51 protein-coding genes, 1 tRNA gene and 1 pseudogene are annotated in these 57,016 nt (G+C 61.9%); 34 read left to right on the top strand and 19 right to left on the bottom strand.

The window, feature by feature from the left end; genetic code table 11:
- The first annotated feature begins 123 nt into the window (after positions 1-123).
- Positions 124-2,226 carry a S9 family peptidase gene (locus CHEJ32_RS0107555; RefSeq protein ID WP_028033319.1) on the top strand — a complete coding sequence of 701 codons (2,103 nt, stop codon included), beginning with the start codon at positions 124-126 and terminating at the stop codon, positions 2,224-2,226.
- Between the two features lie 162 nt (positions 2,227-2,388).
- Here CHEJ32_RS0107555 and CHEJ32_RS0107550 read toward each other — a convergent pair whose 3' ends face one another.
- Positions 2,389-2,991 carry a superoxide dismutase gene (locus tag CHEJ32_RS0107550; RefSeq protein WP_028033318.1) on the bottom strand — a complete coding sequence of 201 codons (603 nt, stop codon included), beginning with the start codon at positions 2,989-2,991 and terminating at the stop codon, positions 2,389-2,391.
- Between the two features lie 301 nt (positions 2,992-3,292).
- On the opposite strand from CHEJ32_RS0107550, the gene CHEJ32_RS0107545 reads away from it, so the two are divergent.
- Both CHEJ32_RS0107545 and CHEJ32_RS0107540 read left to right on the top strand, forming a co-directional pair.
- The gene (locus CHEJ32_RS0107545; protein ID WP_028033317.1) at positions 3,293-3,955 is read left to right on the top strand and encodes a haloacid dehalogenase type II; all 663 of its coding nucleotides are present in this window, start codon (positions 3,293-3,295) and stop codon (positions 3,953-3,955) included.
- Positions 3,956-4,149: 194 nt separating this feature from the next.
- Positions 4,150-4,902, top strand: coding sequence for a L,D-transpeptidase (locus CHEJ32_RS0107540; protein ID WP_028033316.1), 753 nt, complete (start codon positions 4,150-4,152; stop codon positions 4,900-4,902).
- A 126-nt stretch (positions 4,903-5,028) separates the two neighbouring features.
- Here the strand turns inward: CHEJ32_RS0107540 and CHEJ32_RS0107535 are convergent, their stop codons facing one another.
- On the bottom strand, positions 5,029-6,564 hold the full coding sequence (locus CHEJ32_RS0107535; protein ID WP_028033315.1) for a helicase HerA-like C-terminal domain-containing protein: 1,536 nt from the start codon (positions 6,562-6,564) through the stop codon (positions 5,029-5,031).
- A gap of 178 nt (positions 6,565-6,742) precedes the next feature.
- Here CHEJ32_RS0107535 and CHEJ32_RS0107530 point away from each other — a divergent pair, with 178 nt between their 5' ends.
- Genes CHEJ32_RS0107530 through CHEJ32_RS0107515 form a run of 4 tightly spaced genes read left to right on the top strand, consistent with a single transcriptional unit; the run spans position 6,743 to position 11,810 of the window.
- Positions 6,743-8,182 carry a methylmalonyl-CoA mutase family protein gene (locus CHEJ32_RS0107530; protein ID WP_028033314.1) on the top strand — a complete coding sequence of 480 codons (1,440 nt, stop codon included), beginning with the start codon at positions 6,743-6,745 and terminating at the stop codon, positions 8,180-8,182.
- Entirely contained in the window at positions 8,179-10,323 is a 2,145-nt protein-coding gene (gene scpA, locus CHEJ32_RS0107525; protein WP_028033313.1) for a methylmalonyl-CoA mutase, read from the top strand. Before CHEJ32_RS0107530 ends, scpA begins: the two co-directional genes overlap by 4 nt.
- Before the next feature lie 31 nt (positions 10,324-10,354).
- Complete coding sequence (locus CHEJ32_RS0107520; protein ID WP_028033312.1) at positions 10,355-11,347, top strand: magnesium transporter CorA family protein; 993 nt, start codon at positions 10,355-10,357, stop codon at positions 11,345-11,347.
- Positions 11,348-11,402: 55 nt separating this feature from the next.
- Complete coding sequence (locus CHEJ32_RS0107515; protein WP_028033311.1) at positions 11,403-11,810, top strand: GFA family protein; 408 nt, start codon at positions 11,403-11,405, stop codon at positions 11,808-11,810.
- 225 nt (positions 11,811-12,035) lie between these two features.
- On the opposite strand, the gene CHEJ32_RS0107510 is transcribed toward CHEJ32_RS0107515, so the two are convergent.
- Positions 12,036-13,043: an asparaginase gene (locus CHEJ32_RS0107510; protein WP_028033310.1), complete on the bottom strand. Its 1,008-nt coding sequence runs from the start codon at positions 13,041-13,043 to the stop codon at positions 12,036-12,038.
- A gap of 87 nt (positions 13,044-13,130) precedes the next feature.
- Entirely contained in the window at positions 13,131-13,871 is a 741-nt protein-coding gene (locus tag CHEJ32_RS0107505) for an SDR family NAD(P)-dependent oxidoreductase (protein ID WP_028033309.1), read from the bottom strand.
- Between the two features lie 165 nt (positions 13,872-14,036).
- Here CHEJ32_RS0107505 and betI point away from each other — a divergent pair, with 165 nt between their 5' ends.
- The 4 genes from betI (at position 14,037) to CHEJ32_RS0107485 (ending at position 17,907) form a co-directional block, all read left to right on the top strand.
- Complete coding sequence (gene betI, locus CHEJ32_RS0107500) at positions 14,037-14,624, top strand: transcriptional regulator BetI (protein ID WP_028033308.1); 588 nt, start codon at positions 14,037-14,039, stop codon at positions 14,622-14,624.
- Positions 14,617-16,269 carry a choline dehydrogenase gene (betA, locus tag CHEJ32_RS0107495; RefSeq protein WP_028033307.1) on the top strand — a complete coding sequence of 551 codons (1,653 nt, stop codon included), beginning with the start codon at positions 14,617-14,619 and terminating at the stop codon, positions 16,267-16,269. Before betI ends, betA begins: the two co-directional genes overlap by 8 nt.
- Before the next feature lie 14 nt (positions 16,270-16,283).
- A complete protein-coding gene (gene betB / locus CHEJ32_RS0107490; protein WP_028033306.1) occupies positions 16,284-17,747 on the top strand; it encodes a betaine-aldehyde dehydrogenase in 1,464 nt (487 codons plus the stop codon).
- Positions 17,748-17,830: 83 nt separating this feature from the next.
- Positions 17,831-17,907 (top strand) — tRNA-Pro (locus tag CHEJ32_RS0107485).
- A gap of 205 nt (positions 17,908-18,112) precedes the next feature.
- On the opposite strand, the gene CHEJ32_RS0107480 is transcribed toward CHEJ32_RS0107485, so the two are convergent.
- Together CHEJ32_RS0107480 and CHEJ32_RS26165 are read right to left on the bottom strand one after the other, a co-directional pair.
- Positions 18,113-18,958 carry an aldo/keto reductase gene (locus CHEJ32_RS0107480; protein ID WP_028033305.1) on the bottom strand — a complete coding sequence of 282 codons (846 nt, stop codon included), beginning with the start codon at positions 18,956-18,958 and terminating at the stop codon, positions 18,113-18,115.
- Between the two features lie 910 nt (positions 18,959-19,868).
- On the bottom strand, positions 19,869-20,150 hold the full coding sequence (locus CHEJ32_RS26165) for a hypothetical protein (RefSeq protein ID WP_028033303.1): 282 nt from the start codon (positions 20,148-20,150) through the stop codon (positions 19,869-19,871).
- Here CHEJ32_RS26165 and CHEJ32_RS26160 point away from each other — a divergent pair.
- Complete coding sequence (locus CHEJ32_RS26160; protein ID WP_028033302.1) at positions 20,127-20,381, top strand: hypothetical protein; 255 nt, start codon at positions 20,127-20,129, stop codon at positions 20,379-20,381. The two genes, CHEJ32_RS26165 and CHEJ32_RS26160, sit on opposite strands and share 24 nt — an antisense overlap.
- Positions 20,382-20,763: 382 nt before the next feature.
- On the top strand, positions 20,764-21,564 hold the full coding sequence (hutC, locus tag CHEJ32_RS0107455; RefSeq protein ID WP_051469538.1) for a histidine utilization repressor: 801 nt from the start codon (positions 20,764-20,766) through the stop codon (positions 21,562-21,564).
- Between the two features lie 94 nt (positions 21,565-21,658).
- On the opposite strand, the gene CHEJ32_RS0107450 is transcribed toward hutC (CHEJ32_RS0107455), so the two are convergent.
- The 7 genes from CHEJ32_RS0107450 to CHEJ32_RS0107420 all read right to left on the bottom strand — a co-directional run bounded on the left by CHEJ32_RS0107450 (position 21,659) and on the right by CHEJ32_RS0107420 (position 29,309).
- Positions 21,659-22,039 carry a RidA family protein gene (locus CHEJ32_RS0107450; protein ID WP_028033300.1) on the bottom strand — a complete coding sequence of 127 codons (381 nt, stop codon included), beginning with the start codon at positions 22,037-22,039 and terminating at the stop codon, positions 21,659-21,661.
- 92 nt (positions 22,040-22,131) lie between these two features.
- A complete protein-coding gene (locus tag CHEJ32_RS0107445; RefSeq protein ID WP_028033299.1) occupies positions 22,132-22,926 on the bottom strand; it encodes an ABC transporter permease in 795 nt (264 codons plus the stop codon).
- Positions 22,923-23,783, bottom strand: a complete 861-nt coding sequence (locus CHEJ32_RS0107440; RefSeq protein WP_028033298.1) for an ABC transporter permease — start codon at positions 23,781-23,783, stop codon at positions 22,923-22,925. Before CHEJ32_RS0107440 ends, CHEJ32_RS0107445 begins: the two co-directional genes overlap by 4 nt.
- Complete coding sequence (locus CHEJ32_RS0107435) at positions 23,780-24,871, bottom strand: ABC transporter ATP-binding protein (RefSeq protein ID WP_028033297.1); 1,092 nt, start codon at positions 24,869-24,871, stop codon at positions 23,780-23,782. The genes CHEJ32_RS0107440 and CHEJ32_RS0107435 overlap by 4 nt, the downstream gene beginning before the upstream one ends.
- A 102-nt stretch (positions 24,872-24,973) precedes the next feature.
- A complete protein-coding gene (locus tag CHEJ32_RS0107430; protein WP_028033296.1) occupies positions 24,974-25,996 on the bottom strand; it encodes an ABC transporter substrate-binding protein in 1,023 nt (340 codons plus the stop codon).
- Between the two features lie 103 nt (positions 25,997-26,099).
- Complete coding sequence (locus tag CHEJ32_RS0107425) at positions 26,100-27,803, bottom strand: thiamine pyrophosphate-binding protein (RefSeq protein WP_028033295.1); 1,704 nt, start codon at positions 27,801-27,803, stop codon at positions 26,100-26,102.
- Between the two features lie 15 nt (positions 27,804-27,818).
- On the bottom strand, positions 27,819-29,309 hold the full coding sequence (locus CHEJ32_RS0107420; RefSeq protein ID WP_028033294.1) for an aldehyde dehydrogenase: 1,491 nt from the start codon (positions 29,307-29,309) through the stop codon (positions 27,819-27,821).
- Positions 29,310-29,658: 349 nt separating this feature from the next.
- Here CHEJ32_RS0107420 and hutC (CHEJ32_RS0107415) point away from each other — a divergent pair, with 349 nt between their 5' ends.
- From hutC (CHEJ32_RS0107415) to CHEJ32_RS0107385, 7 genes are read left to right on the top strand one after another with little or no spacing between them, the layout of a single operon-like run.
- Positions 29,659-30,429 carry a histidine utilization repressor gene (gene hutC / locus CHEJ32_RS0107415; RefSeq protein WP_028033293.1) on the top strand — a complete coding sequence of 257 codons (771 nt, stop codon included), beginning with the start codon at positions 29,659-29,661 and terminating at the stop codon, positions 30,427-30,429.
- Positions 30,426-31,751, top strand: coding sequence for a UbiD family decarboxylase (locus tag CHEJ32_RS0107410; protein ID WP_028033292.1), 1,326 nt, complete (start codon positions 30,426-30,428; stop codon positions 31,749-31,751). Before hutC (CHEJ32_RS0107415) ends, CHEJ32_RS0107410 begins: the two co-directional genes overlap by 4 nt.
- A gap of 1 nt (position 31,752) precedes the next feature.
- Complete coding sequence (locus CHEJ32_RS0107405) at positions 31,753-32,346, top strand: UbiX family flavin prenyltransferase (protein ID WP_028033291.1); 594 nt, start codon at positions 31,753-31,755, stop codon at positions 32,344-32,346.
- Positions 32,343-33,074 carry an aspartate/glutamate racemase family protein gene (locus tag CHEJ32_RS0107400; RefSeq protein ID WP_028033290.1) on the top strand — a complete coding sequence of 244 codons (732 nt, stop codon included), beginning with the start codon at positions 32,343-32,345 and terminating at the stop codon, positions 33,072-33,074. Before CHEJ32_RS0107405 ends, CHEJ32_RS0107400 begins: the two co-directional genes overlap by 4 nt.
- Positions 33,061-34,176 carry an FAD-binding oxidoreductase gene (locus tag CHEJ32_RS0107395; RefSeq protein ID WP_028033289.1) on the top strand — a complete coding sequence of 372 codons (1,116 nt, stop codon included), beginning with the start codon at positions 33,061-33,063 and terminating at the stop codon, positions 34,174-34,176. Before CHEJ32_RS0107400 ends, CHEJ32_RS0107395 begins: the two co-directional genes overlap by 14 nt.
- Positions 34,157-34,477, top strand: coding sequence for a (2Fe-2S)-binding protein (locus CHEJ32_RS0107390; RefSeq protein ID WP_028033288.1), 321 nt, complete (start codon positions 34,157-34,159; stop codon positions 34,475-34,477). Before CHEJ32_RS0107395 ends, CHEJ32_RS0107390 begins: the two co-directional genes overlap by 20 nt.
- Positions 34,474-35,850: an NAD(P)/FAD-dependent oxidoreductase gene (locus tag CHEJ32_RS0107385; RefSeq protein ID WP_028033287.1), complete on the top strand. Its 1,377-nt coding sequence runs from the start codon at positions 34,474-34,476 to the stop codon at positions 35,848-35,850. The genes CHEJ32_RS0107390 and CHEJ32_RS0107385 overlap by 4 nt, the downstream gene beginning before the upstream one ends.
- A 52-nt stretch (positions 35,851-35,902) precedes the next feature.
- On the opposite strand, the gene CHEJ32_RS24170 is transcribed toward CHEJ32_RS0107385, so the two are convergent.
- From CHEJ32_RS24170 to hutI, 5 genes are read right to left on the bottom strand one after another with little or no spacing between them, the layout of a single operon-like run.
- Entirely contained in the window at positions 35,903-36,466 is a 564-nt protein-coding gene (locus tag CHEJ32_RS24170; protein WP_051469537.1) for a HutD family protein, read from the bottom strand.
- An 8-nt stretch (positions 36,467-36,474) separates the two neighbouring features.
- Positions 36,475-38,148 (bottom strand): urocanate hydratase, encoded by a 1,674-nt coding sequence (gene hutU / locus CHEJ32_RS0107375; RefSeq protein WP_028033286.1) that lies wholly within the window; start codon positions 38,146-38,148, stop codon positions 36,475-36,477.
- Positions 38,149-38,157: 9 nt separating this feature from the next.
- Positions 38,158-38,961: an N-formylglutamate deformylase gene (gene hutG, locus CHEJ32_RS0107370; RefSeq protein ID WP_028033285.1), complete on the bottom strand. Its 804-nt coding sequence runs from the start codon at positions 38,959-38,961 to the stop codon at positions 38,158-38,160.
- The gene (hutH, locus tag CHEJ32_RS0107365; RefSeq protein ID WP_028033284.1) at positions 38,962-40,497 is read right to left on the bottom strand and encodes a histidine ammonia-lyase; all 1,536 of its coding nucleotides are present in this window, start codon (positions 40,495-40,497) and stop codon (positions 38,962-38,964) included. It abuts the gene before it with no gap.
- A gap of 18 nt (positions 40,498-40,515) precedes the next feature.
- Positions 40,516-41,742 carry an imidazolonepropionase gene (gene hutI, locus CHEJ32_RS0107360; protein WP_028033283.1) on the bottom strand — a complete coding sequence of 409 codons (1,227 nt, stop codon included), beginning with the start codon at positions 41,740-41,742 and terminating at the stop codon, positions 40,516-40,518.
- Between the two features lie 114 nt (positions 41,743-41,856).
- Between hutI and CHEJ32_RS0107355 the strand changes: the two genes are divergently transcribed.
- Together CHEJ32_RS0107355 and hutC (CHEJ32_RS0107350) are read left to right on the top strand one after the other, a co-directional pair.
- Positions 41,857-43,200, top strand: coding sequence for a formimidoylglutamate deiminase (locus tag CHEJ32_RS0107355; RefSeq protein ID WP_028033282.1), 1,344 nt, complete (start codon positions 41,857-41,859; stop codon positions 43,198-43,200).
- Positions 43,201-43,276: 76 nt separating this feature from the next.
- Positions 43,277-44,002, top strand: a complete 726-nt coding sequence (gene hutC / locus CHEJ32_RS0107350; RefSeq protein ID WP_028033281.1) for a histidine utilization repressor — start codon at positions 43,277-43,279, stop codon at positions 44,000-44,002.
- A 24-nt stretch (positions 44,003-44,026) separates the two neighbouring features.
- Here hutC (CHEJ32_RS0107350) and CHEJ32_RS24165 read toward each other — a convergent pair whose 3' ends face one another.
- On the bottom strand, positions 44,027-44,893 hold the full coding sequence (locus tag CHEJ32_RS24165) for a helix-turn-helix domain-containing protein (RefSeq protein WP_051469536.1): 867 nt from the start codon (positions 44,891-44,893) through the stop codon (positions 44,027-44,029).
- Positions 44,894-45,064: 171 nt separating this feature from the next.
- Here CHEJ32_RS24165 and CHEJ32_RS0107340 point away from each other — a divergent pair, with 171 nt between their 5' ends.
- From CHEJ32_RS0107340 to CHEJ32_RS0107285, 12 genes and pseudogenes are all read left to right on the top strand, one after another.
- The gene (locus CHEJ32_RS0107340; RefSeq protein ID WP_028033280.1) at positions 45,065-46,111 is read left to right on the top strand and encodes a TRAP transporter substrate-binding protein; all 1,047 of its coding nucleotides are present in this window, start codon (positions 45,065-45,067) and stop codon (positions 46,109-46,111) included.
- The gene (locus tag CHEJ32_RS24160) at positions 46,108-46,662 is read left to right on the top strand and encodes a TRAP transporter small permease (RefSeq protein ID WP_034658078.1); all 555 of its coding nucleotides are present in this window, start codon (positions 46,108-46,110) and stop codon (positions 46,660-46,662) included. Before CHEJ32_RS0107340 ends, CHEJ32_RS24160 begins: the two co-directional genes overlap by 4 nt.
- Before the next feature lie 4 nt (positions 46,663-46,666).
- Positions 46,667-47,986 (top strand): TRAP transporter large permease, encoded by a 1,320-nt coding sequence (locus tag CHEJ32_RS0107330; RefSeq protein ID WP_028033279.1) that lies wholly within the window; start codon positions 46,667-46,669, stop codon positions 47,984-47,986.
- A 21-nt stretch (positions 47,987-48,007) separates the two neighbouring features.
- A complete protein-coding gene (locus CHEJ32_RS0107325) occupies positions 48,008-49,735 on the top strand; it encodes a thiamine pyrophosphate-requiring protein (protein ID WP_028033278.1) in 1,728 nt (575 codons plus the stop codon).
- 14 nt (positions 49,736-49,749) lie between these two features.
- Positions 49,750-50,283 (top strand): 2,4'-dihydroxyacetophenone dioxygenase family protein, encoded by a 534-nt coding sequence (locus CHEJ32_RS0107320; RefSeq protein WP_028033277.1) that lies wholly within the window; start codon positions 49,750-49,752, stop codon positions 50,281-50,283.
- Between the two features lie 281 nt (positions 50,284-50,564).
- Positions 50,565-51,728 (top strand): annotated as a pseudogene (locus CHEJ32_RS0107315) (amino acid ABC transporter substrate-binding protein); the annotation flags it as partial.
- 20 nt (positions 51,729-51,748) lie between these two features.
- Positions 51,749-52,618: a branched-chain amino acid ABC transporter permease gene (locus tag CHEJ32_RS0107310; RefSeq protein ID WP_028033275.1), complete on the top strand. Its 870-nt coding sequence runs from the start codon at positions 51,749-51,751 to the stop codon at positions 52,616-52,618.
- Positions 52,618-53,571, top strand: a complete 954-nt coding sequence (locus CHEJ32_RS0107305) for a branched-chain amino acid ABC transporter permease (protein WP_028033274.1) — start codon at positions 52,618-52,620, stop codon at positions 53,569-53,571. The genes CHEJ32_RS0107310 and CHEJ32_RS0107305 overlap by 1 nt, the downstream gene beginning before the upstream one ends.
- Positions 53,568-54,299, top strand: a complete 732-nt coding sequence (locus CHEJ32_RS0107300) for an ABC transporter ATP-binding protein (protein ID WP_028033273.1) — start codon at positions 53,568-53,570, stop codon at positions 54,297-54,299. Before CHEJ32_RS0107305 ends, CHEJ32_RS0107300 begins: the two co-directional genes overlap by 4 nt.
- Positions 54,292-55,011, top strand: coding sequence for an ABC transporter ATP-binding protein (locus tag CHEJ32_RS0107295; protein WP_028033272.1), 720 nt, complete (start codon positions 54,292-54,294; stop codon positions 55,009-55,011). The genes CHEJ32_RS0107300 and CHEJ32_RS0107295 overlap by 8 nt, the downstream gene beginning before the upstream one ends.
- 14 nt (positions 55,012-55,025) lie before the next feature.
- On the top strand, positions 55,026-56,477 hold the full coding sequence (locus tag CHEJ32_RS0107290) for an aldehyde dehydrogenase (protein WP_028033271.1): 1,452 nt from the start codon (positions 55,026-55,028) through the stop codon (positions 56,475-56,477).
- A 15-nt stretch (positions 56,478-56,492) separates the two neighbouring features.
- Positions 56,493-57,016: SDR family NAD(P)-dependent oxidoreductase (locus tag CHEJ32_RS0107285; protein ID WP_028033270.1), on the top strand; the 524-nt coding region annotated here is incomplete at its 3' end.

The following is a 57,016-nucleotide window of genomic DNA, read 5'->3' as shown; positions in this document are numbered from 1 at the left end:
AGCGGGCAGTACCGCTGGCCGGGTTTAACACTCAATCTCGTAAAACATAGTTTCTCGGGGTTGACCCCCGAGCCAAATTTCGTTTCGCCGCTAATTAATCTATGACTTTCAGGAGTTCTTGCCATGGCTTCCCATAGCTCTTTCCCGTCCTTCGAAGCGCCGCGCGCCGAGAAGCGGCCCGCCTCCGACACACGGCATGGATACACCCGGACCGACGAATATGGCTGGCTTAGGGCAGAGAACTGGCAGGAAGTGCTGAGAGATTCCTCATCGCTTGCGTCGGATATCCGCGCGCATCTGGAAGCCGAGAACGCTTACCAGGAAGGGATGATGGCGGACACCAAGGAGCTGCAGCAGCTTCTCTTCGCGGAGATGAAGGGCCGCATCAAGGAAGACGAGAGTTCCGTGCCGATGAAGGATGGTCCTTTTGCCTACGGAACTGCTTACAGGCAAGGCGGCGAGCATCCACGTTTCTTCCGCACCGAGCGCGAAGGAGGGTCCGAGGAGGTACTCCTGGACGGCGACGCGGAGGCTGAAGGCACGGCATATTTCCACATCGGCGGCGTGGGCCACTCCCCTGACCATCGCTATCTCCTTTGGAGCATCGACGACAAAGGCTCGGAGTATTTCACGTTGCGCCTGCGCGACCTCGAGACCAAAACCGATCTGGAGGATCATGTCGAGGGCACGAATGGCTCCGGAACGTTCACGGCCGACTCCAGCGGCTTCTATTACGCCCGCCTGGACGACAATCACCGGCCTTCGAAGATTTTCTATCACGCAATCGGCCAGGATTCCGGGGAAGATCGGCTTGTCTATGAGGAAACGGATCCCGGCTTCTTCATGCATGTCTTCGGCAGCCGGCTGGACGACTGGATCTTCATCTCGATCCACGACCACGAAACGAGCGAATATCGCATCCTGCCCGCCAACGATCCCGATGCAGAGCCTCGCCTCATTGCGCCGCGCGAGCCCGGCATCCGCTACGATTTCGAACCCGCGGGCGAGGAGTTCTTCATCCTTACCAACCGGGACGGGGCGAAGGATTTCAAGATCATGACCGCCCCGGCGGCCGATCCTTCTCCGGCCAATTGGCGCGAAGTCGTTCCCCACGAGCCCGGCCGGCTCATCATGTCCTTCATTGCTTTCAAGGATTTCCTCGTCAGGCTCGAACGCAAGGACGGCCTGCCCCGGATCGTCGTACGCGAGCGCAAATCCGGAGAAGAACATGTGATCGCATTCGAGGAGGAGGCCTACTCCCTGGGCCTCTACGGCTCGTATGAATACGACACGGATGTCTTCCGCTTCTCCTATTCCTCGATGACCACGCCGGCGCAGGAATTCGATTACGACATGCGCACCCGCGAGCGCGACCTCCTCAAGACCCAGGAAGTGCCTTCCGGCCACAATCCGGAAGACTACGTTACGCGCAGGCTCATGGCGACCGCGCCGGATGGCGAGCAGGTGCCTATTTCCCTCGTCCACCGCCGCGGTCTCCCACTCGACGGCTCGGCTCCCTGCTTTCTCAACGGCTACGGCGCCTACGGCATCACCATCAGCGCCTCGTTCCGTACAAATTGCCTGTCATTGGTTGATCGCGGCTTCGTATATGCCATCGCCCATATCCGTGGCGGAAAGGACAAGGGCTTCGCCTGGTACGAAGATGGCAAGCGCGAGAAGAAAACCAACACTTTCACCGATTTCATCGCCTGCGCCCGCCATCTCGTTTCGCTCGGCTACACGAGCCACGATCGACTGGTTGCCGAAGGCGGCTCGGCGGGTGGCATGCTGATCGGGGCCGTCGCCAACCTGGCGCCACAGGATTTTCGTGCGCTTGTTGCGGCCGTGCCCTTCGTCGATGTGCTCAACACCATGCTTGACGATACGCTTCCCCTGACACCGCCAGAATGGCCGGAATGGGGAAACCCGATAACCAGCAAGCAGGACTACGAGACGATCGCCGCCTACTCGCCCTACGACAATGTGCGTCCTCAGCCATATCCGGCCATTCTTGCCCTCGCAGGCCTGACGGACCCGCGCGTGACATACTGGGAGCCCGCGAAATGGGTCGCACGGCTGCGTGATTACAATACGAGCGAGAATCCCGTTCTGCTGCGGGTGAATATGGAAGCCGGCCATGCCGGCGCTTCAGGACGCTTTTCCCAACTGGAAGAAACGGCGCTGAGCTACGCCTTCATGCTGAAGGCGGTCGGTTTCACCGAGTAGCCGGTTGAAAAGCGCCGCGGCTTTGAAACATTCAGGCGTCAATGCCCCGGTCAACCGAGGCTCCATGCCCTGCCCGCGACGAACAGAACGCTGGCATATTTTACCCCACCAAAAAGAAAAACCCGGCGCGAGGCCGGGTCTTTCCGTGATTGTATTGGGCCCTCAGCCGCGCGCCTTCTCGTAGAGTTCCAGGACGTAGTCCCAGTTCACGAGATTGTCCACGAAGGCTTCCAGATACTTCTGCCGGCCATTGCGATAATCGATGTAATAGGAGTGCTCCCAAACATCGACGCCCAGGATCGGGGTGCCGCCATGCACGAGCGGATTTTCCCCGTTCGGCGTCTTCATGATCTGGAGCTTGCCGTCCTTGAAGGCAACCCAGGCCCAGCCCGAGCCGAACTGCGTCATGCCGGCCTGCACGAAATCGGCGCGGAATTTGTCATAACCGCCGAGATCGCTGTCGACGGCGCTCTGCAAGGCGCCCGGAAGGCTCTTGCCGCCGCCGTCCTTCTTCATCCATTTCCAGAAATGAACGTGATTGAAGTGCTGGCCGGCATTGTTGAAGAGGGGCTGATTCTTGCCATAGGACTGCTTGACGATCTCCTCCAACGAGAGATTGTCGAGTCCCGCTTCAGCGGCCAGCTTATTGCCGGTATCCACATAAGCTTTGTGATGCTTATCGTGATGGAACTCCAGGGTTTCCCTCGACATATAAGGCTGCAGAGCCTCATAGTCGTACGGCAGGTCCGGCAGTTCAAAGGCCATGTTCGTCTCCCTCAGAAAGTGGTTGAAATCCACGAACCGCAGATGGGGTGGGCAGCCCGTTTTGGCAACCGTTCCCTGATGATCTCTTAACAGGTGATCGGATTCGCGTCGAACGAACTTAACCCTCCATTTAGACAATCATCACCCTCTTGGCCACTCATCCCTGCTTGCCGCTTGACGAGGTTCACAAGCGGACCAAATTCATATGTGGAACGTCCGGGAAACGGCCTTCAGGCTTTTGAAAGCATTTCTCGGAATTCTTGCATGGCCGGCGCAGCAAGAGTGCCGATGCGGGATACCAATGCGATTTTCAGCCTTTGTCTTTGATGCTTACGGCACACTTTTCGACGTGCATTCAGCCGTTCGCCGATATGCGGGAGAAATCGGTCCGGAAGGGCAGATCCTTTCGGACGTCTGGCGCGCCAAGCAGCTCGAATATTCCTGGGTCGGCACGCTCATGGGCGACTATGCCGACTTCTGGGCGATGACGGAGCGCGCGCTCGATTTCGCCTTCCGAAAGGTTCCCTCGGTAGATCCCGCTCTGAAATCCAAGCTCCTCGAAGCCTATTGGCACCTCGACTGCTATCCCGAGGTACCGCTTGTGCTGTCCGCGTTGAAAGCGTCAGGCGCACGGCTCTGCGTCCTTTCCAATGGGTCACCTGCCATGCTCGAGTCGGCGCTGCGCTCCTCCGCGCTCGGCACGGTCGTGGACGACGTCTTTTCCGCCGATATGGTCCGCAAGTTCAAGACGCATCCGAGCGTCTACGAGCTGGTCACCACGGCGCTCCGCGTCTATCCCGACGCCATCTCGTTCCAGTCGGCCAACCGCTGGGACGTGGCGGGCGCCACCCGCTTCGGGTTTCGCACCGTGTGGATCAACCGAAGCGATCAGCCGGATGAATATCGCGATCATCCGCCGCAATTCATCCTGCCCTCGCTTGAGGGCTTGCTTACGACGCGATGACCGAAACGTGAGCAAGAGTGCGTTGCAGAATTGCAATAGGCGGCGAACAATAACGTCATAATCGAGTTTCCAGCTTGCTTCCGAGACGACAAGGTTGGATTTGCACGCCCATGAATTCCCCGGTTATCCGAGTATTAGCCGACCGTTTGTGTCCTCCTGCATCGCTTGCGCGTTCCCTCCCGAGATCCTGAGCCATGTCCTCAATTGATGAATCTTCCCGCACATTTTCCCGCCGCAGCTTTCTGACGGCCACTTTGGTTGGCGCCGCATCCCTCTCGGGCTGCGTGAACGTGCCCTCTGCGCCTCCCGTCGTATCCTTCAGGCCCACTCCTCCTCCCCCGCCAGCTTTCGAGCCGCGCCCGACATCGGAGATGTATGGCGCGATGGCGGACAGCGGTTACCAGATCCCGGCCGTCCCGGTCTCGAAAATGGATCCCCGCTATCTCCGGCAGGAGGTTGCCGATCCCACGGGTGAGGCGCCGGGCAGCATCGTCATCGATACCTCTCAGCATTTTCTCTATCTGGTGCGGGGCGGCGGTCGTGCCCTGCGTTATGGCGTGGGACTAGGCCGTGAGGGCTTCGCCTGGGCTGGCCGTGCCCAGATCGAGCGCAAGGCCATGTGGCCGAAATGGCATCCACCGGCAGAGATGATCCAGCGCCAGCCGGAGCTGGAGAAATACAAGACCGAGTACGACAAGGCGACCGGCGAGTGGCGCGGCGGCATGGAGCCGGGCATCATGAACCCGCTCGGCGCACGCGCGCTCTATCTCTACCAGGATGGCAAGGATACGCTCTATCGCATCCATGGCTCGCCCGAATGGTGGTCGATCGGCAAGTCCGTCTCGTCCGGCTGCGTGCGCATGATCAATCAGGATGTGATCGATCTTTACGACCGTGTCCCCGACGGCACACCGGTTCTGGTGACGAACGGCCTCAGGACGGTCTGAACCGTTCCGACTGGCCTAGTCCCGCCGGTTTTGTAACCACACCGCTCCTGCACCATCACCTCTCCTCTTTGCGGGAGAGGTGATTACCGGCAGCCGCGCTGCCCAAATCGCTGCTTTCGCGGGATGTCACCGCTTTCTCGTCAAGCTCCCCAGAACCCCGCGGATGATCTCACGGCCAAGCGCGGTCCCCACCGAGCGCACAACGGATTTGATCGCCGCCTCAGTCACCGTCTGCCGGCGATAGGAGCTGCGTCCGGAGCTTTTCCGGCCGGTTGATGTCCGGCTCCCGCCAAAGTCGGGCAGCGTCCACCCGCCGCCCGATTGCGGCTCCTCTTCCTGCTGAGCCTCGGCCGCTTTGGCCTGCGCTCGTTTCTGCAGGATCTCGAAAGCGGATTCGCGGTCGACCGCCTTGTCATACTGGCCGGCAACCGGGCTTCCCTGAATGGCCGACTGACGCTCGGCATCAGTGATCGGTCCCATGCGCGAAGATGGCGGCCGGATCAGCGTCCGCTGCACGACCGAGGGGATGCCCTTCTGCTCCAGGGTGGAAACCAGGGCCTCTCCGACACCGAGCTGCGTGATCGTCTCGAAAGAATCGAATTCGGGATTGGGGCGGAAGGTATCGGCCGCCGTTTTCACCGCCTTCTGCTCGCGCGGCGTGTAGGCGCGAAGCGCGTGCTGGACACGGTTGCCGAGCTGGGCGAGCACGGTCTCGGGCACGTCGAGCGGATTTTGCGTGACGAAATAAACGCCGACGCCTTTCGAGCGGATGAGCCGGACCACCTGCTCCACCCGATCGACGAGCGCCTTCGGCGCCTCGTCGAAGAGAAGATGGGCCTCGTCAAAGAAGAAGACGAGCTTGGGCTTGTCCGGGTCGCCCACCTCCGGCAATTCCTCGAACAGCTCCGACAGAAGCCAAAGCAGGAAGGTGGAGTAGAGGCGCGGATTCATCATCAGCTTGTCGGCGGCAAGCACACTCACAATTCCCCGCCCGTCACGCGTGGTGCGCATCAGGTCGGCGATTTGAAGCGCCGGCTCGCCAAAGAAATGATCGCCTCCCTGCTGCTCCAAAATGAGCAGCGACCGTTGGATCGCGCCGACCGACTGCTTGTTGACATTCCCGTATCGCGCGGAGATTTCATCCGCCCGCTCGGCGATATTGGTGAGCAGCGCCTGAAGATCCTTCAGATCCAGCAGAAGAAGTCCTTCCTCGTCGGCGATGCGGAAAGCGATGTTGAGGACGCCCTCCTGCGCCTCCGTGAGGTTCATGAGCCGGGAGAGAAGCAAGGGGCCCATTTCGGAAATCGTGGCGCGGATCGGATGACCCTTTTCGCCGAAGATGTCCCAGAAGATCACGGGGCAGCCCTCGAAGGTATAGGGGTCGAGCTTCACCTCCTCGGCGCGCTTGAGAAGAAAATCCTTCTGCTCGCCGGGCATTGCGATGCCGGAGAGGTCGCCCTTCACGTCGGCACAGAAGACAGGCACGCCCGCATCGGAAAAGCCTTGGGCCAGGACCTGAAGCGTTACTGTTTTCCCGGTGCCCGTGGCTCCGGTGACGAGCCCGTGCCGATTGGCATATCCAAGGAGAAGCTGTTCCGGCCGCTGATAGCTGTCGTCCTTGTGCCGGCTCGCACCGATGAAAATGCTGTCCTGATCCGCCATCTCACTCCCTCGTATGCAGAGTCGGCATGCTCGTTCCCCGGTATAGCCAGCACGGTTTCATCCCACAACGCATTCTTGCTTGATGTCTCTCGGATTGGTTACCCGGCTCCCACGCAAAGGTGCATTGCAGCAGGCCGCGCATCATCCTAAACTCTCCTTTAGAATGCGAGGAGAAACGATGGATCGGTCGGTCCTTACAAATGCAGACTTTCCGTCTGTCGATCGCCGGCAGTGGCTCGAGCTTGTCGCCAAGTCGCTGGGTAAGGATACGGATTATTCTTCCCTGATCCGCCACACGGACGATCAGTTGCCCATCGAGCCGCTTTACGAGCGCGCCGCCGGCGGCTCCGCTCTGACGCGCGTTGATCCCGTCTCCACATGGAAGCTGATCCAGCGCTTGGACGATCCGGATCCCGCGCGTGCCAACGCCCAGGCCAGGGAGGATCTCGCACAAGGCGCTACCGGCCTTTCCATCATCTTCGCCGGCGCCCCGAATGCGTTCCGTTACGGCCTGCCCGCCACGCCGGAAGCGCTCGAAACCGCGCTCGACGGTCTGCCCCTGCAAGACGTTCACCTTAGAATCGACGTGCATCCCCAAAGCAGGGCTTCCGTCGACTGGCTCGTGGACGTTCTGAAGAAGAACAAGGCGGACGTCCAGCGGCTCAGCCTTTCCTTCGGCATCGATCCCGCATCGCTCTTTGCCGGAACGGGCTGGCTTCGTATGTCGATCGAGGCGCTCGAGGCGTCCATGCCGCAGTCGCTGGCGGGTTATTTCGCCCTTTCCTTGCCCGGTATCCTGCTCGAAGCCGATGGCCGCGTGTTCCATAATGCCGGCGCGACGGAGGCGCAGGAACTCGGCATCATGCTCGCTTCTGCCGTGTCCCACCTCAGGATGTTCGAGGAGGCGCGCCAGCCGCTGGTCTACGCCGTCCCGCATATCGGCTTTGCGGTGAGTGTCGATCAGGACCAGTTCCTGTCCACCGCAAAGATCAGGGCTTTGCGGAAACTTTGGACGAGGATGCTGGAAGCCTGTGCGATCGACCCGGCCCCGGTAACGATCCACGCCGAAACCTCCTACCGTATGATGACGGCGCGCGATCCCGAAACGAACATCCTGCGCACCACCATCGCCGCATTTGCCGCAGCCACGGGTGGCGCCGATTCCATCTCTGTCCTGCCCCATACCATCACCCATGGGTTGCCCGACGGGTTTGCACGCCGACTTGCCCGCAATGGGCAACTCATCCTTGCCGGTGAGAGCCGCCTTGATTTCGTGGCCGATCCGGCCGCCGGCTCGGGAGCCGTCGAATCGCTGACCGACGGCCTCTGTGAAAGGGCTTGGGAGGAGTTCCGCCAGATCGAGAGAGAAGGTGGCGTGCTCAGGAGCCTGGCGGCGGGGCACATCCAAAGGCGTGTAGCTGCGGCGCGGGCAAAGCGTCTTGCCGAGTTCCGCAAGGGCACCCGCAACATAGTCGGCACCACGCTATACAGGCTGGGGCAGGAACGCACCTTCACCACCCTGCCGGCTGAGCGTCAGCCGGTCCCGAACGATGGAGCCGTCGCCTGCGTTCCTCTCGCGGCATCTCGCATGGATGAGGGTCTCGGAGAGCCTGCATGATCCCCGATTTTTCCGCGATGGCCTGGTCGCCGCCGGCCAAGACGGATAGGGAACGACCACAGGATCGTTGGGCTACTCCCGAAGGCATTTCGATCCGCCGGGCTTATGGCGAAGCCGATATCAGGAACCTGCCTTATCTGGACGCCTATCCAGGCTTCGCTCCGTTCATCCGCGGGCCTTACCCCACGATGTATGTCCAACGGCCCTGGACCATCCGCCAATATGCCGGCTTCTCGACAGCTGAGGAGTCGAATGCATTCTACCGGCGCAATCTCCAGGCAGGTCAGAAAGGCCTTTCCATTGCCTTCGACCTTGCCACGCACCGCGGCTATGACAGCGATCACCCACGGGTCGCAGGGGATGTCGGCATGGCAGGGGTCGCAATCGATTCCATCCTGGACATGCGCCAGCTCTTCGACGGCATACCGCTCGATCAAATGACCGTCTCCATGACGATGAACGGCGCCGTACTGCCGATCATGGCGCTCTACATCGTGGCGGCGGAGGAACAGGGCGTCGCCCAGAAAGACCTCGCCGGAACCATCCAGAACGACATCCTCAAGGAGTTCATGGTCCGCAATACCTATATCTACCCGCCCAAGCCCTCGATGCGGATCATCTCCGACATCTTCGCCTACACGGCGCAGCACATGCCGAAGTTCAACTCGATCTCGATCTCCGGCTATCACATGCAGGAGGCGGGAGCGACGGCGGATCTGGAGCTCGCCTATACCATCGCCGACGGCATCGAATATGCGCGTTCGGGCATCGCTGCGGGCCTCGATATCGACCAATTTGCCCCCAGATTGTCGTTCTTCTGGGCCATCGGCATGAATTTCTTCATGGAAGTGGCGAAGATGCGGGCGGCTCGCCTCATCTGGGCTGCGCTTGTGAAGAAGAATTTTTCTCCAAAAGACCCGCGCTCATTGGCGCTCAGGACGCATTGCCAGACTTCCGGTTGGTCCTTGGCTGCACAGGATCCCTACAACAATATCGTGCGCACCATGGTCGAGGCGATGGCGGCCACCCAGGGCCATACGCAATCGCTGCATACCAATTCCTTCGACGAGGCGCTGGCCCTGCCGACGGACCACTCTGCCCGGATCGCGCGCAATACCCAGCTCGTGCTCCAGATCGAATCTGGTACCACCCGTACCATCGATCCCTGGGGCGGCTCCTTCTTCGTCGAACGCCTTACTCACGACCTTGCCGCCCGCGCCCTGTCGCATATCGAGGAGGTGGAGAGCTTGGGCGGTATGGCTGCGGCCATCGAGAAGGGCGTACCGAAACTGCGCGTGGAGGAGGCGGCGGCCCGCACGCAGGCGCGCATCGATTCCGGCGAGCAACCCGTGATTGGCGTCAACCAGTTCCGACCGGAGGAAGACATCCAGGTCGATGTGCTCAAGGTGGACAATGCCGAAGTGCGGGCACGCCAACTCTCGAAACTGCAGCAACTCAAGGGGACGCGTGACGTCGCAAAAGTCGAATCGGCGCTGGCCGACCTGACGAAGGCTGCCGAACAGGGCGGCAATCTGCTTGACTTTGCCATCCGCGCTGCGCGGGCGCAGGCCACTGTGGGCGAGATCTCCCTCGCCCTCGAGAAGGTGTTCGGCCGTCACGTGGCCGAGATACGCACAATCTCAGGCGTCTATCGAAAGGAGATAGGCGAAAACAATGCTGTGGCGCAGGCAGAGCACAAGGTTGCCGCCTTCCGCGAGAAGACTGGAGGGGCGCCACGCATCCTGATTGCGAAAATTGGTCAGGACGGCCATGACCGCGGGCAAAAGGTGATCGCAACGGCCTTCAGCGATCTTGGTTTTGACGTTACGGTCGGCGCAATGTTCCAAACGCCCGAGGAAGTGGCAAAGCTCGCCGCCGAGAAGGATGTTCACGTCGTCGGGGTCTCATCTCTCGCCGCTGGACATCTTACGCTTATTCCGGGACTCAAGCAGGCGCTGGAACGTCTTGGCCGGGACGACATTCTTATCGTGGCGGGCGGCGTTATCCCACCTGACGATTTCGACGCAGTGCGAAAGGCAGGCGCGTCCGAGATCTTCCCCCCGGGCACCGTGATCGCCGAAGCGGCCGTGCGGCTGGTCGACCGATTGCTTGAACCGATCAGCAACCTTTCCGCCGCATAACCTCCGGGGGAATACTCCACCGGGCAATACGATGATCCAGGTCTATACCCTCGACGGAGATCGCCTCGAAGGCGCCGAATTGAAGCCGGGCGATAAGCTACCTCCCAAGACATTGTGGATCGACCTGCTCAATCCCACCGCCGACGAGGACAAGGCTGTGGAGCAGTGGATCGGCGCCTCGATCCCGACCGACAGGGACATGGTGGAAATCGAGGAGTCGAGCCGTTTCTATATGGAAGAGGGCGTGCAATACTTCACGACGCCTGTGCTGCACGCGACCGACAGCGAGCATCGCACCATCGCCCCCGTCTCCTTCGTGCTCGCCAACAAGCGGCTGGTCACCGTCCGCTATAGCGAGCCGAAAGCTTTTGCGATCTTCGTGGCTCGTACGACGAAGCCCGGCAACGGCCTGCTCGATCACCAATGCACCGGGGCATCGGTTTTGCTGGGCCTGATCGACACGATCACCGACCGGCTAGCCGACATCCTGGAGGGAGCCACGGAAGAGATCGAACGCGCGTCCAACTCCATCCTTCACCGGCATGCCGGTGAGCGGCCAATGAGCACCCGGGAATTCCGCCGCACACTGACCCGTATCGGCGGGCTGGGCGCCTTCCTGTCGAAAGTCCGCGAAAGTCTTTCCGGAATCAGCCGCCTGCTTGCCTATTTGAGGACGACGCTGGAGAATGGACAACCGCGCAAGGAACTGCGCGGCCGCTTGGATTCGCTGGAGCGAGACGTCCGCTCGCTCGAAAACTATCTCGATTTCCTGTCGAACAAGATCACCTTCCTGCTCGATACGATCGTCGGTCTGATCTCGGTCGAGCAGAACGCGATCATCAAGATCTTCTCCATTGCGTCGGTAGGCCTGATGCCACCCACGCTGATCGCCTCCATCTATGGCATGAACTTCCATTTCATGCCGGAACTCGGCGCCCCCTGGGGCTATCCCCTTGCGCTCTGCGCCATGGTGCTATCGGCCATCCTGCCCCTCTATTTTTTCTGGAGAAAAGGCTGGTTCTAAGCCGCCGCCATAGGCTAACCTGCCGCTCGGTTTGGCAAATCCGGAAGATGGCATAATGAAGATCGATGGGCGCTGCCACTGCGGCTATGTAAGCTATGAGGCCGAAATCGATCCGGAGCGGGTCACGGTCTGTCATTGCACCGATTGCCAGAAGCTTTCAGGTTCCCCTTATCGCGTGACGGTGGTGACGTCGCCGGACAATATCAGGATGACAGGCAATCCGCCCAAAGTCTATCTGAAGACGGCGGAGAGCGGGCGCACGCGACGGCAGTATTTCTGCCCTGAATGCGGCTCCCCCGTTTTCGTCTGTGGCGAGGATCCGGAAAAAACACTTTGGGGCATCCGGTGGGGCAGCATCAACCAGCGCCGGGACATCCGGCCGAAGCGTCAGATGTGGTGCCGCTCTTCCATCCCGTGGGCGGTAGACGGTCTCAAGGATCTGCCTGCGTTCGAGACCGACTGACGCCCTCGCCCGGGGCCGCCCTCAAACGGCAGCTGAATGCCGCGCGAAAATCATTGATCAATACAAGGTGACACTCGCCGGCGAGATCGATGAAGAGCTGACTGCGGCATTCTTCCGCGACCTCGCGGTAAGGTTTCGAGAGCTGTGGCTGTAGCCACGGCCGAGCGCACTATGCCTGTCGTGGAGCCCAGAATGCGCTCTTAGAGCGGCCCTTTGTGCAGCCCGCTACCCGGCCAGAGCTTCCGTCGGTCTGAGGCCGCCAACCTCGATCCCTCGCCAGTTCTTCAGGACGGGGCGGGCCATCGCCGCGAGGCTGGAGCGCAGCCGGTCGCCTTCGGGTAGAAGCTTTGCGAGCGTTTCGGCGATCATCACTTCAGAGGCCCGCGTGGCACCATCGTCGCATTTGATCGCTATGCCGAAGCCCAGTTCGGGAATGGCGGCGCAGAACACGCCTTCGGCGCCGGTCTTGGTGAATATGCGCCCCCTGCCCGCTTCCATCATGTCCGTATCGGCCCTTCCGGTGCCCGCCACGTAAAAGGGCTCCGCCATGCATGCTGCGAAAATGCGCCTGGCCGCAGCCGCGCGCTCCCGCGACAACCCGTTCCCGGTTGCCATGCGCGCGAAACCCAGGGCGAGGTTCCTGAGCGGAACGGCATAGGTCGGGATCGAGCAGCCATCCGTGCCGCAGACGTCGATGTCGTGTGTCGCGCCGGTCACTGATTCGAGCGCCTCGCGCACCATCTCCTGCATTCGGTGCCCTTGGGCCACATAGCCATGATGGTCGATGCCTCGATGCACACACGTGCAGAGGAAGCCGGCATGCTTGCCCGAACAGTTGTTGTGGAGTTGCGTAGGTGAGCCTCCGGAGCGGGCGAGTTCGACGGTGGCGCGGTGCGCCGTTGGCCAGTGGGCCCCGCATTCATATGCACTCTCGTCGAGACCGGCCTTGGCTAACATCTGCCGCGCCAGTTCCGTATGGTCCGGTTCGCCCGAATGCGACGCACAGGCAAGGGCGATTTCGCGATCGCTAAACCCAAAAGCGTCCGCAGCACCGCTCTCCAGCAGCGGCAGCGCCTGAATGGCTTTCACGGCCGAACGCGGGAACGTAGCCCGCTCGATATTGCCGATCTCCATGACCGATTTGCCATCTGCATCGACCACAGCCACCGCGCCACGATGCCGGCTTTCCACCAAGCCGCCACGCAGCACCTCAACCAGCACCGGATTATCCATCGTTTCACCAGATCAGAACCGAGTGCCGCGCCTTAAGGCACTATGATCTTGAAGATCAAGCGCGTTTTTTAGATTTCTCGCCGTTGATCATTCATCGGGCAACAGACCGGCGGCGGAAAAGCCGCCATCGATCACCAGGGTATGGCCGGTGATGGAGGCCGACTCAGGCGAGAGAAGATAGGCAACCGCCGCCGTCACCTCCCGCACGCTGACCGGACGGCCGAGAGGCGTGCGATCCAGCCACGGGCGCTGACGCTCGGCATCATGGATGAAAGGGGACGAGGACTCCATCAAGCCGATCGCGACGCAATTCACCCGCACGCTCCGGCTGCCCAGCTCCAGAGCCATTGCTTCCGTCATCATCTTGAGGCCCGCCTGCGAGGCGCCCAACGCGGCAGCGCCGCTGCTGGCGCGCAAGCCGGTGACCGAGATGAGATTGACGATCGAAAGCCCGTCCTCCATTCGCTCCAACGCCGCCTCCGCGGCGACAAAGGGCCCGACCAGATTGATTTCGAGAACCTCGCGCAGAAGTTCTGCGCTCATCTCCTCGAATGGCGCCTCCCGCCTGGCACATGCGGCATTCACCAGGGCAGAAAGGGGACCGAAGGAATCCACCACCTGATCAAAAGCCTCAGCGATCTCGTCCTCGTCCGTCACATCCGCCGCGAGGAAGATAGCCTCTTCGCCCCGTAGGAGGTCTTCGGCTTCAGCAAGTGCGGACGGATCGGCGTCTATGACGGCCACCTTCCACCCGTCATCCAGCAGCCGCTCGGCAACCGCCAGTCCCGCGCCGGCAGCTCCGCCGGTGACCACGGCAACCGGCATCATTTCCTCACCCCAGCACCGAGACGTCTCTCTGCCGTCATCTTCCCCTCCTTGGCGATCGGGGAACGATAGCACGTCGGGAGCTTGTGGTCGCGGGGGTGCGCCCTCGTTCTGCGCCAGGATCGCACTGTTGTTGATTGATCAGTCAATTAAATTTAAACTTCCGCGATGCCCAGGATCGGAATGGAACCGCTCCGCCGCCGCGCGCTCATCGATGCGGCAATCGATGCTATCGGAGAGCGCGGGTCCCTTGACGTCACCATGGCGGAGATCGCCGGCAGGGCCGGCGTGTCTCCTGCCCTCGCGCATCACTATTTTGGCGCCAAGGAAGATCTGATCTTCGCTAGCATGCGCCATGTCCTCATGGAGCTTGGTCGCGACCTCCGTAATGCAATCTCCGGGCTCTCCGGTCACGAACGCGTGCGCGCCATCATCCAGGTGAACTTTTCCGCAAAGCAGTTCCGGCCGGAAGTGATCGCCGCATGGCTCACCTTCTATGTGGAGGCCCAGCGCGCGTCATCGCTGCGGCGGCTGCTGCGCGTCTATGCGCGCCGGCTCCATTCGAACCTCGTCTTCGCTCTTAGGCCCCTCATGCCGGCATCGGAAGCGGAACGCACGGCCGAAGGTATCGCCGCGCTGATCGACGGGCTCTATATCCGCCGCGCGCTCAAGGACGGCCCTCCCGATCCGCAATCCGCCATCGCCCTGGTGGAAGACTATCTCTTCCTGCAGCTGCGAAGCAGCGGCGATGCGTGAGGCTGACTATATAATTGTCGGTGCGGGATCCGCCGGTTGCGCCCTCGCCTATCGGCTTTCCGAGAGCGGAGAGCATTCGGTCATTGTGATCGAATATGGCGGCAGCGATTTCGGGCCGCTCATTCAGATGCCGGCCGCTCTCTCCTTCCCTATGAATATGCGCCGTTACGATTGGGGTTTTCGCACCGAGCCCGAGCCACATCTCGGCGGCCGAGTGCTCGCCACCCCGCGCGGCAAGGTGATCGGCGGATCGTCTTCCATCAACGGCATGGTCTATGTGCGCGGACACGCGCGCGATTTCGACCATTGGGCCGAGATCGGCGCCGAGGGCTGGTCCTTCGCCGACGTGCTGCCCTACTTCAAGCGCATGGAGAACGTGAAGGGCGGCGAGGACGGCTGGCGCGGTACCGACGGCCCGCTCCATGTACAGCGCGGCACGCGGCTCAACCCGCTCTACCGGACCTTTATCGAAGCGGGCCGCGAGGCGGGATTCGAGATAACCGGGGACTATAACGGCTCGAAGCAGGAGGGGTTCGGGCCGATGGAGCAGACCATTCATATGGGGCGCCGCTGGTCGGCGGCGAATGCTTATCTGAAGCCGGCGCTCAAGCGCAAAAACGTGAGTCTCGTCAGGGGCTTTGCGCGGCGCGTTCGCATCGAGAATCAACGGGCAGACGGTGTCGAGGTCGAAGCTCACAATTCGATTCAGGTCATTAAAGCGCGACGTGAAGTGATCATAAGCGCCTCCTCGATCAATTCGCCCAAGCTGCTCATGCTTTCAGGCATAGGGCCTGCAGAAGAGTTGCGCCGGTTCGGCATCGAGGTGGTGGCGGACAGGCCGGGCGTCGGGCAGAACCTGCAGGACCATTTGGAGCTTTACATCCAGCAGGCCTGTCGCAAGCCCATCACGCTCCATTCCAGCCTGAACCTTTTTTCAAAGGCACTGATCGGCATAGAATGGCTGCTCTTCAAATCGGGGCTCGGCTCCACGAACCATTTCGAGGCGGCAGCTTTCGTGCGATCCGGCGCGGGCGTGGATTATCCCGACATCCAGTACCACTTCCTCCCCGCGGCAATCCGTTATGACGGCAGGGCTGTCGCCAAGGTGCACGGTTTCCAGGCCCATGTGGGGCCGATGCGGTCGAAATCGCGCGGCGTTGTCAGGCTGGCCTCGCCCGACCCTAAGGAGCCGCCGAGGATCCGCTTCAACTACATGTCCCACGAGGAGGATTGGGCCGACTTCCGGCGCTGTATAAGGCTTACCCGAGAGATCTTTGCACAACCTGTCTTCGCTCCCTATTGCGATCACGAGATCTCGCCGGGAAACCATATCCAGTCGGACGAGGCACTTGACGATTTCGTTCGCGAGCATGTGGAAACCGCATATCACCCCTGCGGCACCTGCCGAATGGGCGCCCGCGACGACCCTATGAGCGTCGTCGACCCAAACTTGAACGTTATCGGCGTGGAGGGGCTGAGGGTCGCCGACTCGTCGATCTTCCCGCGGATCACCAACGGCAATCTCAACGCTCCCACCATTATGGTGGGCGAAAAGGCCGCCGATCATATTCTGGACAAACCGCTCCTGCCTCCCTCTAATCTGCAGCCATGGATCAATCCGCGGTGGCAGGATTCGGACCGGTAAGCTAGGAGGCAGGAATGCGCGCACAGCCAAAGGCCTCGCATTATATCAATGGCAGCTTCGTGGAGGACACGCAGGGCAGCCCGCTCGAAGTGCTTTATCCCGCAACCGCCGAAACCATCGCCCGGCTGCATCTGGCCACGCCCAACATCATAGAACTTGCCGTCGAATCGGCGCGCGAAGCGCAAGCCGCCTGGGCGCGCGTCAAACCGATGGAGCGCGGCCGCGTCCTGCGCAAGGCCGCCGAGATCCTGCGCGCCCGCAACGAGGAACTGGCGCGGCTCGAAACGCTGGACACCGGCAAGGCGCTGCGGGAAACACTGGTCGCCGACCCCGCCTCGGCGGCCGACGCGCTCGAATTCTTCGGCTGCGCCATAGCGGCCTACAATGGCGACCATATCGATCTTGGCGGCTCCTTCGGCTATACGAGGCGCGAGCCACTTGGCGTGTGTGTCGGCATCGGAGCCTGGAATTATCCGATCCAGATCGCGGCCTGGAAGGCCGCGCCGGCGCTTGCAGCCGGCAATGCCATGGTGTTCAAGCCCTCGGAAAACACACCGCTTTCGGCGCTATCACTGGCGGAAATCCTCACCGAGGCCGGACTGCCGGACGGGCTCTTCAACGTGATCCAGGGTGACGGCAAAACAGGTGCCGCGCTCGCGAGCCATCCCGGCATCGCAAAAATCTCGCTGACAGGCTCCGTCGCAACCGGCAGACAAGTGCTGGCACTCGCAGGCGCGAATATGAAGCATGCGACTATGGAACTGGGCGGCAAGTCGCCGCTCATCGTCTTCGACGACGCGGACGTGGAAAATGCCGTCGGCGGAGCAATGCTCGGCAATTTCTATTCAGCCGGCCAGATCTGCTCCAACGGCACGCGCGTATTCGTGCAGAAGGGCATCCAGGGTCAATTCCTCCGCCGGCTCACGGAGCGCACGCGCGCGATACGCTTGGGGGATCCGCTTGACCCGGATACGCGTCTTGGCCCACTCATCTCCGCCTCCCAACGCGAGCGCGTGATGTCCTATATCGAGATTGGGCGCGAAGAAGGTGCAAGGCTCCATTATGGAGGCACAGCCCCTCGCCTGCAGGGGTTCGAGAGCGGCTTTTTCGTTGAACCAACGATTTTCACCGAAGTCCACGACGGCATGCGAATCGCGCGCGAGGAGATCTTCGGGCCGGTCATGTGCGTATTCACATTCGAGACGGAAGACGAGGTGATCGCCCGCGCCAATGACACGGAATTCGGCCTCGCCGCCGGTGTCTTCACGCGCGACCTTTCGCGCGCACACCGCGTGGTCGCAGAATTGCAGGCGGGTACCTGCTGGATCAACAATTACAATCTGACGCCGATCGAGCTTCCTTTTGGAGGCATGAAGAATTCGGGAATCGGGAGGGAGAACGCCCTTGCGGCACTCGACCAATATTCACAGATCAAGTCGGTCTATGTGGAGACCGGCGACGTTGCGAGTCCCTATTGATCGCGATGCGATTTTAGTCGGTGTTTACATCGTTTCGGCTTGCGAAGCTTACATTCGACAGTTATAAGCCCGCCGTCTGGTTGCGGAGTGTAGCGCAGTCTGGTAGCGCACCTCGTTCGGGACGAGGGGGTCGCAGGTTCAAATCCTGCCACTCCGACCAGCCAAATCATGAACTTAACAGCGTTGGGTTCGCAGCCTCACTGAATCCCCCACAGACGGACTTCTTCGATTCTGCCATTCGGTTACGGGCTCTTCGATATGGCATGCGAGAAGCCCACCCGCGCAGGTTCGGAAGAAGTGATCTGAACCGGGATCGTCGGGATACTCCTTAGAAAGACCTCGCGCCGCCTCCTTATTCGTTCTGCCTAAAGCATTTCGAGCTGCACCTTACGCGTTGGCGCAGCAAAAGCGTGGTCCAGCGTTGCGATTTGCTCCGCTGAGAGCTTGAGGTCGACGGCCTTCCGGTTTTCGCGAAGGTGAACGGGGTTGCTCGATTTCGGAATCGCGATGATGCCCTCGCGGCTTAACACCCATGCGAGCGCCACGGCCGCCGGCGTGGTATCGCATTCCTTGGCAATGTTACCAAGCACCTTGTTCCCAAGCAGCCTTCCTTGCTCGATCGGTGAATATGCCATGAGGGGTATCTTTCGTTCCCGGCACCATGGCATCAGATCAAATTCGGGTCGGCGTCGCGTAAGGTTGTAGAGGATCTGGTTGGTGGCGACGTGGTGGCCACCCGGGGCAAGGACGAGTTCCTCCATGTCATCGGTATCGAAATTGCTGACGCCCCAATGCCTGATCTTTCCGGCCTGCCTGAGGTCTTCAAAGCCGGCGATGGTCTCTTCCAATGGGTAACCGCCGCGCCAATGAAGCAGGTAAAGATCGATCGTCTCGCATTTCAAGCGCTTGAGGCTGTTGTCACAGGCGCGGATGGTGCCCTGCCGAGACGCATTCGAGGGCAGCACCTTGCTCACAAGGAAAATCTTGTCGCGCCGTCCATTGATCGCGTCGCCAACGACTGCCTCCGCTCCGCCATCCGCATACATTTCGGCTGTGTCGATCAATGTCATTCCCAGATCGATGCCGAGCCTCAACGCGTCGGCCTCTTGGTCGCGCCGGCGTCTATCCTCACCCATGAACCAGGTCCCCTGCCCCAATACGGGAACCTGCTCGCCGGATGGCAAAGGTGTTGTAGGAATATCAGCTGCCATTCGATTTCCGATCGTATTGTTTTCGAGTCCTGTGCGGCGCCTCGTGCCTTAAGCGGATGACGGGTAGCCTTATGCAAGGCTTTATTTCAGAGGTCTGTTTGCACCGAACTGAAGCCTCCGCTACCGCATTGAGGTAGAGCAAAGCTGCAAACAGTTATCGTCCCAAACGCGACACCTATCGATATGTTTGCCGGGGGCGGTGCATGTTTGCGTTCCTGTTGAAGTTCCTCAAGACCTCGACTCCAAGCTGGCGCCTGCCGCCGAAGTTCCATTCGATGTCGCAGGTTCGTTCGCCAGCCCGTCATATGCTGGCCGATGCACGGGCTGTCAGGGCCGAGCTCGATGTTATCATCGCGAAAGGCCGGAGCTGCCGTGGGGCGGCCGAGGCGGTAAACCCCGCCCTTTCGAGCCGCTGGTAAATGTGGCGCGGCACGAGCGCCCGGACGATAGATGCCGCACTGCCCAGCCGCCATGTCAGGGGTGTGGAGGTCAGCCAGGCGTGCTCTGTGGCAGCTGGGATCGAGACCCGCCTAATGACTGGCTCCGTGCCCTTTGTCTTCAGTCTGCGGCCAGTTCAATCAATCGGCGATAGGCGGCTGCAAATCCCTTTAGCGAGATGTCCGTCTTGACCGGCTGGCCGGTATTGGCCGTCATGAGGATGCTGGCCGTTTCCGCACTTTCCGGAGTCGCGGCTATGAGCGCACGGGCGTCGGTTCCGAGGTCGCCATTGGGAAAGGCCTGATCGGGACTGCAGCGGCGGAATGCCGTTCCCTACGGGTGAGCGATATGAGCCGTGTGCGGCGCTTCGGCTCCGCATCCGCACCCCGGTTGCCGAGGAAAACCGCACCCGCACCATCCAACTGCCGGGATTGCCTGAGGCCATGAGTCAAATGGCATTGCCGATGGTCGCTCATGGGCTCCTGGGGGAGTTCTCTTTGTAGAAAGCCAGAAACGCTTCGCCTTCACGCGAGAAGATCAGGCCGCGCTCGCCATTATTGCCGCGCAGGCTGCAGGGGCGATCACGCTCGCCGAAAGCGAGGTTGGAGAGGGAGTCGCTGCCGCCCTCCCCTCCACGGAAGTTTCCCAACCGGCGGGGCGCCCGTTCCAGGTCATCCATCATCCCTATGATGACAGCATCTTCATCGAAAACGAGTATATCATCAAAGGGGTGGCGGGCCGCCTGCTCGTCCATCTCCTGCGCCGCTACCTGCGCGAAGGGCGGACGGAATTCACCAACAGGGAGATCCGCCTGACGAATAAGCTGCGCCTGCCCGATTACAAGGACAACCTCGAAACGCGACTTCTTCTCCTGCGGCGGCGGCTCGAAGAGAAGGCGGCCCCCATCCAGCTCATCCGCACGGGACGCGGTCGTATTCGTCTATGGATCTCCGAGTCTCCATCATTGAACGACGAACCCCGCTGAGGAACGATTGCACCAAGCCTTCGTCGCGGCGGAAGCGGGGATCGGCTGCGCTCAGCTCGCCTACAGGTCCGATGCCGGGCGGAGGCGGGTGTCACTCAGGCGCCGATGCCGTCGAGTATGGGATAGGCGACGGATATAAGATGCGCGTTCACTCGCTTCAGATCGTTAAAGTGGCCGCCCGCAGCCGTGCTCCTCAATACGCACGCTGGAACGGTTCGCTCCCCCCAGAGGATCGCCGGGCCGCGTTCCTCAATCGCCCCACAGACGAAGCCTCTTTTCTGCGACTAATGATATCACTATTAGTCTTAAGAAGTGTGTTATTGCGCTAGGGACTATGCAACAAGCTGGTCTAAATAAAGCTAGGGTGCCGGAAGTCCGGCCCATGGGTGTGAATCCCGAAGGAGAGAATGTGAGCCAATCCGGTCAGCCGCTCTATGAGCAGATCAAGATGGCGATTGAGAAGCGCATCCAACAGCAGGAATGGCCTGCCGACTTTCAGGTTCCGGGAGAGGAAATTTTGGCGGCCGAGTTCGGCGCTTCACGTCTAACGGTCCGCCGCGCGCTGCGCGAACTGCAGACCGAGGGAATGCTGGTCCGCATCCAAGGCCGCGGCACTTTTGTCATCGGACCGCGCATGCAATGCGCAATCTTCAACCTCCAGGACGTGTCCGAGGAAATCGAAGAAAGCGGCGGGGTTCACCTGAGCCGCGTCGTGTCGCTTGGCGCGCTCCCGTCGGACAGTCCCTTGGCCAATCTGCTGCCGGTCGGGCCAGGAGCGACGGTCTATCATTCACGCCTGCTTCACACCGAGGACGGTACCCCCATTCAGCTTGAAGACCGCTTCGTCAACGCAGCCATGGCACCAGACTACCTGAAGCAGGATTTCACGCGCATAACCCCGCATGCCTACCTGCTGGGCACAACCGAAGTCACCTTCATAGACAATACGATCCGCGCTATCCGGCCGGACGAGGAAGCATGCGCGCTCCTTCAGATCGATGCCAATCAACCCTGCCTTCTGGTCGACCGGCGCACGTGGTGCGGCGACGTTCCGGTCACGCGCAGCCGCTTTCTTTATCCAGGTGACCGTTATCGGCTGCGCAGCGCCCATGAGGCAACCGCAGCACCGGGCGCGCACAGAGCCGCACTTACACCGTCCGGGTCCTCGAGGAGAATTCGATAGAGACGGTCAGCTTGTGTAAACCGCCGGACGATCGTCTTCGAAAGGCGGCAGCCAGCCCCCAGCCCCCGGCTGCCGCGCTATAGGTTCAATCAAATTACGCAGCAATCGAGGCTGTAATCTCGATTTCCACCTTCGCGCCTGGAGCGGGGATTTGGCAAATCAACAGGGTGTTCGTCGGCCGAATATCGCGGAAGACCTCGCCCAGCACGGGCGTCACCTCGGCCGCAGTGGCCTGGTCGACAACATAGACCCTGCAGACGACCGCGTTCGAGAGGCTCGCTCCGGCCTGTCGCAAAGCCGCATCGATCGAGGCAAGGCAATTCCTCGCTTGCTGGCCCGCGTCCTCGGGGAAAGCTCCGGAAGCAGGATCGCGTCCGGTCGTGCCCGAAACATGGATGGTTGTGCCATCGATAACAGCCTTCGCATAACCTGCGGCCTCCTCGGAAGGAACGCCGGCGAATATACGGTTTTTCACGAATGTCTCCTTTGCTGCACCCATGGCGAGCGCCCGCGGCTACAAGGTCGGGGATAGTGCCGGACATTCTCTAGATGCCCGGCTATGGTCGCTTAGGATCGCACGACGCGACGCAATCCCGCCAATCGATCGATGATTACAATGGCTAGCGCCGATAGCAGGATCAGTGAGCTCGCCAGCGCCGCTGCGACGGCATCATATTGGAACTTGATATAAGAGAAGAGCTCAACCGGCAGCGGTGTCCAGCCCGGCGGGGCCAGGAATACCGAAATCGGGAAGTCATTCCAGGACAGGATGAAGCAAAGCGCGAAACTCGACACCAGTCCTGTGCGGATGACCGGCAGCGTCACCGAGAACAACGTCCGGATGCGCCCTGCCCCAACAATAGCGGCCGCCTCTTCATAGGACGGATCGAGATTATGCAAGCTCGCCGTCAGGATCCGCAGCGCATAGGGCATGATGTGAATGGTATGGCCCACCAGCAGCGGCACAAGGCCTGACCCATAGCCGATTCGCACGAAATAGATGTAGAGCGCAAGACTGAAAATCGTCGTCGGGATCAGCAATGGCGACATGAGGACGATGTTGATCGCCGCCTTGCCCGCGAAATTGTTGCGCACCAGCGCCATGGCGGCCGGCAGCGCAAGCGCATTGGCGAGGAAGGCTGCCGAGATCCCGAGCACGAGGCTTACCCCCATGCCGCGCAGGAAGGTTTGCGAACTCCAGGCCGCTTTGAACCAGTCGAGCGTGAAACCGTTCGGCGGCAGGATGAACTCACGTGGATTGACCGCCACGACCAGCGTCACCGCGATCGGGAAAACCAGAAAAGCCATCATGAGCAGCGTAATGAGCCGTAGCGCGGCTGTGCCAAGGTCCAGCCGGATCACCGCTTTGCCTCCAGTCGATTGAGTATCAGGCGCCCGAACAGCGCGGCCATCCCGGCAAGTATCAGCGCATTTACCGCCACCATGATTACCGACAACGCAGACGCGAAGGGCAAATCGTTGTTCAGCAACGCCTCTCGATAGACGATCAGCCCGATCATCTGCGTATTGCTGTCGCCGACCATCAGCGGCACCGCAAATGCCGAGAAATTCAGCGAGAAGACGATGACAAGCCCTGCATAAAGCCCGGGCATGGTCATCGGGAACACGATCTTCCAGAAGGCGGTCCAACGACTGGCACCAACATTGCGCGCCGCCTCGACGAGGAAGGGGCTGATCCGCTCGATCGAATCGAGGAGAGAAAGCACCACATATGGCGTGCCGATATAAACGAGCAGGATCACCACGCCCTTGATGTCCCACATATAGCGGACCGGGTCGTCATAGATCCTGAGTGCGATCATCAGCGAGTTTAGCAGCCCGCCTCCCCTGAAAATCACGATCCAGCCATAGACCAGTGTCACGAGGCCGATCAGGAGCGGTGCCATGATCAGCGCTATCAGGATGTTGCGCTGAAAGCCCGTGGTCTTTGCGATATAGAGCGCGACCGGATAGGCGCAGACCACCGAAATAACCGTGGTGACAATGGCAATTCGGATCGAGAACCACAGCGTATTGACGAGATACCAGGGGTCGCCAAGAAACCGGGTGTAGTTATCGAGCGTCAGCGCATCGACGACATAGGCTCCGCCGGCCAATTCGTTGAAACTGGTGCGCAGAACCCAAAGCATCGGGAAGGCGACGAAGATCAGCAGCGCGATCAAAGCCGGCGCCAGAGGGGGAAGAATGCGCCGGATCATGTCAGCGCTGCCGTTTCTTGGGGAATCACGCGCAAATGCTCCGGCAGGACGCAAATCCACACCCTGGCGCCATCCTCGATGAAGCCGTCGAAATTGTGGACCTCCGAGCGCAGAACCTCGCCGCTGTCGAGCTGCACCGAATAGCGGAGCACAGCCCCGAAATATTCGGAGAGGATGACGCGGCCAGTCAGCACGTTCTCGCCTTCGATAGACGCGGTCATAAGCGTCACCCGCTCCGGCCGGATCAGCGCGCGCACCTGGGTACCCGAGGTGACTGCCTCCTTTGCGATCGCGCGGAGAACCTGCCCCGAGGCCAGTTTCACGCCCACCGATTTTCCATCCATGCCGAGCGCCGTACCCTCGAGGAAATTCGTTACGCCGACGAAATCGGCGACGAAGCTCGTTGCGGGATTTTCATAGAGCTCGTACGGCGCGGCGACCTGTTCGACCTTTCCCCTGTTCATGATCACGACGCGGTTCGACAGCGACAGCGCTTCTTCTTGATCATGCGTCACGTACAGCGTGGTCATCTTCATCCGCGCCTGCAGCTCCTTGAGCTCACGCCGCATGGTAACGCGTAGTGCGCGATCGAGATTGGAGAGCGGCTCGTCCATCAGCAGGACCTGCGGCTCGAGCGCAAGCGCGCGCGCCAGAGCCACCCGCTGCTGCTGGCCGCCCGACAGCTGGCGGGGCAACCGGTCCTCATAGCCCGACAGGCCCGTCACGGAGAGAGATTCCGCGATCTTGTCGCGAATGAAGGCGCGGCTCTTCTTCCGCAGCTTCAGACCGAATCCCACATTCTCGGCCACTGTCATATGCGGCCAGAGCGCATAATTCTGGAAGACGAAGCCCAGGTCGCGCTTGTTGGGCGGCAGGTGAGTGACATCGCGATCATGGACGCGGAGTACCCCGCCAGAAGGCTCGATGAATCCCGCGATCATCCTGAGCGTCGTGGTTTTGCCGCAGCCACTGGGTCCGAGGAGCGAGACGAATTCGCCTTGGGCGACATTGAAGGAGACATTGTCGACGGCCGTCGTCGCGCCGTAGCGCTTGATGACTCCCAGGACTTGAATGGCATCATTAGACATGCTGTGCTTCATCTCAGCGCTACGCGGGCCATTGGCATAAGTTCTCTTAGGATATTGCGAGGCGGGGCGGCCCGACATCGGGGCCGCCCCGGCATTTTTCTGTTAGCGCCTGGCCTTCTGGTTCAGCCGTTGCTGCCAGTCGGCCTTGTTGGCGGTGATCTTTTCCTGATCGGGCAAGTAGAGACGGCCGAAGGCTTCATTTAGCACGAGAAGCTCGCGGAACTCGAAATCCTCCGGCACTTCGGCATTCTTCACCGTCGGTGCATATAAATTGCGGGTGGCGAAGGCAACCTGTACCTCGGGGCTGAGGATATAGTTCACGAAATTCGCCGCCATGTCGGGATTGGGAGTATCCTTATGGATATTCACGCTCGTGATAAGCGGGAAAGTGCCTTCCTCAGGCCGCACGAACTTGACGTTCTTCGCGCCCTTCGAGAGCAGATCCTTCATTCGGCCGGTGGCCAGCATGCCGATCGAAGCATCGCCTGTCTCGAAGAGCGAGACCATCTGGCTTTCCACATCGAGCATGCCGATCAGATTGCCGCTCTTGATCAGTTCGGCCATCCGGTCAATGCCCGGATCGATGTTGTCGATGCTACCGCCGTTCTGCTCGGCCTTCATCACCAATAGGCTCAGCGTCGGGATGTGATCGACGCCATAAATCACGACGCTGTTTTTATAGTCGGGTTTCCAAAGATCGTCCCAGCTGGCCGGCGGTTCGGAGATCTTGTCCGTGTTGTAGGCGAGAACATAGTCACCGACATTCGCAAAGACCGTATGTTCGGAATACACGGCGTTCTCGTAAAGATTGGCCATGTTGGGAATCTTGGCTGGATCGAGAGGCAGCCAGAGGCCTTCCTTCTCGCCCGCGATCGAATTCAGCAGCGTGTTCGTCACCACATCAACCTGGCCGAGGCGAGCTTTGATCAGGTGATCCGGGCTTGCGCCCACAACCCATTCGATCTTGCAGTCGTATTTTTCCTCGAATGCAGCCGCGACCGACTCATACGTCGCCTGGTAGCTGCCGCCCCAGGTGGTGACGCGGAGCATGCAATCATCGGCAGCCGCGGTTCCGACCCAGGCGACCGAAAGAGCGAGGCCTGTAAGGATATGTCTGGTTTTCATCTTAACTCCTCTGGGGGGTGGTTGATCGAGCGGATCTCTTCCGTCGATCTTGCACCGGCCCGCTTCTGCGTCGGGCTCGGCAAATTCCAATGTCCTGCCGCGTTCAAGCTCCTCTCTCTCGCGCTCTGGCCTCACGTCGTGCGCGCAGATCGCTAAGGGAATAGCGGCAGTGGATCGCTTCAGGGTCGATCACCATTTCGATGAGAGCGGGCTTTCCAGCTGCAAGACAGCGCTCGAAGGCAGGTGCGAATTCCTCGGTTTTGGTAACGCGCTCGCCATGCGCGCCATAGGCCTTGGCGAGCATCAGGAAATCCGGGTTGACGAGATCGGTGCCGTTGGCACGTCCCTCCAGCCGGTTCTCCTCATGGATGCGGATCGTGCCGTAGAGCCCGTTGTTGTAGAGGACGATGATGATGTTTGCGCCATATTGGACCGCGGTCGCCAGTTCTTCGCTGCTCATCTGGAAGCAACCGTCGCCGACAAAATCCACCACCACCCGCTCGGGATATGCGATCTTGGCCGAGATCGCTGCAGGCAGCGAATATCCCATCGAGCCGCTGATCGGGCCGAGTTGGGTGTGCAAGCGATAATGCGGGAAATAACGCTGGCTCCAGGTAGCGTAGGCGCCTACGCCGTTGGTGACGATGGCATCCTCGGGTAAGCGCTTACGCAGCCAGCCCATCACGCCCGGCAGGTCTATATCGCCGGGGCACGGCTGAGGTACGCGCTCCTCCATCAATGTCGCTCGCAATTTCCCGCACCATTCCCGATGTTCAGGGCGCGGAGAAGCCGGATATGCCGCCAACGCCCGGGCACAGGCATCGTTGTCCGCCACCAGCGCCAGATCGACCTGGAAGACCCGGTTCAGGTCACCGTGATCGGCCATGACATGAACGACCTTCTGCTTCGGATGCGGGATCGAGAAGAGGGTGAAACCCTCCATGTAGCCCGCGCCGATCGTGTTCACATCGCTTAGCGCGTCGTTTAGCATCAGGATGAAATCGGTCTCGCGGATGTGAGCCAGAAGCGCCGGATTCGAGCCAATGCCGATCTCGCCCACATAGCAATCCAGCCGGTGGTCGATGATGTCGCGTCGCCGGAAGGTAGTCACGACTGGCAGGCCATGAACGGTCGCAAAGCGCTGGATATCCTCGCGGGCGGCCTCGCTCCAATCCGAACCACCGACGACCACGAGCGGCTTCTTCGCATCGGCCAGCATCGCGAAGATCTGCTGCAGATCCTCCTCCCGCGGCGTGCCGGCATGGGAAGGCGCGGCGGGACGAACCGAGGGCGCGACATCACTCATTTCCTCAAGCACATCCTCCGGAACAACCAGGACCACGGGTCCCTTGCGTCCTGAAAGTGCGGTGGTCCATGCGCGCTGGACGAATTCCGGAATGCGCGCCGGATCGTCGATCTGCCCCACCCATTTCGTCATGGGGGCGAACATGGTGCGAAAGTCGTAGGACATGAACGCTTCGCGCTCTAATATCGAGCGCTTGACCTGCCCTACGATCAGGATCATCGGTGAGGAATCCTGAAACGCCGTATGCACCCCGTTCACGGCATTGGTCGCCCCGGGGCTGCGGGTTACAAAGGCCACCCCCGGCCTGCCGGTGAGTTTGCCATGGGCCTCGGCCATCTGTGCCGCTCCATTCTCGTGGCGGCAGCTGATGGAGCGAATTCCCGGGTGGCGAGTGGCCAGCGCATCGAGCGCGACGAGAAAGCTCTCGCCCGGGACGTGATAGACGATATCGACCCCATTCAGGGCAAGTTCGTCGGCGAGGATCTCGGCGCCTTTTCTCATCATTTCACCCGCGCGTCATCCAATGACAAAGGGATTGGCGATCTCTTCCGCCGTCGAGAGCCAAACGGCCTTGGTCTGCAGATACTCATAAATGCCCGCCACGCCATTCTCACGGCCGATGCCGCTCTTCTTGTAGCCGCCAAAGGGGGTCGTGTAGGAAATATCCCGGTAGGTGTTGACCCAGACGCTGCCGGCCTCCAGGCGCTCCGACATTTTCAACGCGAGCCGCATGTCGGCCGTCCAGATTCCGGCCGCGAGCCCGAATTCGCTATCATTGGCGATGGCCAGGGCCTCTTCCGGTTCATCGAAAGGTATTGCGGCCAGGACAGGCCCAAAGACCTCTTCACGCGCAATACGCATATCGTTGTTCACACCCGCGAAGATCGTGGGTTCAATGAAAAGGCCGGTTCGGCACTCCTCCAGATCAGGGCGCTTGCCACCAAGGATAAGTTCGGCCCCCTCCTGACGCGCGATGTCGATATAGCCGAGCACACGGTCATATTGCATTTTGTTGGCAATAGGGCCGATCTGTGTTTCGACCTTCCGCGGGTCGCCCACGCGGGCAGTCTTCGTGAAAGCCGCGAGCTTCTCCAGGAACTCGTCGTGAATCGAGCGATGCACGAGGAGCCTGGAGCCTGCGATGCAGGTCTGACCCACGGCACCGAAAATACCTCCGACCACGCCGCGCACCGCATTGTCGAGATTTGCATCGCCGAAGACGATGTTCGGGGATTTGCCGCCCAGCTCCAGACTCACCCGCTTCACATCCTTCGCCGCGAGCGAATAGAGATAGGAGCCGGTCTTGGTTGAACCGGTGAAGCCGAGATGCCGCGTCAAAGGATGGATGACCAGCGGCTCCCCGACCTCCGGGCCATAGCCTGTAACCACGTTGATGACGCCGGCGGGGAAGCCCGCCTTCTCCACCAACTCCATCAGCTTGAGCGCGGTGGCCGAAGTGAATTCTGCAGGCTTCATAACCAATGTGTTCCCCGCGGCCAGCGCCGGGGCCGCCTTGAGGGAGAACAACAGGAGCGGCGCGTTCCAGGGAACGATTCCGACGCAGACACCCAACGGCTCATGGCGCGAGAAGCTCAATGCCGGTTTGTCGCAGGGATGAACGGTCCCTTCGATCTTATCGGCATAGCCGGCGTAGTAGTGATACCAGCGGGGGATGTACCGGATCTGATGCCTCATCTCCTCGAGAAGGCGGCCATTGTCCCGCACTTCGATCTCAGCGAGAGAATCCGCATGCTCCTCGATCAGCGAGGCGAAGCGCTGGATAATGCGGGCGCGATCGGTGGGATGCATCTTCCCCCACGGGCCCTGGGTGAAGGCCCGGTGAGCGGCTTGGATCGCTCGATCAGCATCCTCGGCATTGCCGCGCGGGATCAACGCCCAAGGCGCGCCCGTGAAGGGATCGACCGTCTCGATATATTCACCAGAAGCGGGCGGAACCCACTGGCCGTCAATATACATGGACAGTTTCGGTAGACTTTCGGCGGACATGACCTCTCCCCTCTCGCAATGCCGGATCGGGGTCATAGCACCGAGGCAATGCGTGGCCGCGCCAATGGCGCATTAATAACGTCTGTTTAGATACAAAATGATATTTATAACTCCCCTGTCAATACCAAATCTGTTGGTATAAATTCATATTCATATCCGCCTAAAAAATGGGCACTCCGCCGGGAATGATCCCGTGGACGCTTAAAAAATGAGCAACTTTTCCGCACCAGGGAGGACTTTCAGGCCGAAATGCGGGTTTTCTGGAAGGCAGCAAAAATGGCTTGATTTTAGAACAAGGATCATATGTGTATGTTTGCCAACCATAGTGATATCATTTTTGGACGCACACGTGCCCTCCGACCTACCCCTTTATGAGCAGATTAAGAGCGCAATCGACCGGCGGATCGAAACCGAAGAATGGCCGGCCAATTTCCAGCTGCCCTCCGAGGATGAGCTGGCCGGGGAGTTCGGCGCCTCACGCCTGACTGTGCGCCGTGCGCTACGGGAGCTTCAGGCCGACGGAGTACTCATTCGCGTCCAGGGTCGGGGCACGTTTGTGATCGGCCCCCGCACGCAATGCGCGGTATTCAACCTTTCGGATATTTCCGAGGAAGTGGCCCTCTCCGGCGGCGTGCATAGCTGTCTCGTCATTGAGCATGAGGTCCTGGACAAGGACAGCCCCGGGCGCAACATGCTTCAGCTCCCGCCCGGGGAGCCAGTCTTCCACTCCCGCCTCCTGCATCTAGAAGACGGTACGCCGATCCAGCTTGAAGATCGCTATGTCAACGGCGCTGAGGCCCCGGCTTATATCGAGCAGGATTTCTCAAGAACGACGCCGCATGCCTGGCTCCTGCGCGAGACCTCGGTGACGATGGTCGACAACACGATCCGCGCCATCCGTGCCGATGAGGAAACGCGTCAATATCTGCAGATCGACATCAACCAGCCGTGCCTGCTGCTCGACCGCTCCACGTGGCGCGAAGGAATTCCAGTGACCCGCAGCCGCTTCTTTTATCCCGGCGATCGCTATCGCCTGCGCTCGACCCATGAGGCGCGCACGAACCGCATCGCCACCACTCCAGCAAGGGCCGCCAGGTCCACTACGAGGAGCCTCGCATGAGAGAATTCGTCCGTAAACTGCAGGAACGTGGCGACCTGCTGGTCGTCGAACGCGAGATCGATCCCGCGCACGAGTTGGCTGCGGTCACCCATTTGGCCCAAAAGAAATGGGCGAAGCCGGTGATGTTCACCAATGTGAAGGGCACCCGCTTTCCGGTAGTCACCAATGTCTACAGCACCCGAGAGCGGCTGGGCGAGGTGATCGGGATCGATGCGGGTGACTTCTGCCGGCAATGGAGCAAGCTGTCCTCGCTCGGCTCCGCCGAGATGAAGGAGCCGCTCGTTCCTGCCACCGCGACGCCCGGGTATGAGGAGGTCAGGCTTTCGGACCTGCCGCTGATCACCTATTCCGACCGTGATGGCGCCCCCTATTTCACCTCGGCAATGTTCATCGCCAAGGACCCGGAGACCGGTGTTGGAAACCTCTCTTACCACCGTTCCATGTATATCAATGACGGCGAGTTGCGTTGCCGCCTCGCTCCGCGCCATCATCTGACCATCTACCACGAGAAGGCCGAGAAGATGGGCAAGCCGCTTGAGGCGGCGATGCTGGTCGGACCGCCCGCTCATGCATTTCTGACCGCGGCTGCGCCATTGCCTTACGACGTGGACGAGTTGGAGGTTGCAGCCCGTCTGCGCGGGCGCCCGATCCCGATGCGCAAGTGCAACCATATCGACCTTGAGGTTCCCGCCGAGACCGAGGTGGTGATCGAGGGGCGTTTCCTACCCAACGAACGCCGGCCCGAAGGTCCCTTCGGCGAGTTCATGGGTTACTATGTCCCCGTAGGTCCCAACGCCGTATTCGAGGTGCTGGGCGTCACCGTACGTAAGGACGCGATGTTCCACTCGATCCTCTGCGGCTCGCCCGAAGAAGTGCTGACGCTGGAACTTTCCGTCTCGGCCAATATCTACCAGCGTCTGAGCGCTGCGCTTCCGGGCATCGTCAACGTCACCTGCCAGCCCTTCGTGAACCATGCCATCATACAGATCGAACCGCAGTTCGAAGGTCATGCCCGCCAGGTGATGCTCGCGACGATCGGCGCGGAGCCGATCTGGGCAAAGCAGATCACCGTCGTCGATACCGATGTGGACATCTACGACATGGACGATGTCCAATGGGCTATCCTGACCCGCTGCCGCCCCGACAAGGACATGATGATCATTCCGGAAACGCCCTCCTTCTATCGCGACGAGGCCAAGGATCATTGGGGCCGTCTCCTGGTCGATGCCACCAAGCCCTGGGGACGTGAGAAGGAATTCGAGCGCAAGCGCCTGCGCATGGTCGATGACATCCGCCTCTCCGACTGGTTCCCTGGTGCCTGACATGGACCGGCGGAGGCTCGTGATCGGCATATCCGGCGCGTCGGGAGCGGCCTATGGGCTTCGCGCGCTCGACCTTGCCAGGGCGGCCGGTGTGGAGACACATCTGGTCGTCAGCCGGTCGGCGCTCCTTACATTGAAACAAGAGCTCGGCCTGCAGAAGGCCGATATCGAAGGGCATGCCGACGTAGTCTACCCGCACACCGATATCGGAGCCACGATCGCCAGTGGCTCTTTCCGCACGATGGGCATGCTGATCGCACCCTGTTCGGTGAAGACCATGTCCGAGATCGCCACCGGAGTGACCTCGACTCTGATGAGCCGAGCAGCCGATGTAGTGCTTAAGGAGCGTCGGCGCCTGGTCCTGATGCTGCGCGAAACGCCGCTGCATCTCGGGCATATCGAGACGATGGCTGCGCTCACCCGAATGGGGGCGATCATCATGCCGCCGGTTCCCGCATTTTATGCAAAGCCGCAGAACCTCGACGAAGTCGTCACTCATTCGACGGCCCGCGCACTCGATCTCTTCGATATAGATACCGGCGCTGTTCGGCGCTGGGCCGGACTGAAGGATAGCCTTGCCGGAGAATCACAATGACCCTGCCCGCCCTACCCCGCCGCGTCGTTCATGGCACCATGATTGGCATAATCGTGCTCGACACCGGCTTTCAGCGGCTTCCGGGCGATATCGCCCATGCGGGCACCTGGCCGTTCCCGGTGCAGTTCCGGGTGGTGCGCGGCGTCCGCCCGGCCGATGTGATCGAAGGCGACCCGCGCCATTCGCTAGAGGCCTTCCGCGCGGCGATTGATGATCTTGTTGCCCTCGGTTGCACAGCCATCACGACGAGTTGTGGCTTTCTGGCTGCCGTGCAAGACGAGCTTACGCGCCACTCGCCCGTACCCTTCCTCTCGTCGGCCCTCCTCCAGATTCCCATGGTGGAACGCATCCTCCCGGCGGGAAAGAAGCCGGGGCTCGTGGTCTCCGATGCGGACGCGCTGACGGAGCGCCATTTCCGCGGCATTGGCGCCGCACCCGGTTTGCCTATGGCGGCCTTGGCTTTTGACGGCCCCTTGCGGCGCAATATGCGTGAACAGGCAGCCGAGGTGGATGCCGCCGCGCAGGAGGCCGAAGTGGTCGAAGTGGTGGCCGGCCTTCTCGCCCGGCATCCCGAGGTGGGAGCGCTGATCTTCGAATGCGCGAACCTACCGCCCTATTCCGCGTTCGTCTCGCGCCGCTTCGGCGTACCTGTCTACGACATCGTTACGCTGGTGCGTTGGATGCATCTTTCGCTCGCGCCGCCGGACTATGCTCATGACGGCCGGTAACGACCTCATTGTCATCGGCGGCGGTCTGATTGGCTCGGCACTCGCCTGGGGAGCTGCGCGTGAGGGCGCGCGGGTTACCTTGCTGGATGAAGGCGATATTGCCCACCGCGCCTCCCGCGGAAATTTCGGCCTCGTCTGGCTGCAGGGAAAGGGGCTGGGCCATCCCGATTACATGCATTGGTCGATTCGCGCTGGGCAGCTTTGGCCGGAATTCTCCGCGATCCTGCAGGAGGAGACAGGTATCGACATAGGCTGGCGCGGTGGCGGAGGGCTGCATTTCTGCCTCTCCGAGGATGAAATGGAGGCGCGCCGCGCGCTCATATCCCGATCGAAGGCGGAAGGCGCCGATATCTGCATCGAGCTTCTCGACCGTGAGTCCCTGCGCGAAATCGCTCCCGGTATCGGCCCCGAAGTTCGCGGCGCCTCGCTTTCCAATCTCGATGGAGAAGTCAGCCCGCTGCTAACTCTTCGGGCACTGCAAAATGCGTTCCGAACCCATGGCGGCGAGATCGTGGTGAATTTCACCGCTGAACGGATACGCCACGACCGAGACCTGGGTTTCATCGTGAGCGATGCCACAGGTTGTGAATTCACTGGCCGCCGCCTCGCCATCGCGGCCGGACTGGGAGCCAATCGCTTAGCGAGCCAGATCGGGCTTGAGCTGGGACTGCGCCCCGAACGCGGGCAGATCGTGGCTACAGATCGCGTGGCTCCATTTCTTCGCCATCCCACCAATACGATCCGCCAGACTTCAGAGGGGACGGTGCTGCTGGGCAGCTCGCACGAGGATGCAGGTTTTTCGACTGGCACCGACATGGAAACCATCGCCCGGCTTTGCCGGACCGGGACACGGCTCTTTCCGGCGCTCCGTTCGGCGCGTCTGCTGCGCGCCTGGGGTGCGCTGCGAATCATGAGCCCGGACGGATTGCCGATCTATGAGGAGGCGCCTGAGATGCCTGGCGCGTTTGTCGTCACCTGTCATAGCGGGGTCACCCTCGCCAGCCTTCATGGGCTTGAATTGGGCCCGGCATTGGCGGAAGGCCATCTTGGCCCCGCGCCCCGTTCCATGCGGAGTGTACGTTTTGCCGTTCAGACGACTTGATGATGGGCCGGTGCCCGGACCCGAATCTGCCGAATTCCAGTTCGAGGGCCGTCCCGTGTCCTTCCGGTCAGGCGAGTCCCTTGCCGGGGCGCTGATGGCGGCAGGGATCACGTATTTTCGCGAAACGCCGGTTTCGGGAAGTCAGCGAGGACCCTGGTGTCTGATGGGAGTCTGCTACGAATGCCTGCTGCGCGTCGACGGACATGACAATCAGCGGGCATGCATGACGACCCCGCGTGCAGGAATGGTGGTCGAACGTCAAATCGGTGCGCGCCGCGATGCCTCAGGAGAGCCGGAATGACTGCGTGGGACGCCATCGTCATCGGCGCCGGGCCGGCAGGTGTCGGAGGCGCGAGCCTCTTGGCAGAAAACGGCGCACGGGTTCTTCTCGTTGACGAAGCTCCCGGCCCTGGTGGCCAGATCTGGCGCGGGATCGAGACCATTCCGGAAAGCCGCTCACGAATCCTCGGGCCGGACTATCTCATGGGAAAGGCCGAAGCTGCCCGCCTGCGTGCAAGTCCGGCACATCTTGCATTCGAAACCCAGGCCTGGCGCGTTGAAGCTGACGGCACCGTCTGGTTGAAGGACAAAACTGGCATCCGTCAGGAACGGGCCCACCATCTCCTGATTGCCACAGGGGCGATGGAGCGCCCCGTTCCGGTACCCGGCTGGACGCTTCCTGGTGTGACGACAATCGGCGGGCTTCAGATCCTGCTTAAGCGCGACGGGCTTTTGCCGGATGGCGCCCTTGTTCTGATCGGCACAGGCCCGCTCTTCTATCTCTATGCCGCCCAGTGTCTTGCAGCCGGCAAGCGCGACCTGACGCTTATCGACACCGGCGATACGGGTGCGCTGTTTCGCGCCTTGCCGCATCTGCCTCGCGCGCTGAGTGGGCGCGGTCCATCTTATCTGATGAAGGGACTGAAGCTTTTATGGACGCTCCGGCGCGCCGGCATCAAATTCCATGAACGCCCGCAGGACCTTCGCATTGAGAGCGCGGGAGAAGCATTGGAAGTCCGCTTTCAAAGCCGCGGAGCCTCGCATTGCCTGCCCGCAGGTCATGTCGGTCTTCATGAAGGAGTTATCCCGGAATCGCATATGACGCGTTCCTTGGGGTGCCAAATGCGTTGGTCGGAGGTTGGCGCGGCCTTCCATCCGCTGCGTGACGTCCATATGCAAAGCTCTATGAATGGCGTGTATGTCGCGGGCGACGCCGGAGGCATCGGCGGTGCCACCGTTGCATTGCTTGAAGGGCGCCTCGCGGCCATGTCCATCCTTGAGAAGCTTGGTCGGCCGGTGGACGAACACCTGCGCAACATCACTCACCGCGAGCGGCGTGCCCATCTTGCTCCCCGTCCCCTGCTCGATAGGCTTTATCGGCCGCGCGCTGCTCTATTTTCTCCGCCGGATGAAGTCATCGCCTGCCGCTGCGAAGAGGTGACCTGTGGTGAGATCCGCAGAGCAATCGATACAGGCAGCGCCGGCCCGAACCAGGTCAAGGCATTCCTGCGCAGCGGCATGGGACCGTGCCAAGGTCGGATCTGCGGCATGACGCTCACCAGCCTCACCGCTGCGACAAGCGGCCTGGCCATGGACGAGGCTGGTTATCTGACGATCCGCCCGCCGCTTCGGCCGGTCTCTCTGGGAGAAATTGCGGATCTGATCCGGCCCTGATTAGGAGAAGAAGGGCGTCTCGATCATGGCTGCTCAGGATTTGCCTGACCTGTCAGCTGATCTGCACGTCCAGGATTTCAATGGGATTTTCGGCGTGATTCACAAAGCTTTCGCTAACGGTCAGCGAGAGCGCGTCAAAGCGGTCAATCGACAGCGCTGACCCATGCGCTTCGATTGTAGCGGGCGTGTTGAACACCACCCAGCCGAAGGCTGGCGTCGTAAAGCTTTCGCCTGGAGCCAGCGTCAGGCGCCGCATCGCATGAGTGCAGCACCCGCGCCGCGTCATGATGTTGAGGTCGATGGTGGGACCAGCGGAATTGCGGCTGGCGATTTCCCATTCGCCCGGGAAGGAAAAGGGCGTGCCGCCGGACAAAAGCTCCGTCACGCTTCCGCCCGGCAAATTAAGCACCAGGCCCGATCCATCCAAGAGGGCGATGGTTCGATCAATGCCCGGAAAGACCGAGAAGGGGCCATCGGCCGCGACATGGGCAATCGAAAGCCGCCACTCGAAGCTGTCGACATCGCTGCCGGGCGGGAAGGCCGCCACCTCCTCGGTAAGGCCCTTCCCGTTCTTCCATGCCATGCGCTTGTGGTCGGCGCGGCGGGCGATCTTCATTCCCTGCCTCAGTTGCCGAGGATCGCCGGCAAACGCAGGCCCTTTTCCCTGGCCCAATCCACCGCAATGTCATAGCCGGCATCAGCGTGGCGCATAACGCCGCTGGCCGGATCGTTCCACAACACGCGCTCGATACGGCGCGCCGCATCATCGGAGCCGTCGCAGCAGATCACCATGCCCGCATGCTGGCTGAAGCCCATTCCGACGCCGCCGCCATGGTGCAGAGATACCCAGGTCGCGCCCGAGGCCGTGTTGAGCAGGGCGTTGAGCAGCGGCCAGTCGGACACCGCGTCCGAACCGTCCTTCATTGCCTCGGTTTCCCGGTTGGGTGAAGCGACGGAGCCGCTATCGAGATGGTCGCGTCCGATCACGATCGGCGCTTTCAATTCGCCATTCCTGACCATCTCGTTAAAGGCAAGGCCGAGTCGGTGACGGTCGCCGAGGCCGACCCAGCAAATGCGCGCAGGCAGGCCTTGAAACGCGATGCGCTCCTTCGCCATGTCGAGCCAGTTGTGCAGGTGCTTGTTGTCCGGCAGCAGCTCCTTCACCTTGGCGTCGGTCTTGGCGATATCTTCCGGATCGCCGGAAAGGGCGGCCCAGCGGAAAGGCCCGATGCCGCGGCAGAAGAGCGGGCGGATATAGGCAGGCACGAAGCCCGGGAAAGCAAATGCGTCTTCCAGACCTTCTTCGAGCGCCATCTGACGGATATTGTTGCCGTAATCGACCGTCGGGATGCCGGCGTTCCAGAAGTCAAGCATGGCTTGGACCTGCACCTTCATCGAGGCGCGAGCGGCCTTCGCAACGCCTTTCGGATCGCTTTCCTGTTTCGCGCGCCATTCGGCGACGGTCCAGCCGATAGGCAGATAGCCGTGCACCGGGTCGTGCGCAGAGGTCTGGTCGGTGACGATGTCGGGCCGCACACCGCGCTTGACGAGCTCCGGGAAGACTTCGGCCGCATTGCCGATAAGCGCGATGGACTTGGCTTCGCCCGCCTTGGTCCATGCGCCGATCTTGGCCAGCGCTTCATCGAGGCTATGGGTCTTCTCGTCAACATAGCGGGTGCGCAGGCGGAAGTCGGCGCGGCTTTCATCGCATTCGACGGCAAGACAGCAGGCACCTGCCATGACGGCCGCCAACGGCTGTGCGCCGCCCATGCCGCCGAGGCCGCCGGTCAGGATCCACTTGCCCTTGAGGTTACCGTCATAATGCTGGCGGCCGGCTTCGACGAAGGTTTCATAGGTGCCCTGAACGATACCCTGCGCGCCGATATAGATCCACGAACCGGCGGTCATCTGGCCGTACATGGCGAGACCCTTCTTATCCAGTTCGTTGAAATGATCCCAGGTCGCCCAGTGCGGCACCAAGTTGGAATTGGCGATCAGAACCCGCGGCGCATCCTTGTGGGTGCGGAACACGCCGACCGGCTTGCCCGACTGGACGAGCAGCGTCTCTTCCTCGGTAAGCGTCTTGAGCGTGGCAATGATGCGGTCGAAATCGTCCCAGGTGCGGGCCGCGCGGCCGATGCCGCCATAGACGACCAGTTCGTGCGGGCGCTCCGCCACGTCCGGGTCGAGATTGTTCATCAGCATGCGCAGAGGCGCTTCGGTCATCCAGCTCTTGGCGTTGAGCTCGTTGCCGCGTGGTGCGCGGACCTCGCGTTCATTGTGGCGGGGATTGGTCATGGGTTCCTCTCAGCGTTTCAGTTCGAGCGCGACCTTTTCGATGCGTTCGAGAATGGCCTGCAGGTGCGGACGGAGCCGCTCGGCTTTTGCCGTGTCGTAGTCGAAGGGGACCGTCTCGCTGGCGAGGTATTCGATCTGCGCCAGCTCCATCTGGATGGCATGCACATTGTCCGCCGGGCGGCCGTAATGGCGTGTCGTCCAGCCCCCGCGGAAACGGCCGTTGAGCACATGGGTGTAGCCTTTGGCCTGCTCCGCCCCGGTAACCACTGCCGCCTCTATGGCCGCATCGCAGGTCGCGCCGCCATCACTGCCGATGTTGAAATCCGGCAGCCTGCCTTCGAAAAGGAAAGGGATCAGCGAGCGGATAGAATGGCAGTCATAAAGCACCGCTACCCCGTGCTCTGCCCTGACACGCTCGACCTCGGCGGCAAGCGCTTGGTGATAGGGCCGGTGAAAGGCGTCGCGCCGGGCAGCGATGTCAGCCTCGGTCGGCTCAGCCCCATCCTTCCAGATCGGTTTGCCGTCGAAATCGGTCAGCGGCACCAGCCCGGTGGTGTTCTGGCCGGGATAGAGGCTGGCGCCCTCCGGATCGCGGTTCGCGTCGATGACGTAACGATGGAAGGTCGCGCACACCGTGGTGGCGTTAGGCAGCAGCCCTTCGTAAAGCCTATGCAGGTGCCAGTCGGTGTCGGCGAGCAGCAACCCGTTTTCGTTCAGCCGCTCCCGGATCTCGACCGGAGCCTCAAGACCGGTGTGAGGAAAACCGAGGATGACCGGCGAAGAGCCGCGGGTCACTTCAACGACGGCGCTCATTCAACCCTCCAATGCCGGCAGAAGCCCGGCCGAAACGCTTGCGCCCAATGTCCCATCTGCCACGAGACGGGCGGCGGCGGTGAGATCGGGCGCCATGTAGCGATCGTCCTCGAGCGCCGGCACGGCGCCCCGCAGACAGGCGATCGCCTTCTGAAGTTCCGGGCTCGTGGTCAGCGGGGCACGCAATTCTACGCCCTGCGCGCCGGCGAGTGCCTCGATGCCGACTATGCCGAACAGATTCTCGGTCATCTGCAAGAGGCGCCGCGCACCGTGGCAGGCCATGGAGACGTGATCCTCCTGGTTGGCCGAGGTCGGCGTGGAGTCGACCGAAGCCGGATGCGACATCTGCTTGTTTTCGCTCATCAGCGCGGCCGAGGTTACTTCAGCGATCATCAGCCCGGAGTTCAGCCCCGGATTACGGGCGAGGAAAGGCGGCAGGCCGTAGGAAAGCGCCGGATCGACCAGAAGCGCGATGCGGCGCTGCGCGATGGCGCCGATCTCACAGATGGCGATGGCTATCTGATCGGCAGCAAAAGCCACCGGCTCTGCATGGAAATTGCCGCCCGATACGACGCTTTCGTCGGACAGGACCAGCGGGTTGTCGGTGACGGCGTTGGCCTCGATCTCCAGTGTGCGGGCAGCTTGGCGCAGAAGGTCAAGGCAGGCGCCATCGACCTGCGGCTGGCAGCGGATGCAATAGGGGTCCTGCACGCGCTCGTCGCCATCGAGGTGGCTCTGGCGGATGGCCGAGCCTTCAAGCAGGGCGCGAAGCGCAGCAGCGGTGTCGATCTGGCCCTTATGGCCGCGCAGCGTATGGATGTCCTCGGTAAAGGGGGCGGATGAGCCCATAGCTGCATCGGTGGAGAGCGCGCCGGTAATCAGCGCCGCCTGCGCCGCGCGATGGGCGCGAAAAAGGCCGGCCAGCGCGAGCGCGGTCGAGGCCTGCGTGCCATTGATGAGAGCGAGGCCTTCCTTGGCGGCGAGCACAACCGGCGTGAGCCCGGCGCGTCTGAGCGCCTCGAGACCGGACACACGTTCGCCCTGGAAAAACGCCTCCCCTTCCCCCATCATCACGGCGGCCAGATGGGCAAGCGGCGCAAGGTCGCCGGAAGCACCGACCGACCCTTTTTCGGGTATCAGCGGCAGCACGTTCTTAGCCAGCATACCCTCGATCAACCGCACCAGCTCGAGCCGAACGCCCGATGCGCCCCTTCCCAAGGAGATGAGCTTCAGCGCCATGATCAGGCGCACGATGTTTTCGGGCAGCGGCGCACCCACGCCGCAGCAATGCGACAGGATCAGATTGCGCTGGAGGGTAGCGGTATCCGCGGCGTCGATCTTGATCGAGGCCAGTTTTCCAAAACCGGTGTTGACGCCATAGACCGGCTCGTTGCCGGCCGCGATTGCGGCAATTCGCGCCGCTGCCTTCTCGATGCCCGCATCGAAGCTGCGGTCGAGAACGGCGTTCTCTCCGGTCCAGTAGATGGCTGCCAGATCGGCGAGCGGCACCGAACCGGGATGAAGCGTGATGGTCATGGACGGTTCCCTCGAGTCTCAGAACGTTGCATCGCGGCCGGCGCGGATGCGGGAGTGCAGCGGGTTGAAGCCGATGCGGTAAACAAGCTCCGCCGGCTCGGCGATATCCCATATGGCAAGGTCTGCTGCCTTGCCCGGTTGCAGCGTGCCGATGTCGTCAAGCTTGCCGAGCGCCCCGGCCGCCTCGCGGGTGATGCCGGCGATGCATTCCTCCACCGTGAGGGCGAACAGGGTCGCGCCCATATTCATGGTGAGGAGCAACGAGGTGAGCGGCGAGGTGCCCGGATTGCAGTCGGTGGCGAGCGCCATGGGCGTGCCATGCTTGCGGAACAGCTCGACCGGTGGCTTCTTCGTTTCGCGGATGAAATAGAAGGCACCGGGCAGCAGCACCGCAACAGTACCGGCCTTGGCCATGGCTGCAGCGCCTTCCTCGTCCGTATATTCCAGATGATCCGCCGACAACGCGCCATACTCTGCGGCCAGGGCCGCTCCGTGCAAGTTCGAAAGCTGGTCGGCATGCAGCTTCACCGGCAGGCCCAGCTTTTCTGCGGCGTCGAACACCAGCCGCATGTCCTCAGGCGAGAAAGCGATGCCTTCGCAGAAGCCGTCCACAGCGTCGATCAAGCCTTCCGCATGGGCTGCTTCCAACCCGGGCAACACCACTTCGCGCAGGAAATCGCCATTGCGGCCCTTGTATTCGGCGGGCGTCGCATGAGCGCCCAGATAAGTGGTGACGATGGCCACGTCGCGCTTTTCGCTCAACTTGCGGGCCGCGCTCAGCATCTTCAATTCGTCGGCAACCGTCAGGCCATAGCCGGACTTGATCTCGACCGTCGTTACGCCTTCTGCAAGCAGCGCGTCGAGACGCGGAAGGCTCTCGCGAACAAGGCCGTCTTCATCGGTGGAGCGAACGCTGCTGACAGAGGAGACGATACCGCCGCCGGCCCGCGCAATCTCCTCATAGGACGCGCCGGCCAGCCGCATCTCGAACTCGCGCGCCCGATTTCCGGCATGAACCAGATGCGTATGGCAATCGATCAGGCCAGGCGTCACCCAGCGACCATCACAATCGATCGTCTCGGCGCCGGTAAGCTCGCTGGACGGTAGCTCCGCCGCCGGCCCGGCGAACAGGATGCGGCCATCGCGAACGGCAACCGCTCCTCCTTCTACAATCCCCAGTCCCAGCCGACCGGGATCCAGCGTCGCCAGCCGCGCATTGGTCCAGATGCGATCGCCTTTTGCCACTGATGCTCTCCCCGACAAGCGCGTTGCGTCAGCTCTGTACTGCTGTTATGTATATACTTAATCGAAAGCGGCGCAAGCCGTAAAGTTCAGCATCGCGCCTGGGAGGGTACCACAATGACAGTCATCCATGCCGAGAGTGCCCTGCTGCCGGAAGGCCTGGCACGCGATGTGCGTATCGCCTTCTCGAAGGCGGGAATCGAACGCGTGGAAAGGGGCGTGCCGCCACAGGCTGGTGACGAGCGCCATCGCTTCGTGCTGCCGGCGATGCCTAACCTGCACAGCCACGCCTTCCAGCGCGCGATGGCAGGCCTGGCGGAGACGCGCGGGCTTGGCGAGGACAGTTTCTGGAGCTGGCGCACCGAGATGTACCGCGTCGCCCTGAAGATGACGCCGGACCATGTCGAGGCCGTCGCCGCCCGGCTCTATATGGAAATGCTCGAGGCGGGCTTCTGTCGCGTCGGCGAATTCCACTATCTACACCACGATGCGGACGGCTCCGCCTATGCCGATCCGGCCGAGATGGCCGCGCGCATCGGTGTCGCCAGCGCCGAGACGGGCATCGCCCTCACATTGCTGCCCGTGTTCTACGCCCATTCAGGTTTCGGCGGGGCAGCGCCCATCGAAGGCCAGCGGCGCTTCATCCACGATATCGACGCGTTCGCCCGACTGATGGAGCGATCGGAAGAGATCGTCTCCGGTTTGCCTTGCGCGGTGCTCGGTGTTGCTCCGCACAGTCTCAGAGCGGCGACGCCGGAGGAACTGAAGCTGGTCGTTCCATCCGCCAAGGGCGGCCCGGTGCATATCCATGTTGCCGAGCAGGTGAAGGAGGTAGAAGACTGCGTCCAGTGGTCCGGCAAGCGTCCGGTGCAATGGCTGCTCGATAATATGCAGCTCGATGACCATTGGTGCCTGATCCACGCCACCCACATGACCAAGGACGAAATCGCCCGTATGGGGGAAAGCGGCGCGGTTGCTGGCTTGTGCCCGATCACCGAGGCCAATCTGGGAGACGGGGTCTTTGCCGCCCCTGACTTCGTTGCAGCTGGCGGCCGTTTCGGTGTCGGCTCGGACAGCAACATCCTGATCTCGGTGGCAGAAGAATTGCGCATGCTGGAATATTCGCAGCGTCTGGCGCATCGCTCGCGGAACGTGCTGGCCGCTCCCGGTCGGTCGACCGGTTTGAACCTTTACCAGCAGGCGCTGTGCGGCGGGGCCCAGGCGCTGGGCACGACCAGCGGCATTGAGACCGGCTCCCCGGCCGATTTTCTGACGCTCGACCTTTCCGCCGCGGATTATCTGCCGATGGAGAAGGTGCTTGATCATTTCGTCTTCGCCCGCGGCATAAAGGTGGACTGCGTATGGGTCGGCGGCGCCAGGCAGGTCGAAGGTGGCCGGCATCGCCGGCGCGATGCGATCACCGCACGTTTCGCGAAGGCAATGGCGGAACTCAACGAATAGATCCGCTACGAAATCGGATTCCGATTGTCGCTCCGATGGGCTAGTGAACGCTGGGCACAACTAGAGCGAAGGCGACGTGGCAAACGGTACGGGCAAGGAGGCGACCCTCCATCAGACCATCCTGAGGGAGATCGAAGGACGGATCGTGTCCGGTGAATGGCCTCCGGGCTTTCGTCTGCCGTTCGAGGTCGATCTGGCCGAGCATTATGGTTGCTCGCGCATGACGGTGAACAAGGTCATGACCCAGCTTGCCAAGGCCGGGCTGATCGAGCGCCACCGCAAAGCCGGCAGCTTCGTAACCCGACCACGCGCGCAATCGGCGGTTCTGGAACTGCATGATATCGAGGCGGAGGTGAAATCCCTCGGCCTGCCATATGCCTACACGCTGATTTCACGCAAGGACCGGCGCTCAAATGCGGAGGACCGGCGTCTGATGGAACTGGACCAGCCCACGCCCATGATCGAGCTTCTGGCCGTCCACAGGGCCGGTGCCAGACCCTTCTGCGTGGAGGAGCGCCGCATCAATGCCGGCGCAGTCCCCGAGGCCGCCGACACCGATTTTGCAACGAACGCGCCGGGCCAATGGCTTATCGCCCAGGTGCCTTGGAGTGCCGCCGAAAATCGCATCCAGGCCATGGGTGCGCCGGCCGAGGCGGCGCGTCTTTTGGAACTGCCGAAGGGTACCGCCTGCCTCGTCGTCGAGCGCCGCACCTGGAGCCATGCCGGCCCGATCACCTTCGTGCGCCTGACCTATCCCGGCGACAGCCATACGCTCATCGCGCGGTTCGCACCGGCCCAATGATGAAGAGCACGAGTACCAGCCGGGCTAAGGCCAGGCGGCAAAGGAGTGACGGCTGTGCGCGCGAAGCGCTGAGTGCTGGCGGTGCTTGTTGGGCGAACGGCCTGTCTCACGCTTGAAGAACCGGCTGAAATAGGCCGGATCCTGGAAACCAAGCGTTTCTGCAATCTCGGCGACGGGAAGGCTGCTTCCCTCCAAAAGGCTGATGGCTTCTTCGACGAGCCGCGCGTGGATGATCGCGAGCGGCGAACGGCCGGCCACGCGCCGGACCGTCACATTGAGCCGCTCCGCCGTCACCCCAACCTCTTCGGCGTAGCGAGCGATCGTCCAGTGGTCGCGCAGGTGCAACTCCACCGCATGCAGGAACCGGTGCATGATCGTGCGTGGCAAGGGCTGGCTTTCGCGCATCACCGGACCGGAAAGCCGCCAGGCCCCGATGAGGAACAATGCCAGCCGGTGACGTACGGCATCGTCCATCCCCGGCCATTCCTGCAGGCTCTCATCAAGCATATCTTCCACATTGTCCGCCAGCCGGCGCGCCTGCTTCGGCTCGAGTTTCACGACCAGGAGGGAATGCGAAAGCGCCTCGCGGATTGCCTGCGCGTTCGGACCCATGCCCACCGCCCGCGCGAAGCTGATCTCGGAGACTGACAGCGAGATCCCGCGTGAACCCGCGCCTATGCGCAATTTGGTGCCACGCTTTGCTTGCAGCCAGATGAGGCAGGGTGCTGCGAAAGATACCTCGCCCCCCGCAACACGCACGACACCACTGCCAGAGAGGAAGACGAAGGCGCGGTAACCGGAATCGGGAAGAGTCCACTCCCCATCCGCCAACTCGCCCCGTAGGAGCTGGATTTCGAGATCAGGCGGCGACTTCTGCCACAGATTGGTCATCGGTTCCCCTCATGCCGATAGACCGCGAAAAGTGCAAAAAATCGCTGAATATGTCTATTCCTTCATTCTTGGGCTGTCCTAGGCTAGGATTACGTCCGGTGTGCGGGCGGAGGAGCGTGATCTGCACACCGGAAGCTTGCCATTTGCAAGATGTCCAGGAGGGAGGAATAAATGATCAGGCGTAGAGACTTTCTCGCCGGCGCAGCGTCTGCCATCGCGCTGCCGGCCTATATCCGGTCCAGCTTTGCGCAAAGCGCGGAGTATACGTTCAAGCTGCACCATTTCCTCGGGCCCAAAGCCCCCGCGCAAACACAGATGCTGGAGCCCTGGGCCAAGCGGATCGAGGAGGATTCCGGCGGCCGGGTGAAGGTCGAGTTCTATCCCTCCATGTCGCTGGGCGGCGCGCCGAACCAGCTGTTCCGTCAGGTGGCGGAAGGGGTCGTGGACATCATCTGGACGGTGAATGGCTATACACCGGGTCTCTTCCCGCGCTCGGAGGTTTTTGAGCTGCCGACAATTTTCACCAACGATATCGCTGCCACGAACCTCGCCATGCGCGATCTCTTCGAGAACCAGCTCGCGCCCGAGTTCGCCGATGTGCAGGTGCTGTTTTTGCACGTCCATGCCGGACAGGCGATACAGATGGCGACGGACCTGGTCCGCTCACCCGATGATACCAAGGGCAAAAAGCTGCGGGTGCCAGGGCCGACCGGCAACGCCGTCGTCGAGGCCATGGGTGCCACGCCGGTCACCATGCCGGTCCCCGACCTGCCGCAGGCGCTTTCCACCAACGCCGTCGATGGTGCGCTCATCCCATGGGAGATCATTCCCGCCCTGCAGCTCTGGGAGACGACGCAGTATCAGATTGAAGGGCCGAACAACAATCGCTTTGGCACGACCACTTTCCAGGTCTCGATGAACAAGGCCCGGTGGGAGGAGTTGCCGGACGACCTCAAGGAGGTCTTCAGCAAGCACAGCGGCGAGGACTGGCTGCGCGAAGTGGGGCAGATCTGGCGCAATATCGACGATCGTGGAATCGCGCTCGCAGTGGAGGAAGGCAATGAGCATGTCATCCTTACCGAAGAAGAGATGGCGTCGTTCAACGCGGTGCTTGCGCCCGTCGTCGACCGGTGGGTGGAGGAGCGTGCGAATGCGGGCTTTGACGCCTCCGCTCTGGTAGAAGCCGCCAAGCAGGCGCTGGCGGCGCGCCAATCTTGAGCGAGAGCAAGCGGCACGAGGCGGGCGCATCGCCGCCTGCCTCCCCGCCCCCGATACGTGCTGCGGTGCTGATCGAAACGGCCACCCGCTGGTGGGCGATCCTCGGGGGCGCGCTGATCCTCATCCTTGCTGTCATGGCGGCGGTAAGCGCCGCCTCGAACGTCATCCTCGGGCGGCCCCTCGCCGCCGACTATGAGCTCGTCAAGCATCTCACGGCGGTGGCTGTCTTCATGTTCCTGCCCTATTGCCAAATCACCGGCTCGAACATCACGGTCGACTTCTTCACCGAAGGCATGAGCGAACGGGCCAAGAAGGCGATGAGCGCTTTCTCTTCGCTTTTTGCCCTTGCCTTCGCGATCGTTCTTTTCGTGCAGATGTCGAAGGGTTTTCAAAGTTACGTCCGCTTTCAGGAGGTAACGCCCGTCCTGCGGCTGCCGCTCTGGACGGCATTCCCGCCGATCCTCGTGTCCATCGCGCTGCTCGCAGCAGCCTCCTGCGTCACCCTTGTCGATGGCATCCGTAGCATGCGAGCCCTCGGGGCGAGGAGCTGAACCGATGACCAGCCTGCTTATCGGACTTCTCGGCCTCGGCATATTGCTTGCTTTGATCGCGCTGCGGGTGCCGATCGCCTACACAATGATACTCGTCGGCATCGGCGGCGTCGCATACCAGTCGGGACCGACGGTCGTCCTCAATCAGCTCAAGGACCTGGCCTACGCCCAGTTCTCGAATTACGACCTGTCGGTCCTTCCCATGTTCCTTTTGATGGGTGGACTTGCCTCACGCTCCGGCCTTTCGACGGATCTTTTTCGGGCGGCGAATGCGTGGTTCGGTGGCCTGCGCGGCGGCGTGGCTATGGCAGCGGTGGCCGCCTGCGCAGGTTTTGGCGCCGTATGCGGCTCGTCGACCGCAACCGCCTCGACCATGGGTCAGGTCGCCCTGCCGGAACTCCGGCGCTATAATTATTCCGGCGCGCTCGCGACGGGCACCATCGCCGCCGGTGGCACGCTCGGCATCCTCATCCCACCCTCGATCGTGCTGATCGTCTACGCCATCATCGTCGAGGTGAACATCGTCACCATGTTCGCCGCCGCGCTCATTCCAGGGCTTCTTGCGACGGCGATGTTTCTGGCGACCGTGGCGCTTTACGTACGCTTCGTTCCTGGCGCAGGCCCGAAGGGGGAGCCGGTCAGCGCATCCGAGCTCCGATCGGCCACCATCGGCGTCATTCCGGTCCTGGTGGTGTTTGGAGCGGTCATTGGCGGCATCTATGCCGGGATCTATAATCCGACGGCAGCGGCCGCCATCGGCGTCTTCCTGGTGCTGGCCTATGGCTTCGCGGCGCGGCGGCTGAGCCTTGCCGGGCTGCGCGACAGCTTGCTTGAGACGGCAAGCAACAGCGGCATGATCTTCCTCATCCTCCTCGGCGCAGAGCTTCTGAAAATCTTCATGTCGCGAGCCGGCGTGCCCCAGGCCGGCGCCGAAATGCTGCAAACGAGCGGGCTTGCACCCATGACGATCCTGATCCTCGTCATCGTCGTGTTCCTCATTCTGGGCTGCCTCATGGACAGCCTGTCGATGGTAATCTTGGCCATCCCATTCTTCTGGCCGGTGATGGCCGGGCTCGACTTCGGGCTCAGCCCGAACGACACGAAGATCTGGTTTGGCATCATCATCCTGATCGTGGTGGAGCTTGGTCTCATCACGCCGCCGGTCGGGCTTAACGTCTTCGTCATCAGCGCCATGGCGAGGGATGTGCCCATGCGGGAAACCTTCAAGGGCGTGATGCCCTTCTTGGGCGCTGAGATGGTGCGCATCACCCTGCTCGTCGCCTTCCCCGCGATCACGCTGTTCCTGCCGCACCTTTTACGATAGACGCCAAACAGGGCCGAGACGATGGATAGCACCCCCGAAGGGAATGTCCCATTCGACACCATTACCGCCGGAGGCGCGCTGCTCGCGCGACTGAAAGCCGTCGGCGTGGACTACATCTTCGCCAATTCCGGTACGGATTTCCCCCCAATCATCGAGGGACTGGCAGAGGCTGCAGCCAAAGAGATCGACCTTCCGCAAGCCGTTGTCGTACCGCACGAAACGGCGGCCATGGCCATGGCGCACGGCTATTATCTTGCGAGCGGCCGCAGCCAGGCCGTGATCGCGCATACAAATGTCGGGCTTGCGAACTGCGCAATCGGCGCGATCAATGCCGCCGTGGAGCGCGTGCCCGTTCTGCTCTTTTCGGGTCGGACGCCAACCTTGGAACAGGGCCGCTTTGGCGCGCGCACCGTGCCCATCGGCTGGGGCCAGGAAATGCGCGACCAAACCGCACTGGTGCGCGAGGCTTCCAAATGGGATTACGAGCTGCGTTTCCCCGAGCAGACGCAGGAGATCGTCGACCGGGCATTCGCCATTGCCAACTCCACCCCGCGCGGTCCTGTCTATGTCAGCCTGCCGCGCGAGGTGTTGTGCGAGGCGGCCCCTCGCGCGGGGCTAGATCAGCCGCCCATCATGAAGCCCGCGACGGTGTACCCGAGCGTAGCCTTGGTCGAGGAGGCCGCGCGTGTGCTGGCCGAGGCCAAGCACCCGGTGATCTTCGCACAGCATGGAGCAGGCAGTGCGGAAGCCTTCCGGGCACTTGGCGAGATGGCGGACGAGTGGGGCATCCCCGTTTGCCAGTATTGGGCGGTGCAGCTCGCCCTTCCGACTGATCACCCCATGGCCGCCGACATGAATCCCGCACCGCTCCTCGAAAAGGCGGACGCCATCCTGGTCCTGGATTCGCTGGCGCCCTGGTCGCCAAACGTCCATACGCCGCTGGACCGTGCCACTGTGATCCAGATGGGGCCGGACCCACTTTCCTCGCGCATTCCGGTCCGCAATTTCCGCTCCTCCATTTCCATCGCCTGCGAACTCTCTGAAGGGATCCTCGCCCTCAAGCGAGCCTTGGAGCGGTTCAAAGCGGAACAAGAGGAAAAGCGTCTGAGCCGGCGCGAGGCGGTTGCACACGCCAACAGGGAAACGCGCCAGCGTGTGCTCGCAGACGCAGAAGCGGGCTGTCACGGCACGATGACGAAGGAATGGGCAAGCCTTTGCCTTTCGCGTGCGCTGGAAGGCCGGGGAGCAACGGTGCTTTCGGAGCTTGGTTGCCCACTTGCCCCAATGTCCCTCGACCATCACCGCGCCTGGTATCAAGAGCCGCATGCCGGTGGGCTCGGCTGGTCGTTTCCTGCCGCCCTCGGCATGCAGCTTGCCGATCGGAACCGTCTGATCGTCGCCACCATGGGCGACGGGTCCTACATGTTCTCCAACCCGGTCGTCTGTCACCAGGTTGCCGAGGCGCTGAACCTGCCCATCGTCGTCCTGATCACCAACAATGCCGAATGGGGCGCCGTGCGCCAGTCAGTGCTCGGCCTATACCCGCAGGGCTATGCGGCGCGCGCCAACGCGATGCCGCTCACGCAGCTTGCACCCGTGCCGGACTTCACCCGGGTCGCCGAGGCCAGCCGCGCCTGGGCGCGTCGCGTTGAGAACGGAGCCGACCTGCCCCAAGCCCTGACAGAAGCCATCCGCCACGCGGAGGAGAAGCGCGGCCTTGCGCTGCTCGATGTGAAAGTGCGTTCGTAAAGAAGGAGAATCCAATGCCCGAAGCGCCCACTACCGAATTCTGGCGCGACCTGAAGCCCATCGAAAAGGTCTTTCAGCGCGATGCGAAGCCCGAGGTTTATCTCTCCAACGCGCCGACAGAAGACGAGCGCTATTATGTGCCGTTCACCGATACCGTGTTTTCGCGCCCGCTGTGGATCTCGCCCACGCAGAACAAATGGTGCGATATCCTGATGGCCAAGAAGGCCGGGCTGGTGAACCGCCATTATCACCCGCACGAAGTGTTCGCTTACACGATCTCCGGCAAGTGGGGCTATCTGGAACACGACTGGACGGCGACGGCCGGCGATTTCGTCTATGAGACGCCCGGCGAGGGGCATACGCTTGTCGCTTACGACCATCCGGATCCAATGCGAGTGTTTTTCCAGGTGAAGGGCCCGCTCATCTGGCTGGACGAAAATGGCGAGCCCGACGGCTTCTTTGACGTCCACAACTACATAGAAATGTGCCGCAACCATTATGAGAAGGTTGGGATCGGCGCGGACTACGTGGACTTGCTGTTCCGATAGATCGGGCGGTGAGGCCGTTTGCCGAGCACGCGGGATGCGTACGAAGCTGCGGCCTCACGCCAACACGCGAAAAGTACAATTCTTCGCCGAAAACTTCCATTCTGTTCTGAAGTCAGCGTGCTAGCCTCACATGCGGGTTGGCCAAGGCGAAGAGAGGTTCTGGCCAAAACCAGAGGGATGGCGAGCTTCGACATATCGAAGCCGTACAGGGAGGACGTACCATGATCAATTTGCCCCGCAGGGCAATCCTGCGCACGCTTGGCATTTCCGCCTGCATGTTCGCGATTGCCGCGGCCATGCCTGCCGGTGCGCAGGACCGTGCCTCGGTGAAGATCGGCTATGCGATTTCAAAGACGGGCGGCAATGCCGGTGGCGCCGGCATCACCACAATTCCGAACTATCAGCTTTGGGTTAAGGAGGTGAACGACGCAGGCGGCCTGGAGCTGCCGGACGGTACGCGCCTGCCGATCGAAGTGATCGAATATGACGACCGCTCGTCGGCCGAGGAGGTGGTGCGCGCAACCGAGCGCCTCGCCACGCAGGACCAGGTGGATTTCATCCTGCCGCCGTGGGGCACCGGTTTCAATCTTGCCGTGGCACCGATGTTCGACCGCTTCGGCTACCCGCAGCTTGCCGTCTCCTCGGTGACGGACAAAGCACCGGATTTCGTGAAGCGCTGGAAGCGCAGCTTCTGGATGCTCGGCGGCGGAAGCGACTACACCGACGCGCTCGCAGGGCTTCTCAAGAAGGCGATCGGCGAGGGAAAGATCAACAACAAGATTGCCATGATCTCGGTAGCCGACGGGTTCGGCGTCGATCTCGTCACGGCCGCGCGGCCTTCCTTCAACGAGGCCGAGCTCGAGGTGGTTTATGATGTGACCTATCCGGTCGGCACCACGGACTTCACCTCCATGATCAACGAGGCGGCCGCCAGCGGAGCGGATACCTTCGTGGCCTTTTCCTATCCGCCGGAAACCTTTGCGATCACTCAGCAGGCACAGGTCGCCAAGTTCAATCCCAAAGTGCTTTATCTGGGCGTCGGCGCGGCCTTTCCGAATTTCGGGCCCGATCTCGGCGCCAATGCGGAAGGCATCATGAGCCTTGGCGGCATCGACCCCAAGAACGAGGCGAATGTGGCCTACCGCAAGCGGCATGAGGAGGTGATCGGCCGGGCGCCCGACCTCTGGGGCAGCGTCGTTACCTATGCCAGCCTGCAGATGCTGCAGGAAGCGATCAAGCGGCGCGGCCTCGACCGCGAGGCCGTCTCCGACGAGCTCTCCAACGGCGCATTCCAGACGGTGCTGGGTGAAGTGAAACTCGAGGACAACCAGCTCCGCACCCTCTGGTTCGGCGGGCAGTGGCAGAACGGGAACTTCGTCGCCGTGGCTCCGGTCGACCGTGAGGGCGTGTCCGAGGCAATCCTGCCCAAGGCATCCTGGAAGTAAGCGGATCGGGAGGGCGGCCGATGCTCGTCACCACCATCATCAATGGACTGGTGCTTGGCGGCACCTATGCGCTTCTCGCCATGGGTCTCACGATCCAATACGGCATCGCGCGCATCATGAACCTGGCCTATGGCGAGACGATCATCGCCGCCGCCTTCCTCGCCTTTGTGCTGAACAGCACGCTAGGGGTTGCTCCGCTTGTAAGCCTGCTTGTTGCAGCCCCTGCAGGCTTTGCCCTGAGCTATCTGATCTATGGTTTGATGCTTCATCCGCTGGTGAAACGCTCGAAGGGAAGAGCCTCGCTGGAGGTGGACTCGATTCTCGCCACCTTCGGCCTGCTCTTTGTCATCCAGGGGGTGATGCTGGTCTTCTTCGGCGGCAATTACATCAGCTACACCTACATGAATTTCGGCATCGACATTCTTGGTTCGAGCGTGGCAGCCAACAGGCTGACGGCTCTCATCCTCGCGCTCGTGCTCGGCGGCGGGCTCTATCTTCTCCTGACGCGCACTTTATGGGGGACTGCCCTCCGCGCCGTTTCGGTGGCCCCGCAATCCGCTCCTCTGGTCGGCATTGACGCTGATCGTGCCGCCCGCTTTGCTTTCGCGCTCGGGGGCGCGTTGGCCACGTGCGGTGGCGTCGTCATTTCCATGTACCAGACCTTCACGGCTAGCTCCGGCGTGATCTTCACCATGAAGGCGCTAATCGTGGTGATCCTCGGCGGCGTGGGAAATCTCGCCGGCGCGCTTTCGGCGGGCCTTCTCCTCGGCCTCGTGGAGACTCTGGTCGCCACCTATGTCAGCCCGGGACTGACGCTTGCCGCCGTTTATTTCATCTTCCTGGGCGTGCTGCTTTGGCGCCCCTCGGGCCTCTTCGGAAGGGCAAGATGATGAAGGGTGCGTTCGTCTGGGCGATCTTCGCCCTCACCCTTGCCGTTCTTGCCGCGGCTCCGTTCTTCCTTGAAGCGTACGGGCTGGGCCTGCTCATCGGCCTCCTCGGCTATGTGACGCTTGCCAGTGCCTGGGGGCTGTTTTCCGGCCGCACCGGCTATGTCTCCCTGGCGACCGTCGCCTTCTTCGGCGTGGGCGCCTATGCGGTCGCTGCCTTGAACGAGGTGCTGCCCTACCCGCTGGTCCTTCTGGTCGCTGCTCTAGCTGGCCTCGGCCTGGCGCTCGCCGTCGGGCTTTCCACGCTCAGGCTCGCCGGCGTCTATTTCGTCATCTTCACCTTCGGCCTTGCCGAACTCGTTCGACAGCTCGTCACCTGGTACGAGATCAACGTGACGGGCACGCTCGGCCGCTACATCTTCATGGATCTCGGCCCGGAGCACATCTACTGGCAGCTTCTGGCGCTCGCGGCGGCGACCCTCTTCATCACCTGGCGCATCGACCGTTCGCGGCTGGGGCTTGCTCTTCGGGTGATCGCCGACGACGAGGTGGTGGCGGCGCATCTTGGCATTGACCTTGCCCGCACGAAGCTCGCACTCTTCGCGCTCTCCTCGGTGATCGTCACTCTCGTGGGTGCGATCCAGGCGCCGCGCTGGACCTATATCGAGCCGGCGATCGTGTTCAATCCCACCGTCTCCTTCCTCACGCTGGTCATGGCCCTTCTGGGTGGAGCCTCGCGCTTGTGGGGGCCGGCGCTGGGGGCCGTGCCGCTCTTTCTCCTGTTCGAGTGGCTCTCCGCTAATTTCCCGAACCATTATTCGATTCTGCTCGGGCTTCTCTTCATCGCCATCGTCTTCGCGCTACCCAAGGGCGTCTTTGCATTCGCGGAAATGCACCTCAAGACACGAGGCGGCGAGAAGCGCATCGTTCCCGTGGAAGCGGAGAGCAAGCCATGACAGCAGCGCTGCTGACCGTCTCCTCCCTTTCCAAACGCTTCGGCGGGCTCGTCGCCGTAAAGAATGTGAGCTTCGACGTCGCGGCAGGCGAGATAACCGGCCTGCTCGGGCCCAACGGTTCTGGCAAGACCACCGTGCTCAACATGATCTCCGGCAGCTTCAAGCCTAGCGCGGGCGCGATCGAGCTTGCAGGAGCAAGGCTTTCCGGCCTGCCTGCGCACAAGATCGCCGCACTCGGCGTGGCGCGCACATTCCAACTCGTGCGCATCCTGCCCTCGCTGACCGTGGCCGAAAATGTGCTGGCGGCACTCGCCTTCCGCCGCGAGCGGCTATGGGGCGTGGAGGCGAAAGAAAGAGCTGATGCGCTGCTTGAGGAAGTGGGCCTCTCCGGACGCGGCCGGGAAAGCGCCGCTGATCTCACCTACATCGACCAGAAGCGCATGGAGCTTGCACGAGCGCTTGCCGCCGAGCCGCGTCTCCTGCTGCTCGATGAGTGGCTGGCAGGTCTCAATCCCGGGGAACTCAGGGTCGGGATCGATCTCATTGCCGGTCTCAGGGAGAAGGGCGTGACGATCCTCCTTGTCGAGCATGTGATGGAGGCCGTGCGCGCGCTTTGCGGCCGCGCGGTCGTGATGAATGCGGGCGTCAAGATCGCCGAGGGAAATACGGCCAAGGTGCTGGAGAACCCAGAAGTGGTCCAAGCCTATTTGGGAGGTGAGGATGCTTGATGTCGCGCGCCTTTCCGTGAGCTATGGCAAGCATGTGGCGCTTACCGATGTTTCGATCCGCGTGGCTACGGGCGAGGCGGTGGTGATCCTGGGTGCCAACGGTGCGGGAAAATCGTCCCTGCTCAAGGCCATCGCCGGGCTGGTGCAGCCGGCACCCGGTGCGGGTGTTGCGCTCGACGACAAGCCGCTTACAGGCATTCCCGCCCATGAGGTGCTGGAAGCAGGCATTGCGCTTGTGCCCGAAGGCCGCGGCATTTTCGGCGATCTCACTGTTTCGGAAAACCTGGACCTCGGCGCCTATGCACACCGGGCGCGGAAAGAGGCCCCGCGCAATCGCGACCTGGTCTACCAGCTCTTCCCGCGCCTCGTCGAACGGCGCCACCAGAGGGTCGCCACCATGTCGGGCGGCGAGCAGCAGATGGTGGCCATCGGCCGCGCGCTGATGTCCGCGCCGCGGCTTCTGATGCTCGATGAGCCGAGCCTGGGGCTTGCCCCGGTCATGGTGGGTGAACTGTTCTCGGCCCTAAAGCAGATCCGGCACGCGGGCATGGCACTGCTCATCGTCGAGCAGAGCGTCCGCAAGAGCCTGGACCTGGCGGACCGCGGCTATGTGCTTGAGGCCGGGCGCATGGTTGGAAATGGGACGGCTGCCTCCCTCCGGGAGGATCCCGTTGTCCAGCGCGCCTTTCTCGGAATGGCGGCTGACGCTTGAAGATGGAGACTATGATGGATGTGCTTGGACTGATCATCGACAGCGAGGAGCGCTCGGCCACCGACGGCCGCGCCTTCGAGCGCCACAACCCGGTGACGGGCGACGTCGCCACGCGGGCGGCGGCGGCAAGCGCGGACGACGCGGTTGCTGCCGTGGATGCCGCTGCCGCCGCCTTCCCTGCCTGGTCGCAGACAAGCCCCGGTGAGCGGCGCGCGATCCTGTCGAAGGCGGCGGACCGGCTGCAGGAGATGGCCGATGATTTCGTCGCGGCGATGGCGGCCGAGATCGGTGCCACCGTCGGTTGGGCTTTGTTCAATGTCGGGCTTGCCGCCGATATGCTGCGCGAGGCGGCGGCGCTCACCACCCAGATCAAGGGCGAAATCATTCCTTCCAACCGGCCGGGCTCCTTCGCCATGGCGATCCGCCAGCCCGCGGGGGTCGTGCTTTCGATCGCCCCATGGAATGCGCCGATCATCCTCGGCGTGCGCTCGATTGCCACCCCGCTTGCATGCGGCAACACCGTGGTGATGAAGACGTCGGAGATTTGCCCGCGCACGCACAGCCTCATCGTGCGGGCGCTGAACGAGGCCGGTTTGCCGAAGGGCGTGCTCAACGCCGTTTCCAATGCCCCGGAAGATGCGGCGGAAATCGTGGAGACACTGATCGCACAGCCGGCTGTGCGGCGCGTCAATTTCACTGGCTCCACGCGCGTCGGCCGTATTATCGCCGAGCTTTCCAGCCGCCACCTCAAGCCCGCGCTGATGGAGCTCGGCGGCAAGGCACCGCTCGTGGTCCTCGACGATGCTGATCTCGATGCTGCAGTGGCCGCCGCTGCCTTCGGCTCGTTCATGAACCAGGGCCAAATCTGCATGTCAACTGATCGGATCGTGGTCGATGAAAAGATTGCCGACGAATTCGTCGGCGCCTTGGGCGCAAAGGCGAAGACGCTGAAGGCGGCCGACCCGCGCCAGGGGAATGCGCCGCTTGGCTGCGTGGTGGATGGGGCGGCTGCAAGCCGCATCGGCCAGCTCATCGGCGACGCTGTCGGCAAAGGCGCCGTGCTGGCTGCCGGCGGCGGTGTGGACGGCACGATCATCCAGGCAACCGTACTCGACAAGGTGACCCCCTCCATGCGCATCTATTCGGAGGAGAGCTTTGGGCCGGTTGTGGCGGTGATCCGCGCCGGCAGCGTGGAGGAGGCCGTGCGCGTGGCGAACGATACCGAATACGGGCTCTCCGCCGCTGTCTTCGGCCGCGACGTGAACCGCGCGATGGCCGTTGCACGGCGCATCCAGTCTGGCATCTGTCATATAAACGGCCCGACCGTGCATGATGAGGCGCAGATGCCCTTCGGCGGCGTGAAAGCCTCGGGCTGGGGCCGCTTCGGCGGAAGCGCCGGCATCCACGAGTTCACCGAACTGCGCTGGATCACCGTCCAGGACGGCCCGATACATTACCCGTTCTGAGCGGGGGACATTGCAATGGGAAGACTCGAGGGCAAGAGCTGCGTCGTCACGGGCGGTGCAGGCAGTATCGGCAGCGCCACCGCGCGCTTGTTTCTGTCTGAAGGCGCAGGGGTCTTCCTGGTCGATCGGGATGTCGAGGCACTTCAGGCCGTCGCCGCGCAGCTTGGAGAGCGCGACCGGCTTGCCTGGGCCGCGGCTGACGTCTCGAACGCAGCCGAAACGGCCGCCTATGTGGAACGGGCGGTCCAGGCTTTCGGCCCGATCGATATTCTCTTTTCGAATGCCGGCAATTTCGGCGTGGTTCGTCCCATCGCCGATTATCCCGACGATGTGTTCGAAGCGGTAATGGCGGTACATGTGAAGGGTGCCTATCTGGCAGCCAAGCATGTCGTTCCGCATATGCGCGACGGGGGTGCAGTCGTCATCACCTCCAGCGTGGCAGCGATGAGAGGAGACGCTGGCGTCTATGCCTACATCATTGCCAAGCATGCGCAGGTGGGGCTCATGCGCTGCCTTGCGAAGGAGCTTGCCCGGCGGCG

Source organism: Chelativorans sp. J32 (assembly GCF_000518985.1).
In the GTDB taxonomy this organism is placed as follows: Bacteria; Pseudomonadota; Alphaproteobacteria; order Rhizobiales; family Rhizobiaceae; genus Chelativorans.
This window is presented reverse-complemented; position numbering and strand designations above follow the sequence as displayed.

Coding starts and splice junctions, on each gene's coding strand:
- hutH (WP_028033284.1), bottom strand. CDS start 40,497: ATGACCATCACGCTTCATCCCGGTTCGGTGCCGCTCGCCGATCTGGCA.
- CHEJ32_RS24165 (WP_051469536.1), bottom strand. CDS start 44,893: ATGACCAATCTGTGGCAGAAGTCGCCGCCTGATCTCGAAATCCAGCTC.
- CHEJ32_RS0107325 (WP_028033278.1), top strand. CDS start 48,008: ATGGATAGCACCCCCGAAGGGAATGTCCCATTCGACACCATTACCGCC.
- betA (WP_028033307.1), top strand. CDS start 14,617: ATGCGTGAGGCTGACTATATAATTGTCGGTGCGGGATCCGCCGGTTGC.
- CHEJ32_RS0107405 (WP_028033291.1), top strand. CDS start 31,753: ATGGACCGGCGGAGGCTCGTGATCGGCATATCCGGCGCGTCGGGAGCG.
- hutU (WP_028033286.1), bottom strand. CDS start 38,148: ATGACCAATCCCCGCCACAATGAACGCGAGGTCCGCGCACCACGCGGC.
- CHEJ32_RS0107510 (WP_028033310.1), bottom strand. CDS start 13,043: ATGGATAATCCGGTGCTGGTTGAGGTGCTGCGTGGCGGCTTGGTGGAA.
- CHEJ32_RS0107435 (WP_028033297.1), bottom strand. CDS start 24,871: ATGTCTAATGATGCCATTCAAGTCCTGGGAGTCATCAAGCGCTACGGC.
- CHEJ32_RS0107330 (WP_028033279.1), top strand. CDS start 46,667: ATGACCAGCCTGCTTATCGGACTTCTCGGCCTCGGCATATTGCTTGCT.
- CHEJ32_RS0107395 (WP_028033289.1), top strand. CDS start 33,061: ATGACGGCCGGTAACGACCTCATTGTCATCGGCGGCGGTCTGATTGGC.
- CHEJ32_RS0107535 (WP_028033315.1), bottom strand. CDS start 6,564: ATGGCGGATCAGGACAGCATTTTCATCGGTGCGAGCCGGCACAAGGAC.
- CHEJ32_RS0107545 (WP_028033317.1), top strand. CDS start 3,293: ATGCGATTTTCAGCCTTTGTCTTTGATGCTTACGGCACACTTTTCGAC.
- CHEJ32_RS0107400 (WP_028033290.1), top strand. CDS start 32,343: ATGACCCTGCCCGCCCTACCCCGCCGCGTCGTTCATGGCACCATGATT.
- CHEJ32_RS0107420 (WP_028033294.1), bottom strand. CDS start 29,309: ATGTCCGCCGAAAGTCTACCGAAACTGTCCATGTATATTGACGGCCAG.
- CHEJ32_RS0107340 (WP_028033280.1), top strand. CDS start 45,065: ATGATCAGGCGTAGAGACTTTCTCGCCGGCGCAGCGTCTGCCATCGCG.
- CHEJ32_RS0107550 (WP_028033318.1), bottom strand. CDS start 2,991: ATGGCCTTTGAACTGCCGGACCTGCCGTACGACTATGAGGCTCTGCAG.
- CHEJ32_RS0107310 (WP_028033275.1), top strand. CDS start 51,749: ATGCTCGTCACCACCATCATCAATGGACTGGTGCTTGGCGGCACCTAT.
- CHEJ32_RS0107295 (WP_028033272.1), top strand. CDS start 54,292: ATGCTTGATGTCGCGCGCCTTTCCGTGAGCTATGGCAAGCATGTGGCG.
- scpA (WP_028033313.1), top strand. CDS start 8,179: ATGATCCCCGATTTTTCCGCGATGGCCTGGTCGCCGCCGGCCAAGACG.
- CHEJ32_RS26165 (WP_028033303.1), bottom strand. CDS start 20,150: ATGGACGAGCAGGCGGCCCGCCACCCCTTTGATGATATACTCGTTTTC.
- CHEJ32_RS0107480 (WP_028033305.1), bottom strand. CDS start 18,958: ATGGCAGCTGATATTCCTACAACACCTTTGCCATCCGGCGAGCAGGTT.
- CHEJ32_RS0107555 (WP_028033319.1), top strand. CDS start 124: ATGGCTTCCCATAGCTCTTTCCCGTCCTTCGAAGCGCCGCGCGCCGAG.
- CHEJ32_RS0107425 (WP_028033295.1), bottom strand. CDS start 27,803: ATGAGAAAAGGCGCCGAGATCCTCGCCGACGAACTTGCCCTGAATGGG.
- CHEJ32_RS0107305 (WP_028033274.1), top strand. CDS start 52,618: ATGAAGGGTGCGTTCGTCTGGGCGATCTTCGCCCTCACCCTTGCCGTT.
- CHEJ32_RS0107430 (WP_028033296.1), bottom strand. CDS start 25,996: ATGAAAACCAGACATATCCTTACAGGCCTCGCTCTTTCGGTCGCCTGG.
- CHEJ32_RS0107385 (WP_028033287.1), top strand. CDS start 34,474: ATGACTGCGTGGGACGCCATCGTCATCGGCGCCGGGCCGGCAGGTGTC.
- betB (WP_028033306.1), top strand. CDS start 16,284: ATGCGCGCACAGCCAAAGGCCTCGCATTATATCAATGGCAGCTTCGTG.
- CHEJ32_RS0107530 (WP_028033314.1), top strand. CDS start 6,743: ATGGATCGGTCGGTCCTTACAAATGCAGACTTTCCGTCTGTCGATCGC.
- CHEJ32_RS0107410 (WP_028033292.1), top strand. CDS start 30,426: ATGAGAGAATTCGTCCGTAAACTGCAGGAACGTGGCGACCTGCTGGTC.
- hutG (WP_028033285.1), bottom strand. CDS start 38,961: ATGAGCGCCGTCGTTGAAGTGACCCGCGGCTCTTCGCCGGTCATCCTC.
- CHEJ32_RS0107300 (WP_028033273.1), top strand. CDS start 53,568: ATGACAGCAGCGCTGCTGACCGTCTCCTCCCTTTCCAAACGCTTCGGC.
- CHEJ32_RS0107320 (WP_028033277.1), top strand. CDS start 49,750: ATGCCCGAAGCGCCCACTACCGAATTCTGGCGCGACCTGAAGCCCATC.
- CHEJ32_RS0107440 (WP_028033298.1), bottom strand. CDS start 23,783: ATGATCCGGCGCATTCTTCCCCCTCTGGCGCCGGCTTTGATCGCGCTG.
- CHEJ32_RS0107515 (WP_028033311.1), top strand. CDS start 11,403: ATGAAGATCGATGGGCGCTGCCACTGCGGCTATGTAAGCTATGAGGCC.
- hutC (WP_051469538.1), top strand. CDS start 20,764: ATGGGTGTGAATCCCGAAGGAGAGAATGTGAGCCAATCCGGTCAGCCG.
- betI (WP_028033308.1), top strand. CDS start 14,037: ATGCCCAGGATCGGAATGGAACCGCTCCGCCGCCGCGCGCTCATCGAT.
- CHEJ32_RS24170 (WP_051469537.1), bottom strand. CDS start 36,466: ATGAAGATCGCCCGCCGCGCCGACCACAAGCGCATGGCATGGAAGAAC.
- CHEJ32_RS0107355 (WP_028033282.1), top strand. CDS start 41,857: ATGACAGTCATCCATGCCGAGAGTGCCCTGCTGCCGGAAGGCCTGGCA.
- CHEJ32_RS0107290 (WP_028033271.1), top strand. CDS start 55,026: ATGGATGTGCTTGGACTGATCATCGACAGCGAGGAGCGCTCGGCCACC.
- CHEJ32_RS0107540 (WP_028033316.1), top strand. CDS start 4,150: ATGTCCTCAATTGATGAATCTTCCCGCACATTTTCCCGCCGCAGCTTT.
- CHEJ32_RS0107520 (WP_028033312.1), top strand. CDS start 10,355: ATGATCCAGGTCTATACCCTCGACGGAGATCGCCTCGAAGGCGCCGAA.
- CHEJ32_RS0107505 (WP_028033309.1), bottom strand. CDS start 13,871: ATGATGCCGGTTGCCGTGGTCACCGGCGGAGCTGCCGGCGCGGGACTG.